The organism is Paraburkholderia fynbosensis, assembly GCF_902859935.1.
GTDB lineage: Bacteria > Pseudomonadota > Gammaproteobacteria > Burkholderiales > Burkholderiaceae > Paraburkholderia > Paraburkholderia fynbosensis.
Genome location: NZ_CADIKI010000001.1, coordinates 633,432 through 686,351, shown reverse-complemented (window position 1 = coordinate 686,351; position 52,920 = coordinate 633,432). Strand labels below are relative to the sequence as shown.

Genomic DNA, 52,920 nt, shown 5'->3' with positions numbered 1-52,920 from the left:
TCGGGCAACTACTCGGTGACGACAGACGTGCCACAGACGGAAGGCACGGTGGAAGCGGTGGCCACCGACAAGGCGGGCAATACCAGCGCACCGACCGATGTCGATTATGGTGATACGACGCCGCCGCAGGCGCCGGTGGTGAATGTTGCGCCGAACGCGGACGGTGGCCTGACGGTGTCGGGCACGGCCGAAGCTGGCTCGACGGTGACGGTGACCTATCCGGATGGCAGCACGGGCACGACCAAGGCAGATGCTTCGGGCAACTACTCGGTGTCGACGGATGTGCCGCAGACGAGCGGCATGGTGGAAGCCGTGGCAACGGACCGCTCGGGCAATGAAAGTGCGCCGACGGACGTGGCCTACACGGACACGACTGCGCCGCAGTCGCCGGCAGTCAACGTGACGCCGATCGCCGATGGTGGCCTGACGGTGGGTGGCACGGCCGAGCCGGGCTCGACCGTGACGGTGACGTATCCGGACGGCAGCACGGGCTCGACCGTGGCGGACGCTTCGGGCAACTACTCGGTGTCGACGGACGTACCGCAGACGAGTGGCACGGTGGAAGCTGTGGCAAAGGACGCCGCGGGCAACGCCAGCGCGCCGACGGACGTGAACTACACGGACACGACTGCGCCTGACGCGCCGGTGGTGAATCTCACGCCGAACGCGGATGGTGGCCTGACGGTGAGCGGTAAGGCCGAGGCGGGCAGCACGGTGACGGTGACGTATCCGGACGGCACCACGGGCTCGACCGTGGCGGACGCTTCGGGTAACTACAGCGTGACGACGGACGTGCCGCAGAACAGCGGCGTGGTGGAAGCCGTTGCAACCGATGCGGCAGGCAACCCCAGCCAGCCGACGGACGTGGACTACGCGGACACGACGCCGCCGACTTTCCAGACGTTCTCGATCGACCTGATCACAGCGAGCGACAACGGTGTGAGTTCTACCGACAACATTACGAGTGTTGTTACACCGACCTTTACCGGTACGGTGACGGGGTTGTCGGCTACGGATGCGGCGCAGGCGGCCGCAGGGAAGATCACCGTCATGTTGTTTGACGACAAGAACCACGACGGTGTGTTTGATACGGGCGACGTTGCCTATGCGACCAACGTTGCGCTCACGATGAACGGCACCACGGGTACCTTCAACGTGACACTGCCGTCCATGTTCGACGGCACGTACAACATGAAGGCTGTACTGGTCGATGCGTCGGGCAATATGTCGAACGTCGGTTTGCTGGATAACAATGCGAATGCCGCATTGGTGATCGATACAGGAGGTACGCCTTCGACCTCGGCCAGTGTGCAGTCCAATGATGGCCTCGGTTATGCTGTATCGTCAGCGGGCGATGTCAACGGTGACGGCTACGAGGACTTCATTGTCTCGGCACCACATTTGCAATCCGCTAATCCGCTGGCCTATAGCTCGGACATTTACGTGCTGTACGGCGGCCCGAACGGCATGCCGAGCCTGTCGTCGATCGACAATCTCACCGCAGACAAGGGCATCCATATTGTCCAAACGTCATCGGGGGGAGGAACCGATCCCGAATACGGCGACCAGGGCTATACCCTCGTGAATCTCGGCGATATCAACGGGGATGGGTATGACGATATTGGTCTCGCAAATACTCTTAACAACCGCGCCTATGTGATATTTGGACGTGGAGGCAATTCGACGGCTACCATCGATCTTGCTTCGTTAGAGCAGAACGGGTCGACTGACGGTTTTGTCATCAAAAACTATAACGACGGCGGATGGTTCGGTAATGCCATGTCCGGCGGCGACATTAATGGCGATGGTTACAGCGATGTGCTCATTGGCTCGCTCGACGGCTTGGGCAACGGTCAGTACTTCGTCCTGTACGGTCATGCTGGAGATCCGGGCTCGTCGAGTTGGAGCAACCTGATGGGGGCCACCGATGGACTGCATTTGGCCACCGGCGCCAACAGCAACACCTTGGGTGCGCTGATAACGAACCAGACGGTCGTTAGCAGTACGGCACCGGGATATTCCGATTCGGACCTGGGATCGACGGTGGCCGTGATCGGCGACGTCAACGGCGATGGTTACAACGACTACATCGTTAATCAACCGCTTGCCGATCCGGCGACGGGCGGTACGAACTCCGGGCAGGTCTGGCTTATCTTCGGCAGCGCAAATGGTCTCGGGACCGCCTTCGATTTGAAGAACCTGACGCCTTCGCAAGGTATCCAGCTCACCGGTACCCAGGTTGGCGAATGGTTGGGCGGATCTACCCGTAGCGGCAGTTCAGCTGGATGGTACGGCGACGCGGCTTACGGCCAGTCTCAGACGATGAGCAGTGTTGGCGACATTAACGGCGATGGTATTGAAGACTTTGCGATCGGTTCGCCCGGTTGGAACGGGGCCGGCGCTGGATATAACGCCCCGGGTCGTGTGTACGTGATCTATGGCAAGGCTGACGGCGATACCTGGTCGAATGTGGACCTGAGCAAGCTGGATGGCTCGAATGGTTTCATTCTCTATAGCAGCAGCAATACCACGACGACCAACAACCAGATGGGCTTTAGCATCGCCTCGGCTGGCGACGTCAACGGCGACGGTATTGACGACTTCCTGATTGGCGCACCGGGCGCGGATAGTCCCGGGGCGACGAACAGCGGAGCCGTGTATCTCGTGTACGGTGAGGCTGGTGGGGCAGGCTTTCTGGCGAACACCGATATCGATGCCTTGGTCGCCAGCGGTCAGGCGGTCAAATACACCGGAGCGAACGCGAACGACTATGCAGGTACCGGCGTGGCAGGTGGTGACTGGAACGGTGACGGCATTTCCGACTATGCCTACGGCGTTTGGGAAAGCGATGCCAGCGCGTTGAACGGCGGGGCGTACAACGTCTATACCGGCTCGATTGCCAAGCTGACGCAAAGCTTCACGGTAGGCGACGACGTACTGTACGCAGGCAATACCAGTCCGAATGCGGCCGCGATCGTGAACGGCGTGGACATCATCAGCGGCGGCCAGGGTAACGATGTGATTCACGGCATCGGCACCGACACGACGGGCACGACCGCGCTGAATGTCCAGCACGACGTGGCCATGGGCGGAGCAGGTAACGACACGATCGGTATCGTCGGCACCAACTTCACCCGTGTCGATGGCGGTCTCGGCGTGGATACGATGAAGTTCGAGGCGTCCGGTCTGTCGCTTAACCTGACCGACTACGGTACGCGGGTCAAGGGTATCGAGAACTTCGACCTGGGTAACTCCGGGCAAGGTACGGGTGGCAATGCACTCAGCCTGAGGCTCTCGGACGTATTGAACATGCCCGATTCGCTCAGCTCGACGGTGCACATGACGATCAGCGGCGATAGCAGCTCGTCGGTGACGCTGGCTGAAGGTACGGGTACGGGTTCGGCGCAATGGCAGGTTACTGGCACGACGACGGTGAACAATGTCGCCTACGACGTGTATCACAATACCTCCATGGGCTCGAACACCGTGGCTGACCTGCTGATCCAGCACGGCATCCAGGTGCACTGACGCCAGGCGCGGACAGTCGGATGGGCGAGAGCCCTGACGACTGTCCATAGTCTGGAAAATCAAAGGCGATGCCGCGTTCGCGCGCATCGCCTTTTTCACATTTGAGTCGACGTTCTCTGGAAATTCGAAAAGCTGTGGAGAGAAATATGATGCTCTACCATCACCTGGACGCCTCGATCGATACGCTTCGGGTCGCGGTGGTGACGCCAACACGAAATCGCGAGTTACTTATCGGGCAGACAATCCGTTATTTTCATGCGCAGAGAAATCCGTTTCGGGCGCTGCGCTGGTTTGTACTTGATGATAGTGATGAAGCCAGCCGCCACGAATACTGTTGTGCAGGTGACAGAGACGTAAGTTATACATGGGTGGATGACGTGCGACCGTTGGGTGCCAAACGCAATTGGCTCAACGATTCGGCAAAAGAGTGGGGTGCGGACATCATCTGTAGCATGGATGACGATGACTGGTACGGCCCGGATTACCTTTATGACATGGCTACCTTGCTATTGCAGAATGAAGCCTGTTTTGCGGGCTCAGGAGCGGACTGGTATTTCGAACCACGTGGACAACGCGTATTGTTCGTACCGGCAGTGCGTGAGCATATGAGCTGCAACGCGGTCCTTTGCTACAAGGCGCATGTGCTCGAATCGCGGCGTTACGACGAGCACGCGCGTTTCGGTGAGGAGCCTGCATTTATTTGCCAGGATCGTATTCTTCAGCACTCCGACATTAAAAATGTACACCTTGCTTTGATAGGGGCGCACAACACGGTGACAAAGCGAGGTTATTTGAAGGCCCCTGAGCTCAGCACCTCGTTCAGTCTGGAAGACTTTCCAATGGAAGAACAGGATCGCAATTTTTATCGCTCGTTGATGCACAAAAGTGCGTCGAGTTCGCTGCGTCCAGAATAGTGTCCGTTTTGGCCCAAGCCGACGGTAACATTGCCGGAGGCGAGCGGCTCTGTGATCGACATCCCTTATCGATGACATGAGCGGTACCGGCGCCTGCGTCAGTGCTCGCAGTTCTGACCCTCTCATTTGCCACCTGATACGCCGCTCTGCCCTAAGCCCGGCGTGTAGTCCCGCCGACAATCCCACAATGCGGGATGGTCGGCTACCTGCTCCTCTCGCACCGTAGGGCGGCTTCTGCCGACATCCCCTCTACTGCGCGCCTTAACATTCATCTCAAAATACTGTATAAATATACAGTATCGTCGGTCGCCTTATGCCTTGCTCAATGCCGGGCAGGGCGGAGCATTCCCTATTCAAAGAGCGTGTCTATGGCAGCAGCGATTCAGCTTGCGACGACCGCGCTGTCGTCGCAATTGCGGCGTCAGGTGTGGCAGGGCAACGAGCTTGCCGAAGCGGACTCGCGCGTGATTTCCAGCGGCTATGCCGCCCTGGATCGGTTGTTGCCGGGACAAGGCTGGTCGGCAGGTGGTCTGACGGAATTACTGATCGAGCATGGTGGTGTAGGAGAAATACGCTTGCTGGCCCATTCACTCCGCCAGCTTACGACGCAGACCGAACGGCATGTGCTGTTCGTGTCGCCCCCCTATCAGCCGTGTGCCGGGGCATTGAGGGCTTGGGGTATCGATGTCGGGCGCGTTTTATGGGTACGCTCGAATGAAGATCAGGCGCTGTGGGCCGCCACTCAGGCATTGAAGCAGGACGGCATCGGCGCGGTTCTGGTGTGGCTGCCGAATGCGCGTGCCGATAAGGTCCGGCGCCTGCAATTGGCGGCTCAGGAGTCCACATCGCTGGCATTTTTGGTCCGGCCTGTCGAGGCGGCCGCGCAATCTTCACCCGCGCCATTGCGAATGATCTGCGCGCCGCTCCTGCCGGCCAATGCGCAGACGATCAACCGTCGCCAATGGCTGCAGGAGATTGGCCTGTCGATCGATATCTTCAAGCGTCGCGGGCCTCCGCTAGCCGAACCTCTTCGTCTCGTTCTGCCTTTACAAAGCGCCTTGTTGCCGGAAAAAGGAATCGGCCGCCATCAAGGAGCAGAGGTCAAACATGTTATGGATCGCAGTCACATTGCCACTCTTGTCGCTGGAAGCGGTGAAGCCTCTCGCGTCGCTTCCGGATGGTTTTCCCGCGAAACCGAATCGGTGTGAGCCGTGCGACGGCGAGGCAAGCCAGCCGCAAGCCGCGGCAGGTGTCGCCGAGCGCCGCTGTTATGCATTGGCCGATCATGCGCACGTTCTGATGCCGGACCTGGATGCATTGCGTGCCGGGGTGCATGCGGGCCATTCGCGCTCGTACGCATTGGCGCTGGCGCCAGGACTCAAGCTGCTGGCCGTCGACGCTACCCGCGAAACTCAGGCATTCGAAGCCATGGCACTTGCGTTGCTGACCTACACGCCGAAAGTATCGCTCGCCGACGCGCACACGCTGCTGCTGGAAGTCGGTTCCGGCTTGAGGTTGTTCGGCGGCTTGCGCACGTTGTTGTCGCGCGTGCTGGCCACGGTGAAGGAGTTCGGCTATACGGCGCGCATCGCCTGTGCGCCGACCGCGTGGGGCGCGTGGCTATTGGCGCAGGCACGTTGCGCCCGGCAGGGGCGTCGCTGGCATGTGATCAAGGAGACGTCGCTCGCGCATGTGCTCGATGGTTTGTCCGTGTCGCTGCTGCCGGTGGCGCCGGCGCATCGCGATGCGTTCGCGCACGTCGGCTGCGCGACGCTGGCCGATTTGCGTCGTTTGCCGCGCTCGGGCGTCGTGCGGCGTTTCGGCAGCGGGATTTTAGACCTGCTCGCGCAGGCGTACGGCACGCGCGCCGACCCGCGTGAAGCGTTTCGTGCGCCGGCGTCGTTTCATGCGCAACTGGAGTTGCCGTCGCGAGTCGATAACGCCGATGCGTTGCTATTCGCCGCGCGTCGACTGATCGTGCAATTGGCCGGCTGGTTGAGCGCGCATCATGCGGCGCTCAGCGGTTATACGTTGCTGCTCGAGCATGAATTGGCTTCCCGTCATGCCCCGAAGACATCGAGTCTGAAGGTCGCGTGGGCGATTCCGTCGCGCGATGCCGAGCATCTGATCTGGCTGTTGCGGGAAAAATTGAATCAGACCGTTCTGGCGGCGCCCGTCATCGAGTTGAAGCTGGTTGCTGATCAGATCGGCGAATATGCCGGGAAGTCGGACACGTTATTTCCCATGCCCGAATCGGATGGCGATTCGATTGCGCGTCTGCTCGAGCGCTTGAGCGCGAGGTTGGGACCGGAGAACGTGTTGCAGATGTCGGTGCAGGACGACCATCGCCCAGAGCGGGCAATGCGCGTCGATGCCTATGAGGCGCAGGCGTTTTCACGCAAGAAGCGCTCGCCGGTGAAGGGACGGACAAAAGTCAAAGCGGATAAGACCTGGCTAACCGATGAGTTGCGCCACGCTGCCGGAGAGGCGGGGCGCGTGGACGGTGAAGCGTCGGGGCAAGCAACCCGGGCAACCCCCTGCACATCCGAATCGAATCATCCTGAAATCGCGCTTACATCCATGGGCCAACCAGGCGGCGCTCAGTCATCGCTCGATCTGCCCGATAGCCCGTTGCCTGCGCAGCCTCGTCCGCTCTGGATGCTCGATAAGCCGCTACGCCTGATGATGCGCGACCAGCGGCCGATCTATCGCCGGCCGCTGACAATGCTCACACGTACCGAGCGGATTGAAGCGGGGTGGTGGGACGGCAATATCGTCGAGCGTGATTACTACGTCGCGGCCGACGATCGTGGCCACATGTTCTGGGTGTATCGCGAGCGGATCAAGGGCGAGTGGTATTTGCAGGGTTTGTTCGGCTGAGCATCATGACCCCTTCCGAGCTCCAGCCATCCTGCCTTGCGCAGCAGGCCTCCGCGGCCCACTTGCCGGCGTATGCAGAGTTGCACTGCCTGAGCAATTTCTCCTTTCTGCGTGGCGCCTCGCATCCGCAGGAACTCGTCGAGCAGGCCATGTCGCGCGGCTACAGCGCACTCGCTATCACCGACGAATGCTCGCTCGCGGGCGTCGTGCGTGCCCACACGAGGCTAAGGGAAATCAGACAGGAACGGGAGCGCCAGCAGACGGAGCGCGAGGAGAAGGCCCGGGCGGCGCAAGCGGAAGCACCTTCAGACGACGCGGCAACGGCAACGGCCTCACCAGAAAAACCCCCGGAAAACGAGCCATTAAAACCCATTCCCCACCTGATCATCGGCAGCGAACTCAACCTGAGCGACGATACCGGCGAGCCTTTCTGTACGCTGGTCGCACTAGCCATCGACCGCAACGGTTACGGCAACCTGTCCGAACTGATCACGTTGGCGCGCTCGCGCGCGGACAAAGGCAGCTACCGCCTCGGTCCTTCCGACTTCACCGATTCGTTGCCTCATCTGACGCATCTGAAGGGTCTGCCCGATTGCGTGCTGATACTCGTGCCGCAGCGGACGGCGACGCTGTCGCACACACTGCGTTGCGCGCACTGGCTCGCATCGTTCGCGGCTGATCGCGCGTGGATCGCACTCGAACTGTGGCAAACCGGCAGCGACGACCTTCAGATCGACGCGTTGCGAATGATTTCAAATGCGAGCGGCTTGCCACTGGTCGCGGCAGGTGGCGTGCTGATGCATACGCGCTCGCGCAAGCCGCTCCAGGACACGATGACCGCCATCGGCCTCGTCAAACCGCTCTCGGCCTGCGGCCACGCGCTCGAGGCGAATGCGGAGCGGCACATGCGCACGCGCCAGCGGCTCGGCAAACTGTATCCGCGCGATACGCTCGAAGAAACGCTGCGTATCGCCGCGCTATGCCATTTTTCCCTCGACGATCTCGCCTACGAGTACCCTCAGGAACTGGTTCCCGCCGGCGAGTCGCCGTCGAGCCATCTGCGCAAGCTGGTAATGGCCGGTGCAACGGAGCGCTGGCCGGGCGGTATGGACCTGAAGCGCATCCAGCAGATCGAGACCGAACTGGCATTGATCGCCGATCTGAAATACGAGAAGTATTTTCTGACGGTGCACGATATCGTGAGTTTTGCCCGTTCCCGAAACATCCTGTGCCAGGGGCGAGGGTCGGCGGCGAACTCGATCGTCTGCTACTGCCTGCATGTGACCGAGATCGATCCGGTGCGGATGAACATGCTGATCGAGCGATTCATCTCGCGCGCCCGCAAGGAGCCGCCCGATATCGACGTCGACTTCGAGCATCAGCGCCGCGAAGAGGTGATTCAATATATCTACACCAAATACGGGCGTCATCGGGCCGCGCTGACGGCATCGCTGATCACGTATCACGCGCGCAGCGCATTGAAGGACGTCGGCAAGGCGCTGGGTCTCGAGGTGTCGTTGATCGAGCGGATCAGCAAGTCGCAGCAATGGTGGGACGGTCCGGATGCGGTCGCCCGATATCTGGCCGAAGCGGGCTTCGACGCCCACTCGCACATCACGCAGCGTCTGATTCAACTGACTCAGGAATTGCGCAGTTTTCCGCGTCACCTGTCGCAACATGTCGGCGGCTTCGTGATCGCGAAAGACAAGCTGTCGCGGCTCGTGCCGATCGAAAACGCGACGATGAAAGACCGCAGCGTGATCGAATGGGACAAGGATGATATCGATGCGCTCAAGCTGCTGAAAGTCGACGTGCTCGCGCTCGGCATGTTGTCGGCGATTCGACGCGCGCTGGAATTCGTCGCGTTAAGACGCGGCTTTCCGACATTCAGGGTGCAGGATATTCCGCGCGAGGATCGCGCCGTCTACGAGATGTGCGGCCATGCCGACACGATCGGCGTGTTCCAGATCGAATCGCGCGCTCAGCAAAGCATGCTGCCGCGCCTGAAACCGAACAAGTACTACGATCTCGTGATCGAAGTGGCGATCGTGCGGCCGGGGCCGATTCAGGGTGGCATGGTGCATCCTTATCTGCGCCGCAAGCAGGGCCTCGAACCGATCGACTACGCGAAGGACGAGTTGCGGCCCGTGCTCGAACGCACGCTCGGCGTGCCGATTTTCCAGGAACAGGTCATGCACCTGGCGATGGTTGCGGCGGAATACACCGGTGAGCAGGCCGATCAGTTGCGGCGCGCGATGGCCGCATGGCGGCGCAGCGGCAACCTCGCGAAGTATCAGAAGGATTTGAGCGACCGCATGCTCAAGCGCGGCTACGAGCAGGAATTTATCGACCGCATCTGCAGCCAGATCGAAGGTTTCGGCGAGTATGGTTTTCCGGAGAGTCATGCGGCGAGCTTCGCGTTGCTCGTCTATCTCAGCGCGTGGTTGAAGCGCTATGAGCCGGCTGCTTTCCTGGCCGGTTTGCTGAACAGCCAGCCGTTGGGATTTTATTCGCCGTCGCAACTCGTGCAGGATGCGAAGCGCCACGGCGTCAAGGTATTGCCGCCCGACGTGACGCTGAGCGACTGGGAGTCGACATTCGAGCGGCCCGATGAGCAAGGGCGGCGGATTTCCCCGGACGAGACCTGTCTGCATCGTCAGTACGCCGTACTGTCCGGGCAGCAGTTGCGCGATCTGTCTTTGCGGCGCCTGACGGTGAGCCGGACGATCCGGCGCGCGGCAAAGCGCTTGACCGCTCGCGTGTTTCAACCGTCGAACACCTATGGCGCGCGCGGCCCGGCGGTGCGCATCGGCATGCAGCTGATCAAGGGACTCGCGCAAGGGGCCGCCGAGCGCATTATGGCCGCCCGCCACGACGCGCCGTTTACCAACGTCGACGATCTGGCGCGGCGCGCGGCCTTGACGCGGCGCGATCTCGAAGCGCTGGCGGCGGCCAATGCGCTCGTCAGTATCGCGGGCCATCGGCGCGAAGCGTGGTGGGCCGTGACCGCGCAGCACACGGTGCCGAAGCTGCTGCGCGATGCGCCGATCGCCGAAGCGCCGCTGGCGTTGCCGCGCGCAACGGAAAGCCGCGAGATCGTCGACGATTACGGGAGCCTCGGACTCACGCTCAATCGTCATCCGCTCGCGCTGCTGCGTGCGCGCCTCGCGCAGCAGCGCTTTCGCACGGCGGCCGAACTTGCCGCATGCCGGCACGGCACGCTGGCGCGAGCGTGCGGCATCGTCACCGTGCGGCAGCGGCCGGGCACGGCAAACGGCACGGTGTTCGTTTCTATCGAAGACGAGACCGGTTCGATCAACGTGATCGTCTGGCCGTCGCTGGTGGAAAAGCAGCGCAAGGCGTTGCTGGGTTCATCGCTGCTGGCGGTCTACGGCGTCTTGCAACGCGACGACGGCGTCCTCACGGCCCGGGCCAATGCCGCCAACATGGGCAGTGATGGCAATGTGATGAGCGCCAACCGCACCGGACAGGCGAAAAAGAACAACCGCGGAGAGGTGGTCCATCTCGTCGCCCATCGGCTGGAGGATTACAGCGAGTGGCTTGGCGAGCTGGCCACGACGAGCCGCGATTTTCATTGAGGGCCGGGCTCAGGGCGGACATATTCGCCCGCATCCTGACTCGGGTGTTGACCCAATATCAGACGGGTGCCTCGCCGCGCCAAGGAAACGCGGCCAGCACGTGCCGAATCGCCGTATCGAACGGGGTGCGGCGGCCGATTCCGAGCGCCTCGAGGCGGTCCGACGCCAGATGGCAATTATGCGGACGAGGCGTCGCATCGGTCGGGGTGGATTGCGGCGTCAGATGCGCATCGAGCTGCAATGCTTCGGCGAGGCGCACGGCGATCTCATACTTGGTCATCGGTTCGTCGCCCGACCATTGCACGATGCCGTTGATCGCTGCGCCGTGCGCATGTCGTTCGAGCATTTGCCGGATCACGTACGCGACGTCCGGCGTGAAGGTGGGATAGCGGATCGCCCACGCGTCCATCATGGCGGGCTTGGCGTCCGATGCCGCCGATGCGGCAATCGCCGGCACGAGACTCGTCACCGCCGATTCCGCCCAGCTGACGATCGGGCCATACAGCAGCGGCAAACGCAGCACGCAGCCGAGGTCGGTGGTCTCGGTCAGCGCGCGCTCGCCTTCGAGCTTGCTCCATCCGTACGCGTTAAGCGGCGCGGGCGCGGAGTCGTGCCGATAGGGCGGATGGGTGCCGTCGAACACGTAGTCGGTGGAGATCGACAGGGTCCACGCGCCGCGCCGGTGCGCCGCCGCGGCCAGCGTGCGCACCGCATCGACATTCAGCGCGCGCGCGAGCGCCGGATTGTGCTCGCACACATCCGGCCGGCGCTCGGCCGCGGCTATCACGAGCGCGTCCGGGGCTTCGTGCTCGACGAACTGCTCGACCGCCTGTGCGTCGCGAATGTCCAGTGCGACGCTATTTGGAGCCGGCCGGCTGAACGCCGTGGCAACGACCTGCCAGCCGGCTTGCCGCGCCAGTTCGTCGACGAGCGCGCGGCCGACCAGCCCGGAGGCGCCAATAACGGCAACTTTGAACATGCTGTGAATCCGCCTAGCGGGCTGCGCCGCCGGTTGCCGTCACGTTCGAGACGGCGGTGACCGTGTAGCCGGCTTCGTCGATGGCCGCCTTCATCGCGTCGACCGGTTGCGCCGAGTCGACCACCACGCGGCCGGACGCCAGATCCACCTGAACTTGCGCGGCTGCATCGTGTGCACGAATGGCGTTCGTGACCGCCGTGACGCAGTGCTGGCAGCTCATGCCCTCTACCTTGAATTCGATTGTCATCGGGATTGCCTCGGGAAAAATCAGAATAGGAGTAACTGGATTATGCCTGCCGATTCGTACTCGAGTGGCTGGACCTTCCCATTATGGGAAGGTGTACGATCGACTCATACCCTGGAGAAAACGGTCATGAATATCGGTGAAGCGGCCCGCACGTCGGGTGTCACGGCGAAGATGATCCGCTATTACGAAAGCGTGGGCTTGCTCACGGCGAAGTCGCGCACGAGCGCCGGTTATCGCGTATATGGTCCGCAGGAAGTTCATTCGCTGCGCTTCATCCGCCAGGCGCGGCGCCTCGGCTTTCTGGTTGAAGACATTCGCCGGCTGCTGGCGCTGTGGCACGATCGCTCGCGCGCCAGCGCCGAAGTGAAGCAGATCGCGCTGGAGCACGTCGCGGAACTCGACCGTCGGATCGCCGAACTCACCGATATGCGAGACACCCTCGCGCATCTCGCCGACCATTGCCACGGCGACGAACGGCCCGACTGTCCCATCATCGAACGCCTTGCCGATACCGATCTGATGGCGGGGAAGGGATGTCACCCGATCTAAGGCGGTTGCTGCAGGCGGTGCAACCCCCGGGCGCAAAATTATTGCAACCGGGGGCAACTTGCACCACGACGGTGCTTTAAAATTTGGGGCAACATCCAATCTAATTCGAGATTTGCGCAGAATCAAATTAAATCAACCGTTTAGCCGCACCGCAAGCGTGCACCATTCCAAAACGGAATGCACGTCATGCGGGCATTTCACTAGCGCGGTTGCACCATCGCGCTATAATTCGGGTTAACCCTTTTACGGGAAATCCCTGATGTCCAACTTCACCGGGGATTCAATCTGATCCTTGGAGCACATCATGTTTGCATACATCCTTGAAAAGCTGAGCACCTGGTTTGAAACCGCCGAACGCAACCGTCGCGAAGCCTACTTGGCATCATCGTCGGACATCGTTCAGCTCGAACAGCGTATCCGTTCGCTCGAAACCAGCGGCTATTCGCTGTAAGTTTCATCCGCTTCGAGTTGGACCCGCCGGCGCACATTGCGCGGCGATTGCAGCACAGCGTTGAGCCCCGTCCATTCGGGGCTTTGTCACATCTGGGCCCGAGAATTTCCTCGCGGCAGGCGTTTGCGCACTACGCGTGGCGATTAACAACTAGCTTCACGACTGCCACCGAGGTAAGGTAAAGCGTTCTCCGCGCAATCCGGCATTCTCAAACCAAACCGGTCCGCCCATGTCTTCTATCCGCTCGCTTCAGTCCATCCTGCCCGTAGCCGCCGCGGCTTTACTGACGACGATTTGCGCCGTGTCGAATGCATTCGCCACGCCGGACAGCGCGCGCGGGCCCGTCATCCTCGACTCGCAGGGCGGCATCAACGACGGGCAGAGCGGCACAGTGATGCGCACCGGACCGGCATCGTGGCAGCCGATCGTTGGCGCGCAGCCAATGGCCACGCCGGCCGAATTGGCGCCGCCGGACCCGTCGACACCGATCATCGTGGCGCCGTATATTCAATTGCCTGCGGGCGGCGGCTCGCGGCCGCCGCTGCCTCGTCCGGTGCCGCGTCCGCAATAGGCGTCTTCGGCGCGTTTTCTTCCTGCGCTTGCGTCTCATCCCGTTGATGTTTTTATGCCCGGTAAACGCTTTGCCGGGCTCTCGCGCATCCACGCCTTCCAGGCTCGCCGGGGCGCATGCGCGGCGATTGGCGTGCGGCGCGGCATTGGGGTTTGGGCGCATGGCGTGCGCTACACGGTCCGACGACAATCGTTTCGCAGTCTGGCCGCGGCCCTGGCGATGTTTATCGCGCAGCGTCCCTGCTTTGAACGCAACAGAACGAGGAGACATCAAATGACCACTCACTGGTTCCGCCGTGGCGCGAGCGCCTGCGTGACATTGCTCGCGCTTGCCGTGCCGCCGGGCGTCGCGCTCGCCAAAGACACGCCTGAAATGCCCGCGCTGACCATGGCCGTCGGCGGTTTGCCCGGCCTTTACTATTTGCCGGTGCTTGCCGCACGTCAGTTGGGGTACTTCAAGGACGAAGGCCTCGATGTCGTGCTCGAGGATTTCGCGGGTGGATCGAAAGCACTGGAGGCGGTGGTGGGCGGCAGCGCCGACGTGGGCGCCGGGGCGTTCGAGCACACGCTGTTCATGCAGGCCAAGGGACAGCACTACCGGGCGTTCGTGCTGATGGGCCGCGCCCCGCAGATCGTCGTCGCGGTGGTGAAGTCGAAGGCTAATCAGCTCAAGTCGCTGGCGGACTTCAAGGGCGCGAAAGTCGGCGTGAGCGCGCCGGGTTCATCGACGGATCTCGTGCTGACCGTGGCGTTGCGCAAAGCCGGCGTGCAACGCAGTGAAATTTCAGCGATCGGAGTGGGCAGCGGCGCCACGGTGCTGGCTGCGGTCAGCGGCGGCCAGATCGACGCGCTCTCGAACGTCGATCCGATGATGACCAAGCTGACGCGTAGCGGGGCGATCAAGGTGCTGGTCGATACGCGCACCGTGAAGGGTACGCAAGAGGTGTTCGGCGGAACGATGCCCGCGGCCACGCTCTATGCATCGGAGAGTTTCATCCAGAAGAATCCGAAGACGATCCAGGCGCTTACCAACGCGATCGTGCGAGCAAACCACTGGCTGCAGACCGCGAGCGACGCCGATCTGCTGAAGATGGTGCCGCCGGCTTATCTGCTCAACGACCCGGCGCTATATGTCGAAGCCTTTCACAATGTGCGCGACGCGTATTCGCCGGATGGCTTGATGCCGGCCGACGGCCCGGCGACCTCGCTGCGCGCGCTGGCGTCGTTCGACGTCCGGCTGGATCCGAAGAAGATCGATCTGAGCGCTACCTATACGAACGACTTCGCGCGTAAGGCAGCGGCACAATTGAAGTAAGTACGAATCGGGATGCGCGTGCCGGTCGCCCTGAGGCCGTGCGCGACAAACCTCAGTCGCCGCGATACTCGACCTTGAACCCGGCAGCCTTGTCCTCGCCGAGCGCCTTGACGAGCCAGGGCATCTGGTCCTTCAGCATTTTCGCCAGCGTATACGGCGGGTTCAGAATGAACATGCCGCTGCCGAAAAGTCCAAAGCCGTCCTCGGGCGGATTGCTGACCGTCAGGCTGACGTGGAGCCAGTTGCGCTCCTGCAGCTTCTTCAACTGATCGGGAAAGCGCTGCGATTCCGGGCGCCTTACCTGCGGATACCAGAGCGCATAGGTGCCGGTCGGAAAGCGCTTCAGGCTCTCTTCGACACAGCGCAGCGTGCGCGTGTAGTCGCGCTTGTCCTCGTACGACGGATCGAGCAGCACCAGCGCGCGGCGCGGCGCCGGTGGCAGCAACGCGAGAATGCCGTCGAAGCCGTCGCCCGCGTAGAGCATCGCCCGGCGGCCCGCATCGCGGAAATTGTGGCGCAGCACGTCGATTTCGGTGGTGTGAAGTTCGAACAGACGCATGCGGTCCTGTTCGCGCAACTGCCGCCACGCGATATACGGCGAGCCCGGATAGAAGCGCAACTGCCCATCAGGATTGAGCGCGCTGACTTCTTCGACGTAGTCGGCGAAGAGCGGCGGCAGATCGTTGCGCTCCCAGAGCCTGGCGATGCCGGTCTGGAATTCGCCGGTCTTGGTCGCGTAGCCTTCCTTCAGCGAATAGACACCGGCGCCCGCATGCGTGTCGATATACCAGTAGGCTTTATCCTTCTGGCCGAGGTAGCGCAATAGCTGCAACACGACGGCATGTTTCAGAACGTCGGCGTGATTGCCTGCATGAAAGGCGTGGCGGTAGCTGAGCATGATGAGGAAACGCTGAAAGAGGGCATGCCGGTCGAGGGCGGATTCGGCGGTGCGCGGTGCAATGCGGCGGCACAGCGGACAAACGGCGCCGGTGTGCAGGGCGGTCGCGTATTGTACGCGACGCCGCGCTGCGGGTCGGGTAAGTTCCGCGTGGCATGGCCCCGCTGCCGCCGGGCCATGTCACGCGCTTCGACGAGAATCCGTTCAGTCGTAGGCGTCGCCGACGATTTCCTCGATCCGCTGCCTGATTTCCGGCGTGATTCGCGTGGCCACCTCGGCGGACTTCATGTTCTCGCCGATCTGTTCGACCCGCGACGCGCCCGTGATTACCGTGCTGACGTTCGGATTCTTCAGAATCCAGGCAATCGCGAGTTGTCCGATCGTGCAGTCCAACTCATCGGCCACCGCGCCGAGTTTGCCGACCACGGAGTTCTTGCCCGCGTCGGTGACCTGTTTGCGCAGCCAGTCGTAGCCTTGCAGCTGCGCGCGGCTATCCGCCGGGACGCCGTCGCGGTACTTGCCGGTGAGCAGGCCGGACGCGAGCGGGCTCCAGGTGGTCAGGCCGAGGCCGATATCCTCGTAAAGCCGCTTGTACTCCTGCTCGACGCGTTTGCGGTGGAACAGGTTGTACTGCGGCTGCTCCATGACCGGCTTGTGCAGATGGTGCCGCTCCGCAATCTCGTAAGCGGCGCGGATCTCGTCGGCGCTCCATTCGGAGGTGCCCCAGTACAGCGCCTTGCCGCGCGTGATCATGTCGCTCATCGCCCAGACGGTTTCCTCTATGGGCGTGTTCGGATCGGGGCGATGGCAGAACACCAGATCCACATAGTCGAGTTGCAGACGCTTGAGCGACGCGTCGACCGCGTTCAGCAGATATTTACGGTTCAGCGTGTGGTATTGGTTCGGTGCTTCCGTGAGCCCCCAGAAGAATTTCGTGGACACCACGTAGCTCACGCGCGGCCATGCCAGTTCCTTCAGCGCCTGGCCCATGATTTCCTCGGATTGGCCGCCCGCGTAGACCTCGGCGTTATCGAAGAAGTTGACTCCGGCGTCGCGCGCGGCCGCCAGCGATTCGCGCGCCGCGCGATGATCCACCTGGTTGCCGTAAGTGACCCATGAGCCGATGGACAGTTCGCTGACTTGCAGGCCGGAGCGGCCCAGACGTCGATAATTCATGCATGCCTCCTCGTGGATGATGCTGCCGGAATTGCGCCGAAAACATCCAGTTTAAAGAGATACAGCGCGATGTGCGTTTTACCTATGGAGTTCACAGGGTTCATGCACAATAGCAGCGTTGGCCGCAATGCAGCATTCGGCCGAACGGCCTATGTCGTTCGGCTGACTGCACGCCGCTTGCGGCTTGTGGTCTCATTGCTCATCAACTGCATGGAGGTTCTGGATGTCGTCTCTGAACACGAATCTGAACGGCAAGGTCGCCGTGGTTACCGGCGCGGCAAGCGGCATCGGCAAGCAGATCGCGCTGACTCTTTCCGCGGCGGGCGCGGCGGTCGCGATCGCCGACCTGAACCAGGATGGCGCAAACGCCGTCGCGGAAGAAATCACGAAAGGCGGTGGTAAGGCAATCGGCGTGGCGATGGACGTCACGAGCGAGGAGGCCGTCAATCAGGGCATCGACAAGATCGCGGCGGAACTCGGCTCGATCGACATTCTCATTTCCAACGCCGGCATTCAGATCGTCAATCCGATCGAAAACTATTCGTTCTCGGACTGGAAGAAGATGCAGGCGATTCACGTGGACGGCGCCTTCCTTACCACGAAGGCCGCGCTCAAACACATGTACAAGGACGATCGCGGCGGCATCGTGATCTACATGGGTTCGGTCCACTCGCATGAAGCGTCGCCGCTGAAGTCCGCCTATGTGACGGCCAAGCATGCGCTGCTGGGGCTCGCGCGCGTGCTGGCCAAGGAAGGCGCGAAGCACAATGTGCGCTCGCACGTGGTGTGTCCGGGTTTCGTGCGCACGCCGCTCGTCGACAAGCAGATTCCCGAGCAGTCCAAGGAACTCGGCATCAGCGAGGAAGAAGTCGTCAAGCGCGTGATGCTGGGCGGCACGGTCGACGGCGTCTTCACCACGGTGGAAGACGTCGCGCAGACAGTGCTGTTCCTGTCCACCTTCCCGACGGCGGCGCTGACCGGCCAGTCCTTTATTGTGAGCCACGGCTGGTATATGCAATAAGGAGGCGCCCATGGCGCAACGCAATCTCAAGCGGGCGCGCGTGGGTGCGCCCGGCGACGGGGAGGGCGACGGCGCCGGTTCGGCCGCCGCAGCCCACCCCGGCCGAAGCATCCATTTGCCCAACTACGAAACCGTCGCGCTGATGCTGCAGGGCGGTGGCGCGTTGGGCGCGTATCAGGCAGGTGTCTTTCAGGGGCTTGACGAGGCCGGCATCGAACCCAACTGGCTGGCGGGCATTTCGATTGGCGCGTTGAATACGGCCATCATTGCTGGCAATCCGCGGGAGAAGCGGGTCGAGCGGCTGTTGCAGTTCTGGGAAACTATCTGCCAACCGGCGTTCGGGCCGCCATTGCCGGCTTTCATCGAGCATGCGCTCTTCAATTCGAGCGACGCGGTGCGCAAGGCCTTTACGGCGACCCAGGCGCTAGGCGCGCTTGTCGAAGGGCAAAAGGGCTTTTTCGTGCCGCGGTTTCCGCCGCCGTTGCCCACGGTGTCCGGGCCGCCGCAAACGGCCAGCTACTACGACACCGCACCGTTGAAGGCGACACTCGAGGCGCTCTGCGATTTCGACCGGATCAATTCGCGTGAAATGCGCGTGTCGGTGGGCGCGGTCAATTGCGGCACGGGCAACTTCGCGTACTTCGACAACACGCACACCACACTGCGGCCCGAGCATTTCATGGCGTCAGGCGCATTGCCGCCGGGCTTCGCGGCGGTCGAAATCGACGGCCAGTTTTACTGGGACGGCGGCCTGATGTCGAATACGCCGCTCTACGAAGTGATCCAGACCACGCCGCGTCGCGACACGCTCGCGTTCCAGGTCGATCTGTGGAGCGCGATCGGACCGGTGCCGGATAACCTCACGGATGTTCAGGGGCGCATGAAAGACATCCAGTATTCGAGCCGTACGCGTCTCGTGACCGACATGCTGCAGCGCTCGCAGCGTTTCCGGCACGTGCTGCGCGAGGTGCTGGAGCGCGTGCCGTCCGAGCAGCGTGACGACCCGTGGTGCAAGCTGGCCGAAGACCTCGCGTGCTCGAAGCGCTACAACGTGATCCATCTCATCTACCGGCACAAGGAATACGAGGGGCACTACAAGGACTTTCAGTTCGGCCTCTCGACCATGCGCGAGCACTGGCAAAGCGGTCTGGACGACATCCGCCATTCGCTCGAGCATCCCGACTGGCTCGACATGCCGGATAACGACGCGGGTTTCGTCACGCACGATATCCATCGTGATTCGCGCTGACAGGACTACAACGAAACGTTCAGGCAATAAAAAACGGCGCCCTTTCAGAAAGGGCGCCGTTTCTCTCAGCAGTTCCAGCAGTGTGCGCGCGACCAGGATGCGCGCTTCGGCTTACTTTACTTCAACACATGAGCAATCGCGCTGGCCACCGCGTCGAGATTGCGCGTGTTCAGCGCAGCCACGCAGATGCGGCCCGTGCTCACCGCGTAGATGCCGAACTCTTCGCGCAGACGGTCCACTTGCGGCGCCGTCAGACCCGAGTACGAGAACATGCCGCGCTGTGCGTTCACGAAGCTGAAGTCGCGATCCACGCCGCTTGCCTTCAGGCGTTCGACCAGACCGTTGCGCATCGCGCGAATACGGTCGCGCATCTCTGCCAGTTCCGTTTCCCACGTGGCGCGCAGTTCGGGCGAGGCGAGCACTGCCGCGACCACCGAGCCGCCGTGCGTCGGCGGGTTCGAGTAGTTCGTGCGGATCACGCGCTTCAGTTGCGACAGCACGCGTGCTGCCTCTTCCTTGCTTGCCGTGATGATCGACAGCGCGCCGATACGCTCGCCGTACAGCGAGAACGACTTCGAGAACGACGACGACACGAACACGTTCAGTTCCGAAGCCGCGAACAGACGCACGGCTGCGGCGTCCGCTTCGATGTTGTCGCCGAAACCCTGGTAGGCGATGTCGAGGAACGGCACCAGATTGCGCGCCTTCACGACTTCGACCACCTGCTTCCATTGATCGACGGTGAGGTCGACGCCGGTCGGGTTATGGCAGCAGGCGTGCAGCACGACGACGGTGCCCGCGACATAGCTGTTCAGCGCGCTCAGCATGCCCTCGAAGTTCACGCCATGCGTGTGCGCGTCATAGTACGGATACGACATGACTTCGAAACCTGCGCCTTCGAACAGCGCACGGTGGTTTTCCCAGCTCGGATCGCTGATTGCAACCTTGGCTGCACGGTTCACGCGCTTCAGGAAGTCCGCGCCGATCTTCAGCGCGCCCGTGCCGCCCAGTGCCTGCGCCGTGACGACGCGGCCCGCCGCGATCAGCGACGAGTCGTTGCCGAGCAGCAGCTTCTGCACGGCCGCATCGTAAACCGCGATGCCTTCGATCGGCAGGTAGCCGCGCGGCAGCGCCGCGTCGACGCGGGCTTTTTCGGCTTCGCGCACGGCGCGCAGCAGCGGAATCTTGCCTTCTTCGTTGAAGTACACGCCCACGCCAAGGTTGACCTTGGTGGCACGCGTATCGGCGTTGAAGGCTTCGTTCAGGCCCAGAATCGGGTCGCGGGGAGCAAGTTCGACGGCGGAGAACAGAGACATGATGGGTGGGCAGCAGTAGTGAAAAGAGGGCGGCTCTGAGCGCGAACGGCCCGACCTGAAGCGTCTGATGCAAAACGCGGACAGGCGGCGGACAGCGGCAAGCGAGCGCAGCTTGGCATTGTAACGAATCCGCGCGCGTTTTTCGGGCGACCAGGCTGGCGGGAGAGAATTATTTGCTTGAAAAACAGGCACTCCAGCGCCATGTGACATCAACGGATCTGCTGGAGCGCCGCCCGGCGAGGGCCGCCAGGCGGCCATCGACCCACGGCGCAAAGCCTCTTCATAGCCGCCCACGTGTGACTGGAAGGCCACGAATCTTCCAGGTGGAGGGTCGTCACATGAGGTGCCGCCGAACGCCCGCAAACCCGCCCGCGGCTTCCCGAACCCTACGCAGACCCGCTCGATCCGCGTTTCCCGCAACCCGTTAGAATGGTCCTTTGCCCAAGGCCCGGTGCCGTCCCCATGTCCGAACAACATCTGACTGAAGCCGAAGATACGCTCGACGAATCCAAATTCGTCACGTTCGAAGGCTCGCCGTTTCAGCTCTACCAGCCGTACCCGCCCGCCGGCGACCAGCCCACGGCGATCGACACGCTCGTCGAAGGCGTCGAGGACGGCCTGGCGTTCCAGACGCTGCTCGGCGTGACCGGCTCCGGCAAAACCTTCACGATGGCCAACACGATCGCGCGGCTCGGCCGCCCGGCGATGGTGTTTGCGCCGAACAAGACGCTCGCCGCGCAGCTTTACTCGGAGTTCCGCGAGTTCTTTCCGCGCAATGCGGTCGAGTACTTCGTCTCGTACTACGACTACTACCAGCCTGAAGCGTACGTGCCGCAGCGCGACCTGTTCATCGAGAAAGACTCCTCGATCAACGAGCACATCGAGCAGATGCGGCTGTCGGCTACCAAGAGCCTGATGGAGCGGCGCGACGTGGTGATCGTCGGCACGGTGTCGGCCATTTACGGTATCGGCAATCCGTCCGAGTATCACAAGATGATTCTGACGCTGCGCACGGGCGACAAGCTCGGCCAGCGCGACATCATCGCGCGGCTGATCGCAATGCAGTACAACCGCAACGAAGCCGATTTCCAGCGCGGCTCGTTCCGCGTGCGCGGCGACACGATCGATATCTTCCCGGCCGAACATGCCGAAATGGCGGTGCGCATTGAATTGTTCGACGACGAAATCGAAACGCTGCAACTGTTCGATCCGCTCACCGGGCGCGTGCGGCAGAAGATTCCTCGCTTCACCGTATATCCGTCGTCGCACTATGTGACGCCGCGCGACACTGTCGTGCGTGCCGTCGAAACGATCAAGAGCGAATTGCGCGAGCGGCTCGAATTCTTTTACAGCGACGGCAAGCTCGTCGAAGCGCAGCGGCTCGAACAGCGCACCCGCTTCGACCTGGAAATGTTGCAGGAACTGGGTTTCTGCAAGGGCATCGAGAACTACTCGCGGCACTTTTCCGGCGCCGCGCCGGGCGAGCCGCCGCCGACCCTGGTCGATTACCTGCCGCCGGACGCCATCATGATGCTCGACGAGTCGCACGTGCTGATCGGGCAGTTGAACGGCATGTACAACGGCGACCGGGCGCGCAAGGAAAATCTGGTCGACTACGGTTTCCGCCTGCCCTCGGCGCTGGATAACCGGCCGCTCAAGTTCAACGAGTTCGAGCGCAAGATGCGCCAGGTCGTGTTCGTGTCGGCCACGCCGGCGGATTACGAGAAGAAAACGGCCGGACAGGTCGCCGAGCAGCTGGTGCGTCCGACCGGCCTCGTCGATCCGGAAATCGAGGTGCGTCCGGCGCGCAGCCAGGTCGACGACGTGCTCGGCGAGATCAACGAGCGCGTCAAGGTGGGCGACCGGGTGCTGGTCACGGTGCTGACCAAGCGGATGGCTGAGCAGTTGACCGAGTTTCTGGCCGACCACGGCGTGAAGGTGCGCTATCTGCATAGTGACATCGACACGGTGGAGCGGGTCGAGATCATCCGCGATCTGCGGCTGGGCACCTTCGACGTGCTGGTCGGGATCAACCTGCTGCGCGAAGGGCTGGATATTCCGGAGGTGTCGCTCGTCGCGATTCTCGACGCTGACAAGGAAGGTTTTCTGCGCGCCGAGCGCTCGCTGATCCAGACCATCGGCCGGGCAGCGCGCAATGTGAACGGCAAGGCGATCCTGTATGCGGACAAGGTGACGGACTCGATGCGCCGCGCGATCGACGAAACCGAGCGGCGGCGCGCCAAGCAGATTGCCTTCAACCTCGCGAACGGCATTACGCCACGCGGGGTGGTCAAGCGGATTCGCGACATCATCGACGGTGTGTACAACGTCGACGACGCGCGCGCCGAACTGAAGGAGCAGCAAACGCGCGCGAAATTCGAGGACATGTCCGAGAAGCAACTCGCCAAGGAACTGAAGCGTCTCGAAAAACAGATGATGGAGCACGCCAAGAACCTCGAGTTCGAAAAGGCCGCGCAGACTCGCGACCAGTTGGCGCTGTTGCGCCAGCGTGTGTTCGGCGCGAATGTCGGCGATCACGTCTCGGGCGTCGAATAAGCCTCTTTCCACCTGAGGGCGCGGCAAGCTGTCGCGCCCTGTCAACTTGCAGCGACCCACCCCTCCCCAGATCACTCCGCCGTCCCCCGCTACGCGCTTTCTTAAAGCAGCCTTAAGGCCCTGTTGCGACAAGGCTTTGCGAACGTCGATATTTGTTCTCCCTGGCGATCAATGATAAACTCGCCCAATATTGAGAATGGTTCGCATTTAATGTTTTTGTAGGCGATTTGCACTGGCCGGTCGATCGCCTGCCGAAAGGCGAGGGCCATCGCATCAGGCTCGCCGACGCGCTGTTCCAATGGGTTCGATTCAGTCTGATAAAAACAAGGAGTTTCAATGCGGATTTGTTCATTTGTGCGCGGCGGCGCAGCCGCGCTCGCCGCAGTGGCGGCTTTGTCGGCGACGGCGGCGGAATACCCGATCGGCAAGCAACAGATTCAGGGTGGCATGGAAATCGGCGCGGTGTACCTGCAGCCAATCACCATGGAACCAGAAGGCATGATGCGTAAGGCATCGGATTCGGACATCCACCTCGAAGCGGATATCCACGCCGTCAAGAACAATCCGACCGGTTTCGCCGAAGGCGACTGGATGCCCTATCTGCAAATTCGCTACGAGCTGACGAAAGCCGGTTCGAATCAGACGCAGAAGGGCGACATGATGGCGATGGTCGCCAACGACGGCCCGCACTACGGCGACAACGTCAAGCTGCAAGGCCCGGGCAAGTATCACCTGAAGCTGATCGTCGAACCGCCGATGCAGACTGGCCACATGGCTTTCGGCCGCCACGTCGACAAGGAAACCGGCGTGGGCCCGTGGTTCAAGCCGTTCACGCTCGACTATGACTTCACCTTCGCCGGTATCGGCAAGAAGGGCGGTTACTGATCCGCCGATCGTGGTGGATTAGCCGCCGGTCATGCCGTCAGGCCCCCATTCGAGCGCATGGCCGGGCGGCGACGATTGGGCGAATCAGTGAATGCAGCACAGGCGGGGCGCCGATGATCGACGTCGGCGCGCCGCGATTTCTGGAAAGGCTAATGAGAATTGACCGAAAGATCGCGCTGCTCGCCGCTACGGCGTTGCTCGCGGGCGCGGCCCACGCAGCCGACCTGCCGACCTTCAAGCTGGAAATGAACGACGGCAAGCTCACCCCGGCGCGCATCGAAGTGCCGGCGGGGCAGCGCATCAAGATCGAAGTGCGCAACACCGGCAAAGGCGCTGCCGAATTCGAAAGCGTGCAGTTGCGTAAAGAGAAGGTGTTGGCGCCGGGCGCGGATTCGTTCGTCGTCATTGCTCCGCTCGAGCCGGGCGAATACAAGTTTTTCGACGATTTCCACCAGCAGGCGCAGGGTGTGATCGTCGCGAAGTAATGGCCTGGAATGCAGGCGCGCGACTACGGGGCGCCGCATTCTTTTTCAGGCAGTGAGCGGTAGAAGGAACGAAGGGAGAGCGTGGATGGGGCAGATTCTGTTCATCGTGTGGCGGGAAAGCGTCGAGGCCTTGCTGGTCGTCGGCATCCTGTACGCGTGGTTGAAAAACGGCGACGACGATGCGCGCCGCGGCTTGCCGTACCTGTGGGGCGGCGTCGCGGCCGGTGTGATCGCGGCGGTCGCCCTCGGCGCGGCGCTGGTGGGCTTCACCGAAGTGCTTTCCGGTGACGCGCAGGATTATTTCCAGACCGCGATGGTGCTGGTCGCCTGCGTGCTGATCGTGCAGATGGTGCTGTGGATGAAGCAGCACGGCCGGACCTTGAAGCGCGACATGGAACAGTCGCTGCAAAAGAGTCAGCGCGATTCGAACTGGTGGGGTGTCGCGTTGCTGGTCGCACTGGCGATCGCGCGTGAAGGCAGCGAAACGGTGATCTTCCTGTACGGCCTCGGCTTCGGCCAGTCGGGCCACGTGGACGGCAGCCAGATGCTCGCGGTCGTGATGGGCCTCGGTCTCGCGTTCCTCACGTTCTACCTGCTGCAGCTGGGCGGCAAGATCTTCTCGTGGCGGCTCTTTTTCCGCGTCACCGAAATCATGCTGCTGTTCCTTGGCGCCGGTCTGTTCCAGACCGGTGTCGACAAGCTGATCGACAAGGAAATCCTGCCGACGCTCGTCGACCAGATGTGGAATTCCTCGGCGATCCTCGACGACTCGAGCACCTTCGGTTCCCTGGTTTCGACGCTGACTGGCTATCGCGCTCATCCGGCGCTGATGAATCTGCTGGCGTACGCGGCGTACTGGGCGGTGGTCTATCTGCTGGTGCGCCGGGCGAATCGCAAGCCGGTGCAGCGGACAGCGGGACGCGCGGCATGAGCACCGTCATGACCCGCCCCGGGCGCCTCGCGGCGGCCGGACAATGGATGCAGCGTCACGGCACCGTCATCCGCGGCATTCAGTGGGTCGTGGTGGCGCTCTACGCGTTCCTCATCATCGTGCCGGCGGTGATGCCGCTGCCGGACGACACCGCGCATCTGTGGAACAACCTGACGCTTGCCGCGCAGTTCGTGTTCTGGGGCATCTGGTGGCCGTTCGTGTTGCTGTCGATGGTGATGCTCGGCCGGGTCTGGTGCGGCGTGCTCTGTCCGGAAGGCGCGCTCGCCGAATTCGCCAGCAAGTTCGGCCGCGGCTGGGCCATTCCACGCTGGATGCGCTGGGGCGGCTGGCCATTCGTCGCGTTCGGCATCACGACCATCTATGGTCAGATGGTGAGCGTGTACCAGTATCCGAAGGCCGTGCTGCTGGTGCTCGGCGGCTCGACCTTCGCGGCGATGATCATCGGCTTGCTATACGGGCGGGAGAAGCGTGTCTGGTGCAAGTATCTGTGCCCCGTCAACGGGGTTTTTTCGCTTCTGGCGCGCCTCGCGCCGTTCCACTACAAGGTCGACGAAGACGCGTGGCGCCGTTCTTACAAGAACGGCGAGCATGGCCATCGCGTGATTCCGATCAATTGCGCACCGCTCGTGCCGTTGCGCAATATGAAGGGTGCGTCGGACTGCCATATGTGCGGCCGGTGCAGCGGACACCGCGACGCGATAGCGCTGACGTGGCGCGCGCCGTCGTCGGAAGTCGTGCAATTGGGCGACAAGCAGGCGAACCCGTGGGACACCGCGTTGATCCTGTACGGCCTGCTCGGCATTGCGATCGGCGCATTCCACTGGACCGCCTCGCGCTGGTTCATCGACCTGAAGATGTTCTTCGCGACGTGGCTGGTCGATCACGACATCACCTGGCCGCTCGACACCAACGCGCCGTGGTTCCTGTTCACGCATTACCCCGAGCAGAACGACGTGTTTTCGTGGCTCGACGGCACGATGGTGATCGGTTACATCCTAGCGACGGCGCTGGTGTACGGCACCGCGCTGCTGCTGTTGCTAACGGGCGCGACGCGCATGCTCGGACGATTCAGCGCGGTGCGTCTGCATCATCTGACGCAGGCGCTGATTCCGATCGCCGGCGCGGGCGTGTTCCTTGGGCTGTCGGCTACCACGCTGTCGCTGCTGCGCGCGGAGCATGTGTCGCTGTGGTGGGCGTCGGATTTGCGCATCACGATTCTGGCGATCGCCAATCTGTGGAGCGCACGGCTTGCCTGGCTCGTCACGCGCCGCTATAGCGAGCGCTTCGTGCAGCGCGGCCTCGCGATGCTCTGGTTCGCCGCGGCGCTGGCCGTGGTCGATAGCGCGTGGTGGCTGATGTTCTGGGGCTGGGCTTCGAAGTAGGCTGGAACAACGTCGGGTTCCGGGCTGCCGGACAAGCAAAAAGCCGTGGGATGACATTCATCCCACGGCTTTTTCCTTTTCTGCTGAGCGACACACGGCGTTTTCGTGCCTCCGCGTTGGGTGAGAACCAAAAAAGCGGCCTGGCTGGCTGCGACGGCTGGCTTGGTGTCTGCACGAAGGGGTCTAGTTCTCACGTGCAAGCCGTCGTGGCTGGCTAATGCCCAACACCTCTCGAGGAGGTGGTCCCCACAATACCCGGTACTTACCTCTGTTTCGTTCCTACTTGGTCAGGATCAGCTTGCCTAAGCGCGTGGCACGCAGCTGATAGGTTTCGCCGTTATGCACGATGCTGATGTGACTATGGCCCTGCAGCAATGCGTCGCTGCGCACGACCCGTTCCGATGTCTCGCTCGAGCCGTTTGCACGCTCCGCAGCGGGCTTGGCGGCCGAAGTGCTCGCCGTCGACGATTTGGGGCGGCTGGTCAGCGCGGCCGCCGGGCGGCGCAGGCTGAGCGTGGAAGGGCGGTTGAGATCGTTCATTCGTTCTGGCTTGTTCGTCGATTCGGTGGATTTATTCTAAATGATAACCATTACCATTTACAAGCGAGCGAAATTCATCGGATTTTCGTCTTGATAGCCGCCTGAACGAGCAGGGAAAAGGGGCGAGAGGCCGCCTTCAGCGGGCGGCTCGCAAGACAAGCGCGGCGGCGGCCCGGGCAGGCGCCCGCGCGCAATTCAATGCAGCGAACCGGGCTCCTGCTTGGTCTGCACGTACTGACGGATCAGCCGTACGGTATCGATGTCATTCTCCCGATACGCCGACTTCACGATTTCCTGCGTCTGCACGGCGTCCTGGTCGGTGGAGACGGGCAGCGTGGTCGCGTACTCGAAACGCAGGAACAGTTGCAGTTCGTCCGGCTGTTCGATGGTCATTGTCAGCGAGCCGCCGACGTAGTCTTCAGTCGGCAGGATGTCGTAGCGCACGCTCTGGCTCGCCTGCAGCGTGACGCGATCGCGCACGGTGGCCTGGCCGTAGTGCAATTCCCGTTCGAGGACATTGCCTTCGCGCGACAGAATCGTGCAGCTGTCGAGCCCGATCACGAATAGTTGCGGCTGCTCGGCGCGCAGCACGAGCCCCTCCCACAACTGCTCGCGGGTCATCGAGTCGACAAAGGGATTCAACGGATCGTTGATCTGGATAAGGTGTTCGAAATTCAAGTCGACAGCTTCCTATGAAAGCGTTGCGTTGCGCCGGATTGCATACTGCCCTGTCAGTGCGGGCGTGCCTTTCATGTCGTCACCGCGTTACGCGACGGCGAGACCCGAGCGGATCGTGATCGAATGCGTAAGGATCTTGTGGACCGGACACGCATTGGCGATTTGCAAGAGCCGTTCCCGCTGCTCGTCGGACAGATCGCCCTCGAGCACGATCTTGCGGTCGATGGCCGTGCCCGCGTCGCCGGTTTCGATCGACAGGGTCACGCGCACATCCGTCAGCGGCCACTCCTTGCGCTGAGCGTACATCTTCAGCGTGATCGACGTGCAGGCGCCGAGGCTCGATAGCAGCAGTGAAACGGGCGTCGGCCCGCGGTCGCCGCCGCCGAGCGACTCCGGTTCGTCGGCGACCCACGTGTGCTTGCCGTCGTCGAAAATGACCTGGAAATTCGTCGAACCGATATGGGCGGTGACGGTAGGCTCTGTCATGCGTGCGGCTCCTGGACAGGACGGAAAATCGCCGCGCGCCGAGCCTCATTCGATGAAGCGCCGCGGCGCGCGGCATGAGACGCTATTGTGACCGAAATTGCCGGCCTTCGCGCCTGGGGGTGAGGTGTGTGCGGGTCGAATGCAACCGGCGCGGGCCCGCGCCGGAGGCTTTCCGCGTCGCGCTCGTGTTGCTGGTGGCCGCACTCATCGCTAAGGCGGCGGCAAGCTATGGCCGCCACGTGATCGCCGCGGGCCGCCGACGCCGTCCACTCAGTGCGTGATCTCGCCCATGCGGCCGGCCTGATAGTCAAGGACGGCTTGGCGGATCTCGTCCTCGGTATTCATGACGAACGGGCCATAGCGCACCACCGGCTCCTTCAGCGGGACGCCACCCAGCAGCAGCACTTCGAGCGGCTCTTCGCCGGCGCTCAGCGTGACCATGTCGCCATCGTTCTGGAACACGACCATCTGTTGGGCGTTGATCAACTGGCGTGCTTCACCCTCGCCATAGAAGCCCTTGCCGGACAGGCCATACGCGAACACGCGATAATCGGCTGGCACCGGTTGCCGGATCGTCGCGCTGGGCTGCAGAGAGAAATGCTGATACAGGATCGGCGTGCGAGTTTCGATTGCGGCCTTCACGCCGAGCGCTTCACCGGCGATCACCTTGACGCGCACCTTGCCGTCCGCGGACGTCGCGACCGGAATGCTCGCCGACGGTATTTCCTGGTAGCGCGGCGCGATCATTTTGTCGCGACGCGGCAGATTCACCCACAACTGCAGGCCGTGCACGCGGCCGCCCGTGCGCACGAACGACGGGTCTGGCATCTCGCTGTGCACGACGCCCGCGCCGGCGGTCATCCATTGCACGTCGCCGGCATGCAGGGTGCCCGAATGCCCCGCCGAATCCTTGTGGCCGAACTGCCCCTCCAGCACGTAAGTGACCGTTTCGAAGCCGCGGTGCGGATGATCGGGCGCGCCTTTGGCCTCGCCCGGCGCGTAGTCGATCGGGCCCATTTCATCGAGCAGCAGGAACGGATCGAAGTCCATCAGCAAGCGGGTGGGAAACGGGCGGTGGACGATAAAGCCGCCGCCCTCGGTCGTGCGAACGGCGGGAAACGTGCGTTCGATCGTGCGTGTCGTGCTCATCAATATCACCTCTAAAAATGGGGAATAGCGTCATTTTTGAAACATGGGGCTATTATAGGGACCGTTTTCAGCGGTGCCAGCCACCGTCGCACAATGGATTGTTCTATTACTGGAACGATGAGATGAAGATCGATTCACACAACCTGAATGACCTGATGTACTTTTCGCAGGTCGTCGAACATGGCGGTTTTTCCGCCGCCGAGCGGGTGCTGGGAATCTCGAAGTCGCGCCTGTCGCGCCGTTTGACGGAGCTCGAAGCGTCGTTGGGGGTACGCCTGCTGCAGCGCTCCACGCGCAAGCTCGCGCTGACCGAGGCCGGCCACCTGTTTTATCAGCACTGTCAGGCGATGCTGAGCGAGGCGGCGGCGGCGGTCAACGTCGTACAGCAACTGCGCTCGTCGCCGCGCGGCACCGTGCGAGTGAGCGTGCCGGTCACGGTCTCGCAGACGATCCTGTCGACGATCCTGCCGGAATTCATGCACCGCTATCCGGAAGTGAAAGTGGTGATGCGGGTGACGAACCGCGTGGTCGACCTGTTCGAGGACTCGATCGACGTCGCGCTGCGGGTGCGTTCCGATCCGCCGGAAAACGCCAACATCGTGGTGCGGCCACTGTGGCGTACGCAGCAGATGCTGGTCGGTGCACCGAGTCTGCTGCAGCAGAATGCGCCCCCGCTCACGCCCACCGATCTGAACCGCTTCGAAACGCTAGACGTGCCGACCGGCGACGGCCGCCACGTCTACAACCTGATCTCGCCCGACGGCACGCGTCACGCGCACGAACATGAGCCGCGTCTCGTGACCGCCGATCTGATGACGATTCGTGAAGCGGTACTCGCCGGCGTCGGCATCGCCGCGCTGCCAGAGATGATGTATGGCGCCGCATTGCGCACGGGACAGTTGTCGCCGGTGATGCCGGGCTGGACCTTTCCGACGCCGCAGTTGTACGCCGTATTCCTGTCACGCCAGGGGATGGTGCCGGCCGTGCGCGCATTCGTCGATTATCTGGTCGAAATGCTCGACCCGGACGACGGGAAGCACATCATGGGCGAGTGTCCTGTACGCGAAGAGACGGCCACGGCGCAGGCATCGCTCGCGGTCGTGTCGTAGGGCGTTGCGCGATATCGCTTTTAGCATTTAAGCGTGGGCTGTCATGAGTACTTTCAATGGCCGTTTGCTTGAATGCGCGCGCTCGCAGGCCTATAGTGAAATCCCTTCGCTAAGGAGTCTCTTATGCGGAAACTCATGGCCGCTATCATAGCGAGCCTGATAGGGCTGAGCGCGCTGTCCGTGTCGATCACGGCTGTCGCATGCGGTGACCCAGGAAGCCGTCAATCTGCGACCGACGGCAAATGAGCCCGCCGCCCGAAGGCGCCGAGTGCGCACAAAAAAAGGCCTTCATCTGACGATGAAGGCCTTTTACTTTTTGGCCCCTGTTTCAGGGGCTTTTGCGCCTTTTTTTTGCAGTTGCCGGGTAACGCGCCGCGGGTTCCAGGACACCGTTACTGACCAGGTTTATCTGGCTTTGGGCTGCGTGACGAAACCGATCTTCGTGAGGCCGCCGGACTGAGCCGCCGACATCACCTGCGCCACTTTCTCGTACGCGACCTTGCGGTCCGCGTCCAGATGCAGTTCCGGTTGCGGGCTTGCCTGTGCGGCCTCTGCAATCTTCGCGCTCAAGGCTGCTTCGTCGACTTTCTGGTCGTTCCACAGGACGTTGCCGGCCGCGTCGATCGCGACCGTCACCTGCGCGGGCTTGGTATCTTCTTTCTGACTGCTTGCATGCGGCAGATCGATTTTGACCGCGTGACGAATCACCGGGATCGTCACCATGAAGACGATCAGGAGAACCAACATCACGTCGACGAGCGGCGTCATGTTGATCTCGTTCATCAGGCCGTCGTCATCGTCGCCGCCGAAGGGGCTCATTGCCATGGGAGTGCCTCGTCGATCAGTTCGCGCGGGTCGCGAGACGCAGGCCATCGCCGCGCTTGGACGACGACAGGCGTGCGCCCGTCACGAAGAACGCGTGCAAGCCATGCGCAAAGCGGCTCAGTTTGGCGACGATGCCCTTGTTGGCGCGCGTCAGTGCGTTGTAGCCGAGCACGGCGGGAATCGCGACGAACAGGCCGAACGCGGTCATGATCAGCGCTTCGCCGACCGGGCCGGCGACCTGGTCGATCGACGACTGGCCGCTCGCACCGATAGCCAGCAGCGCGTGGTAGATGCCCCACACGGTGCCGAACAGACCGACGAACGGCGCGGTGCTGCCGATCGACGCGAGAATCGCGAGACCGCTCTGCATGCGCGCGACGCTTTCATCCATCGTGTCCTTGAGGCAACGCGTGATCCAGTCCGACACGTCCATGCGATCGTGCAGATGCGGCTGCGTTTGATGATGGTGATCGGCCGCTTCCTGGCCCGACAGCGCCAGCGCGAGGAACGGGTTGTCCTGCGGTGTCGATGAACCAGCGCCGAGTTTTTTCACGCCGTCGGCGAGATCGTCCGAATGCCAGAAGGCTTTTTCGGCATTCTTCGTGAGGCGATTCAGGCGCATCACATTCCAGCCTTTGATGACGATCACGCTCCACGACATCACCGACATGATCAACAGTGCGAGCGCGATACCGCGCGTCACGAAATCCCCTTGCGCCCACACGTGCGCCAATCCGTAGTTTTGCATTGCAATTCCTTTTTTAAAATCTGCTTCAATCGTTCAGATTGAAGTCGTAAGGCTGGGTGTACGCGGCTCGAATCGGCTGACCGTTCTCAAGATACGGTTTGCAGGCGCTCGCGCGCACGGCGGCGAGCGCAGCATCGTCGAGACGGCTGAAGCCGCTGCTCTTCTTCAACTCGATGCTTTCGAGCCTGCCCGTCAGGCCGACCACGAACTTCACATACGCGGTGCCGGTTTCGCCGCGCCGCTTCGAGAGTGTCGGGTACTCGGGCTTGGCGATGTTGCAGTCGAGGTGCGAGACGTTTTTGGGCGCGCTGATTTCCATCGTCTGACGGCCGATTGCCGGTGCGGCCTCAGCCGGAGGCGTCGCCGGTGCGGCGGGCGCGGGCGGCGTCGGATCGGGCGCCGCGACAGGCGTCGGCGATGGTGCGGCTGCCTGAGGCAACGGCGTCGGCGTCGGTTTGGGCGTCGGAGTCGGCTTCGGCTGAACCTTGGGCTTCGTACGAACCGGTGGCGCCGGCTTCGGCGGTGGCGGCGCGACGGATTCCATCGCGACCGGCGGGGCGAGCGGTGCGGGCGGCAACAGCTGCGCGGTCATCACGTGCGATTCGAGCGTGGGCTGCACGGGCTCGTGACGCAGCGTCATGATCACCGCAAGCAAACCAACGTGGATCACCGCCACTACGGCGGTCGCAGTCAACGCACGGGAGTTCATACGAGCGGACGAAGCCGGCTTCGCGCCGGCCGGGACAGTAGGCAAGACCTGCATGTTAGCGTGGCAGCGCGCTGTGGGAGCAACACGTCAGACAAGACATCGTCATATTCGGAAGATCAGCAGCGAAATAAATACGGTAGTCACGAAACCAATCAGCAATTCCACCTCGAACTCCTTTTGATGGGTGAGCGGGTAGCTGGCTGGTACGGATACTGGCTTGCTGACGGCAGTGGGGATAACGCGTGATGCAGCGCTTGAAACGGCGCCTGAAACAGCAGGACGCCCGGCGTTCCCTGGGCACGGTTCGCGCCGCGCCCGAAAGCAGCCTTCAGGCGGCCTTGCGTTCGTAAAATGTCAGCGGGACAGCCTGCGGATGAAGCTCGATGCCGACGCCGCAGCGGCTGGCGCACACGCCGCTTTGCAGCATGACGTCGCGCACGGACTCTTCGCACTTGCCGCAGCAGGAAGCGACGCCCAACTCGAACTGAAGCTCGTCGAACGAGTCGACGCCGTCCGCGATCGAGGAGCGGATGGTGCGGTCAGAAACGGACTTGCAGACACAGACAATCATGGCAGGACGTCATAGCTAACGTTAATGCGAATTATTATCATTTTGTTTTGGTCGTTTGGCAAGAGCCCTGTCTGATTTTTTGTAACAAAACCAGACTCTTAGCAGGGTTTCATCTATGGGCTGACGGCCCGCGGCGATCGGCCGACAAGGGCAAAAATGCCCGAAACGTGTGCAATAACGCCTTGGCGGACGTCATAAAGCACTGGCCATGCGGTTTTTACGCGGCTTGGGAGTCCGGCGCCGCCGTGCGGCGCGAAGGGATCTGCACCTGTTGAACCGCTGCGTCGATATGCAGGAGGGTGGCCGCGAGCTGCTGCTGATGCGTGCCGTCGCCGGTCGAATAAAAGCGGGGCAGAGCGGCGCTTGCCTTTTCCGTGATGGCGCGCAGGCCGTGCTGGTCCAGCACGCGTTGCAGTTGACGCGCGATGGCGACGCTCGTGTCGATCAGCGTGAGCCGATCGCCAACGATGTCACGAATCGCCGCATCCAGAAACGGGTAGTGGGTGCAGCCGAGCACCAGGGTGTCGGCGCCGGCATCGAGCATCGGCTGAAGATAGCCGCGCAGCAGCGTGCGCAATTCGGCCGAGCCGACGTCGCAGCGCTCGACTGCCTGCACGAGCCCATGGCCCGGTTGGCACAGGAAACGGCAGTCGGCGGCATAGCGCTCGAGCAGTCCCTGAAAGCGGACGCTGCGCAAGGTTACCTGGGTGGCGAGCACGCCGGCGACGCGGGTTCTGGACTGCAGCGCAGCCGGCTTGATGCCGGGTTCGACGCCCACTAGTGGAATGGGCAGTTTTTCGCGCACCAGGGCGATGGATTGCGCGGTCGCCGTGTTGCAGGCGACCACCAGCGCTTTCGCACCTTGCTTGACCAGCCATTCGCCGATCGCGAGCGTGCGGTCGGCGATGAAGTCGTCGTCGCGCTCGCCATACGGCGCGTAGAGCGAATCGGCGACATACAGGATGGCTTCGTCAGGCAGTTGCGCCCGGACCGCCCTCAACACCGACAAACCGCCGAGGCCCGAATCGAAAATGCCGACCGGCGCGCTCGAAGCAGCGCCCGAGGTGAATGTCCGGACAGTCGGGGACGGCGATTGTGCAGGCATAGCGAAGAGCGCGCGCATGGCGCGACGGTCAAGGGATGTTCGGAAAAACGGCAAGGTGCGCAAGTATATCGCCCGCGCTGACCCGGTCATGGCGAATGCCGGGATGAGTGACTTGGCTCATGAGCTGGCCCTGAGTCGCGCGGGCTGTTTTCAGCGCGGGTCGATCAGGATTCGACCGTGCCCATTGCGCTTTGCTGGTAGTTCTGGATGCCGACCTTGTCGATCAGATCGAGTTGGGTTTCGAGCCAGTCGATGTGTTCTTCCGTGTCGTCGAGAATCTTCGTGAAGATTTCGCGCGAGATGAAATCGCGGACCGATTCGCAATATACGATTGCGTCTTTGCAGGTGCTCTGCGAAATCTGTTCGAGCTTCAGATCGCACTCGAGGATCTCTTTGGTTTCCTCACCGATCAGCAGCTTGTGCAGATCCTGCAGATTCGGCAGACCGTCGAGCATGAAAATGCGTTCGATGAGCCAGTCGGCGTGCTTCATCTCACCGATCGATTCGTCGTATTCGTGCTTGCCGAGTTTTTCCAGACCCCAGTGACGATACATGCGTGCATGCAGGAAGTACTGGTTGATGGCGGTCAGCTCGTTTTTCAATTGAGCGTTGAGATATTCGATGACCTTCTTATCGCCTTGCATGATATGTCCTTAATGGGGTTCAATTTCCCAGAACGATAAACGCCGACGCCCGAAAAGCCAAGGCCAAAATTTAGTTTTACGCTTGATTTTGAAGGTTTTCCGCGCGTTGCTTATTGTTCTCGCCGGGTTGTAAAAAAAACCGGGACACGAGGCCCCGGTTTCTGGTTTTGTCAATTGATCCTGGTCTCGATCAAACCGTCGCAACCGGAATCTTGCCGATCTTCGCCTGCCATTCCTTCGGCCCGGTCTGATGTACCGATGTGCCGTTCGAATCGACCGCGACCGTCACCGGCATGTCCTGCACGTCGAACTCGTAGATCGCTTCCATACCGAGGTCTTCGAACGCAAGCACCTTTGCGCTGCGAATCGCTTTCGACACGAGATACGCGGCGCCGCCCACGGCCATCAGATACGCGGCCTTGTGCTTCTTGATCGCCTCGATCGCAACCGGTCCGCGCTCGGCCTTGCCGATCATCGAAATGAGGCCCGTTTGCGAGAGCATCGTTTCGGTGAACTTGTCCATGCGCGTGGCCGTGGTCGGGCCTGCCGGGCCGACTGCTTCGTCGCGCACCGGATCGACCGGGCCGACGTAGTAGATCACGCGGTTCGTGAAATCGACCGGCAGCTTTTCGCCCTTCGCCAGCATGTCGGCGATGCGCTTGTGCGCGGCATCGCGGCCCGTCAACATCTTGCCCGACAGCAGCAGCGTCTGACCCGGCGTCCAACCGGCAACTTCTTCCGGCGTCAGCGTATTCAGGTCGACACGCTTACTGGTTTCCGTGTTCGGCTCCCACTGCACTTTCGGCCATGCGTCGAGCGACGGCGCTTCGAGCTTCGCGACGCCGGAGCCGTCGAGCGTGAAGTGTGCGTGACGCGTGGCGGCGCAGTTCGGGATGATCGCGATCGGCTTGGACGCGGCGTGCGTCGGCGCGGCCATGATCTTCACATCGAGCACGGTGGCGAGGCCACCGAGTCCCTGTGCACCGATACCGAGCGCATTGACCTTCTCATGCAGTTCCACGCGCAGCTCTTCGATCCAGTCCTTCGGGCCGCGTGCGATCACGTCCTGAATGTCGATCGGGTCCATCAGCGATTCCTTGGCCATCACCATCGCTTTTTCAGCGGTACCGCCGATGCCGATGCCGAGCATGCCCGGCGGGCACCAGCCCGCGCCCATGGTCGGCACGGTCTTGAGAATCCAGTCGACGATCGAATCCGACGGATTGAGCATCGCGAACTTCGACTTGTTTTCCGAACCGCCACCCTTGGCCGCGACCTGCACGTCGACGGTGTTGCCCGGCACGATCTCGTAGTGGATCACGGCCGGCGTGTTGTCCTTCGTGTTCTTGCGTGCGCCTTCGGGCGGACTCACGATCGACGCGCGCAGCACGTTGTCCGGGTTCAGATAACCCCGGCGCACGCCTTCGTTGATCATGTCGGTGACGCCCATCGTCGCGCCGTCCCAACGCACGTCCATGCCGACCTTCACGAACACCGTGACGATACCGGTGTCCTGACAGATCGGGCGCTTGCCTTCCGCGCACATGCGGCTGTTGGTGAGAATCTGCGCGATGGCGTCTTTCGCCGCCGGACTCTGTTCGAGCTCGTAAGCGCGGCCCAAGGCCTGGATGTAGTCGAGCGGGTGGTAATAGCTGATGTACTGAAGCGAATCAGCAATGCTCTGAATCAGATCTTCCTGTTTGATGACGGTCATGGCTTGGCTCAGTGGGGACAACGGCGCTTGTTTGCCGATCGCAGCGCGGTGCGGTCAGTCGTGCGCCTTCAGGGGAGTGGAACCTTTTGCGGAACCCACGGCATGCAGCGCCGCGGGCTCTTCGAAATGCTTGGGATGCGTATGCGTGGTGAGGCGGTCGACCAGCGCCATCACCAGCGCGGACACGAGGAACGCCACGTGGATGATGACCTGCCACATGATCGTGTGAGTCGTGTTCTGGTCGGGGCTGATGAAGGTCTTCAGCAGATGGATCGACGAGATGCTGATCAGCGCCATCGACAATTTGACTTTGAGCACGCCGGCGTTCACGTGGTCGAGCCATTCCGGTTCGTCCGGATGACCCTCGACGCCCAGGCGCGAGACGAAGGTTTCATACCCGCCGATGATCACCATGATCAGCAGGTTCGAGATCATCACCACATCGATCAGGCCGAGCACGACCAGCATGATGTTGGTTTCGTCGAGCGTCATCGATGCCGTGACCAGATGCCAGACTTCCTTGAGGAACAGCACCACGTAGACAGCTTGCGCGATGATCAGGCCCAGGTAGAGCGGCACCTGCAGCCAGCGGCTCATGAAGATGATGACGGGCAGCGGACGCATCGGGCGGCGCTGACGGGCGGAGGCGAGTCGCGTAGCGGACATAGGCAAGAGTCAGATGAAACGCAGGTGACGGAACACGGGCCAAATGCGCGGACCCAGTGTGCGATGACGCACGTGGATCGGACACGCAAACCATGCGCAGACGGCGCGGTGCACGGCGTGAGAGTGCCGGGTAAGCTTGCATCAGGCGCGCTATTGTACAGCGTCGGGTGAATTTGCTGCGGCGCGGCGGGCAGGGTGGGCCCCGTGAACCGCATGAGCCACATGAGCCACATGAGCCACGTCCTGGCCGGGCGGCGTGCTCAGGACGCCACCGGCGGCACCCGCCTCGGTTTCAGGCTCGCGAGCCCGATGCCCGCGACCACGCAAGCGAGCGCGAAACCGTGCGCGAGCGTGGGCCGTTCGCCGAGAAACGTGATGCCATAGATTGCGGCGGCCACCGGCAACACCGCGCTGAACACGCCCGCGAGACTGCCCGGCACATGGCGGATGCCCTTCATCCATAGCCAGAACGAGAAGATGCTGGCCGACAGCCCGTACCACAGCACCAGTGTCCAGATGCCGACCGGCACCGCCTGATAGTCGAAGTGCACGAGCGCGCCGGCGCCGAGCGGCAGCATCAGTAACAGGCCGAACAGGTGCGTGTACGCGCAGATGTCGATCGGCGCGAGCGTTTGCGTGAGGCGGCGCGACAGGATGATGTAGAGCGATTCGCAGCACACCGCGCCGAGCACCATCAGATTGCCGACGAACGAGGTCTCGCCGGCCGCGTTCTCGCCAACGTGCGCAAGATTGATCACGACGACGCCGACGACCGCCAGCGCGATCGACGCGAGCGCCCGGCCGTTCGGCCGCTCCTTGAGGATCAGCCAGGACAGCAACGCGACGACCGCGGGGATCGTGCTGGTGATGACGCCGGCCGCCACCGCGCTGGTGCGCTGCACGCCATTGAGCATCAGCAACGTGAACCCGAAGGTGCCGAACAGCGCCTGCAGAAACAGGTTGACCCATTCGTCGGGTTTGACGCGGCGCAGCTTCGCCATACGCAGGAGCGGCCAGAGCACCGCCATCGCGATCACGAAGCGCAGCAGCGCGAACAGGGGGACGGGGACGAACTCGACAATCGATTTACCGATGCCGACATTGCTGCCGACCAGCAGCATCGAGGTGATGAGAAGAAGGGCGTAACGATTCAAGCTGGAGTCCGGGCGGCTAGTTCAGTTAGCATTGTAAGAGGCCGTGCGAACCAGCGTAAAGGCACCCGGGCGGACACAAGGGCGGATGCCCGACGTCGCAACGCGTGCGATGTGCAACGCGGTATGCGAGTTCGAATACATAAACGTGGTGTAACGCGTAGCATGCGCGCCTGGACTTGCGTAGTGTCGAGTGCGCCGCTCGTACATCATGTGCGTCACGCTTGAGACCCTACGCGGCACGTCGCATAGGCGTGTCGTATGTCCGCTCGGCTAAGGGTTTTCGCGGGCAAGCCGATGCGGCTCGCGTAAGTGGCTGGTAAGTTGCAACGCTTATGTTTGACCATGAGAGCAGCCAGCTCGTCGCGCACGCATCCATGCTGCAGCGCCGCATGGACAGACAGTACAGACAGGCTGCGGCGCGGCGCCCGGCGTTTCGCTGCGCGAGGGTTGGAGACAGCGCGCGTCGATCATCGGGGTCCGCGCGGACACAGGACAGGGTGCGCCACGGGCGCGCCGGCACAGGTTTTACGTTTCATCTTCACCAAGGGGTTGTCGATGTCTGCGATTGAATCGGTTCTTCAGGAACGCCGTGTTTTCCCGCCCTCCGCTGAAGCAGCGGCAGGCGCGACCATCTCCGGCATGGACGCGTACCAGGCGCTGGCCGCCGAAGCGCAACGCGATTACGAAGGCTTCTGGGGGCGCCTCGCTCGCGAGACGCTGAGCTGGAAGACCCCCTTCACCAAGGTGCTCGACGAATCGAAGGCACCGTTCTACACGTGGTTCGAAGACGGTCAGCTGAACGCGTCGTATAACAGCATCGACCGTCATGTCGAAGCCGGCAATGGCGGGCGCGTCGCGATCGTCTTCGAGGCCGACGACGGCACCGTCACCAACGTCACCTATCAGGATCTGCTGCAACGCGTGTCGCGCTTTGCGAACGCGCTGAAAAAGCGCGGCGTGAAGAAGGGTGACCGCGTGGTGATCTATATGCCGATGTCGATCGAAGGCATCGTCGCGATGCAGGCTTGCGCGCGCATCGGTGCGACGCATTCAGTGGTGTTCGGCGGCTTCTCGTCGAAGTCGCTCAATGAGCGGCTGGTGGACGTGGGCGCGGTCGCGCTCGTCACGTCCGACGAACAGATGCGCGGCGGCAAGGCCTTGCCGCTGAAGAACATCGCCGACGAAGCCCTCGCGATGGGCGGCTGCGAAGCGGTCACGAGCGTGATCGTGTATCAGCGCACCGGCGGCAAAGTCGCGTGGAACGAAGGCCGCGACCTGTGGATGCACGAGCTCGCGCAAGCCGAGTCGGATCAATGCGCGCCCGAGTGGGTCGGCGCCGAGCATCCCCTCTTCATCCTCTATACGTCCGGCTCGACCGGCAAGCCCAAGGGCGTGCAGCACAGCACGGGCGGCTATCTGCTGTGGGCCGCGCAGACCCTGAAGTGGACCTTCGACTGGAAGCCCACCGACGTGTTCTGGTGTACCGCCGACATCGGCTGGATTACCGGCCATAGCTATATCGCGTATGGCCCGCTGACGCTCGGCGGCACCCAGGTCGTGTTCGAAGGCGTGCCGACCTATCCGAACGCCGGGCGCTTCTGGGACATGATCGCGAAGCACAAGGTCACGCTGTTCTACACCGCGCCGACCGCGATCCGCTCGCTGATCAAGGCCGCCGAGGCCGACGCGAAAGTGCATCCGAAGAGCTATGACCTGTCGACGCTGCGCATCATCGGCACGGTCGGCGAGCCGATCAATCCGGAAGCGTGGGTGTGGTATCACGAGAATGTCGGCGGCGGCCGCTGCCCGATCGTCGATACGTGGTGGCAAACCGAAACCGGCGGCCACATGATCACGCCGCTGCCGGGCGCCACGCCGCTCGTGCCGGGTTCGTGCACGCTGCCGCTGCCGGGCATCATGGCGGCGGTTGTCGACGAAACCGGGCAGGACGTACCGAAAGGGCAGGGCGGCATTCTGGTGGTGAAGCGTCCGTGGCCGTCGATGCTGCGCAACGTATGGGGCGACCCGGACCGCTATAAGAAGAGCTACTTCCCCGAAGAACTCGGCGGTACGCTGTATCTCGCCGGCGACGGCGCGGTGCGCGACAAGGAGACCGGCTACTTCACGATCATGGGCCGCATCGACGACGTGCTCAACGTGTCGGGTCACCGGCTAGGGACGATGGAGATCGAGTCGGCGCTGGTGTCGAATCCGCTCGTGGCCGAGGCCGCGGTGGTGGGCCGGCCCGATGCGACCACGGGTGAGGCCGTGTGCGCGTTCGTCGTGCTCAAGGGCGCGCGTCCGCAAGCCGAGGCGGCCGTGAAGCTCGCCAACGAACTGCGCAACTGGGTGGGCAAGGAGATCGGTCCGATCGCGAAGCCGAAGGACATCCGCTTCGGCGAAAACCTGCCGAAGACGCGTTCGGGCAAGATCATGCGCCGCCTGTTGCGCTCGCTCGCGAAGGGCGAGGCCATCACTCAGGACGTGTCCACCCTGGAAAACCCGGCGATTCTCGATCAGCTCGGCGAGTCGCTCTGAGCGGTGGTTGGTCCGGGTCGTGACAAGCGCGTGTCGAGCGATGCGCGCTTGACCTGACGCAAAGCGTGATCACTTGTCGTCTGCCTGGACCACTTAGGCCACACCGTCGATGCCACCGCGCGGACAATCCCGATTGCCTGGCCGGTGGCTTTTTGTTAAATAGGCGCATGGCCGCGTCGCACCACTCCTCTCACGCTACGCTTCATCCCGCGCCCGAACCGCCCGCGGTCTCGGCGGCGATGGCGCGTGCGCATCAAACGTACTGGCGCTTCAATCTCGCGCTGATCGCGGCGCTCATGACCATCGGCTTCGTCGTGTCGTTCGTGCTGCCTCTGATCGCCCTCATGTTGGCGCACGTGCGCATCGGCGGTTTCAGTCTGCCGTTCTATTTCGGCGCACAGGGCGCGATCCTCGTCTACCTCGCGCTAATCGTCGTGTATATCGTGCTGATGCAGCGTGCCGACCGGCGCCTGCAACGTGCGTTCGATGCCGATGCCGATGCCAATGCCGATGCGAGCGCGAGCGCGAACGCCGCAGCCAGCGCAAGCGCGAATGCCGATGCCAACGCGTCAACCGGGCCCGGACGCTGAGCCGATGAAACTTACGCATCGGCTGATCCGCTCCTACGCGCTATATACGCTTGGCTTCCTGCTGTTTATCTACGTGATGTGGCGTATCGAGCGCAACACCGGCCCGGGTGTATGGATCGGCTATGTGTTCCTGTTCGTGCCGATCGCGGTGTACGCGGTGATCGGGGTGCTCTCGCGTACGTCCGATCTGGTCGAATACTACGTGGCGGGGCGGCGCGTGCCGTCCGCGTTCAACGGCATGGCGACCGCGGCCGACTGGTTGTCGGCCGCGTCGTTCATCGGACTGGCCGGGTCGATCTATGCAACCGGATACGACGGTCTCGCGTATCTGATGGGCTGGACCGGCGGCTATTGCCTTGTCGCGTTCCTCCTTGCGCCCTACGTGCGCAAGCTCGCGCGCTACACGATTCCCGATTTTCTCGGCACGCGCTTTTCGAGCAACGCGGTGCGCGGGCTCGCCGCGCTGGCCGCGATCCTGTGCTCGTTCGTCTATCTGGTCGCGCAGATCCAGGGCGTCGGACTGATTGCGACGCGTTTTATCGGCGTGGATTTTGCCATCGGCATTTTCTGCGGACTCGCGGGCATTCTAGTGTGCTCGTTTCTGGGCGGCATGCGTGCCGTCACGTGGACGCAGGTCGCGCAGTACATCATTCTGATCGCGGCGATCCTGATTCCCGTGTCGATGATCGCGCATAAGGACGGCCTCGGCTGGGCGCCGCAAGTCAGTTATGGCCGTTTGATGGCGCGCATGGAACGCCTCGAGCAGCAGGTGCGCGATGCGCCGCTCGAACAGACCGTGCGCGACGACTATCGACGCCGCGCGACGCTGATGCAGATGCGCCTCGACGCGTTGCCGCAATCGTTCGTCGACGAGAAGCAGCGGCTCACGCAGGAAGTCGCCGATCTGCGCCGCCACAATGGTCCGCTGCGCGACATCAAGGAGCGCGAAAGGGCACTCGAACAGTTCCCCCGCGACGCCGCCGCCGCGCAGATCGTCTGGACCCGGCATCGCGACGAAATGCTGATGCGCGCGGCCGCGCCGGTGCCGATGCACGAGCCGTTTCCCGCGGTCAACGACGAGGATCGGCGCATCCACGAGCGTAATTTTCTTTCACTGCTGCTGTGTCTGTCGCTCGGCACGGCGAGCCTGCCGCATATCCTGACGCGCTATAACACGACGACTTCGGTGGCGTCCGCGCGCCGCTCGGTCGGCTGGACGTTGTTTTTCGTCGCGCTGTTCTATTTGACGGTGCCGGTGCTCGCGGTGTTGATCAAGTACGAGATGTTGAGCAACCTGGTCGGCCATCACTTTGCCGATCTGCCGCAATGGTTGATGCAATGGCGCAAGGTCGAACCGAGCCTGATCAGCCTCGCCGATACGAACGGCGACGGCATTGTGCGGTGGAGCGAGATCCAGATGCAGCCGGACATGGTGGTGCTCGCCGCGCCTGAGATCGCGGGGCTACCGTATGTGATGTCGGGTTTAATCGCGGCCGGCGCGCTGGCCGCGGCGCTGTCGACCGCGGACGGATTGCTGCTGACGATCGCCAACGCGTTGTCGCACGACGTGTACTACCACATGGTCGATCCCGGCGCGTCGAGCCAGCGGCGTGTGACGATCTCGAAGATTCTGCTGTTGGGGGTGGCGCTGTTCGCGTCGTATGTGGCGTCGCTGAACACGGGGAATATTCTGTTTCTGGTGGGTGCGGCGTTTTCGCTGGCGGCGTCGAGTCTGTTTCCGGTGCTGGTGCTCGGCGTGTTCTGGAAGCGCACGACGCGGCTCGGCGCCGTGGCCGGCATGGTGGCGGGGCTCGTGGTGTGCATCTATTACATCGTCTCGACCTATCCGTTCTTTACGCAGATGACGGGCTTCACGGGCGCGCGCTGGTTCGGCATCGAGCCGATCAGTTCGGGCGTGTTTGGCGTGCCGGCCGGGTTCCTGGTGGCGATCGGCGTGAGTCTGATCGACCGCAAACCGGATGCTTATACGATCGCGCTGGTGGACTATATCCGGCATCCTTGAGCGGGTTTTCGCATGGGTGTGGCGCACGGCGCGAAGTTTGCTATAATTCGGCTCCCCGCCGGAGAGATGGATGAGCGGTTTAAGTCGCACGCCTGGAAAGCGTGTATAGGTTAATAACCTATCCGGGGTTCGAATCCCCGTCTCTCCGCCACCCTTCCCATAAGGGGTTTTGCGGCCGATTCAAAATCGGATCTGTGCCATAAAAGTAGGGTTTCGTCGAGGGCCAATCCTGACACGCGCAGGGAATCCGCCGGCCCCGACCACAACCTCTTCAGCATCACGCCAAACCGCTTGCGTAGTCTCGCATTCTGAAATTCGCTCGCCTCGACTTCCTTGTCGAACCCCGCTCGTTCGTCCGCCTGTCGGTTGCCGGCCATCTCGCGCGCACACGAAATACGACGAAGGCCAGGTTACCAGGTTTCGCAACAGAGTTGTGGGTAATTGCAAGATCCGCAACACGCTTACTGTTCAACTAAATCCGATGCAGCCTTTCACCCGCAGCAAATGACACGACCGCGCGATGCGGCTCGCATGCTAGTGCTGAATTACTTCGATCATGGCGGGGTAGCCTGCACTGGCTGGTAACAGTCCGCCTTCAACATAGACGTTACGACCATCTATCTCGACGATTCCGCGGACCGTGCCGTCGGCCAGCTTGACGACGTCGCACGGCTTCAAATCCGCCACTACCGAAGCATTGCTGACGAAGAAGCCCGCTCGCGTTCTCGATATGCCCCGGCTCCAATTCACGTCGGAGAAGTCGGCGGGTTGCACGCTGATCACGTGTTCCAGCATCGAGTCCCGCGAAAACTTGGTTTGCGCTCCTCCAACACACGCGTTTTCGCTGGGAAGATTCGATACGCCGACTTCCCGCTGCCACCCGAACACCCTCGCGCTCCATGGACGAACTGAATCGACCGGCAGGCTCACGGCGCGCGAAAGCACACATGCGGAAACTTTCTCCAGACAACCGAAGTTGTCGAGGACGGCGACTCGCGAAGAGAAGTCCGCGTTAGTCCGTTGAATCGCAGGAATTGAGCCAATGGCGAGAAAGACGGCCGCCACTGCGGAGATCGCAGGCGCCGCAACGCGCACCGAGCGGGCGGCACTAATTGAATTCGCAAATGTTCCGATCCAGAAAAGGGCAGTCCACGGCAGATACCGAACAGCGAAAAAATAGCTGAAGTTCACATTCGCATTGCGCAAGTCCTCGTAGGCGATGTTGAGTGTGACACTCGTCATACAGGCGAGCAGGCCGAAGGTCGAAACAAACACGAGGTGCGCACTGCCCTGTTTGAAGCGTACAAACCGGACGATCGAAAAGAAATAGGCACAGAGTCCAACGGCACCCAGAATCGCATCGGCGGCAGCGCTCAGCGCTCCGAACGCCACTCCGTGTCCGAGCAAATACGAGACGTATGCCGGGATTCCGATCCAGGCAGACGGCGCGTGGATCATTTTCGCTAATATCGCCGCCAGTTGGATATGAGGTGTCGTCGGATAGTGAGCCGCGTACACCGAAAATTCCACCGTGAGCAAAACCGCAATAACGGCGAAGCTCTTTCTGCGCATTATTAAAGCGAATGCGATCAGAACAGGAATCGCCAGAACGCCAGCCCCATGACTGATGATCGCGACAGCGAGGAGCAGCCCGGCGACGAATGACTTCGATACAGTTTGATCGCGCGTGAGTAAATACGAGGCTACTGTTATCAGAGACGCGGTGCCGATCAATGTGACCTGAAACGGCCACTCAAGGATGCCTATGTTTTGAGGGCCAAGCAGAAGGAAGGTTGCAAGACCGATCAGCGCGAAGCGTGTCGCGCGATCCCGTTCAGATCCAAAAATGGACGCTGAGATTGTTGCGATGGTCGCCAAACAAAATGCAAAACTGGCCGCGTACAGCAACCATGCGCGCCCCCCGAAGTACATGACATCCAGAAAAGCCAAGCTGAAGACAATGAAATGGGGGTGGTCAACCTGTCGGCGAAACACGAAGTCCGCGACGCTGATCTCTCCGTGCTTCAATTGGGCGGCGCGAAAAAAAACCTGCTCGTAATCGCTGGAGAAGAGGGGGAGATACGTCCGGGCGATTACCGCCAGAGTGATAGTTGCCGCCGCTATCCCCGCGAGAAAGACGAGGAACGATAGCAATTCTGCTGTACGATTTGCGGATTTAATTGTGTGCACTGGTGGCGGTCTCCGGTTCGAGCCCGAAAGTGTAGCGCACGGCAAATATCTATAGTTCAGGAGTATGCGCAGAATGGCCGCAGCCGGCGTGATCGGGGCCTTTCTACACCACGATGCCCCTTGCGATGAGCCGCCGCGACGTCGTCGCCGAGTCGGCCGCAAGGTTCACGAGATAGCCGCAGGCGGTTCGACATCGTGGTGATGCGCATCCTGCACTAAACTAGCGCCCGCCCAAGCCCGCTACGTAAAGAGCAACCCACCGATGCCTCCGTCTCCCGCCGATCCCACCGATTCCCCCACCTTCAGCCTCCCGAAACACCCCCCATTCCAGCGCTTCTGGTGCACGCGCATCCTGTCGTCGCTGTCATTCCAGATGCTCGCCGTGGCGATGGGCTGGCACATCTACGCGCTCACGCATAGCGCCTTCGCGCTGGGCCTCGTCGGCCTCGCGCAATTTCTGCCGATGTTCCTGCTGACGCTGGTGGTTGGCCACGTCGCCGACCGCTACGACCGCCGCCGCATCGCAGCCATCTGCCAAAGCCTCGAAAGCGTCGCTGCGTTGCTGTTCGCTTTCGGCACCTTCGGCGGCTGGATCAGTGCGCCGGTCATCTATGTGCTGGCCGCCTGCGTCGGCGCGGCGCGCGCGTTCGAATCGCCCGCGGTCGCCTCGCTGTTGCCCGCCGTCGTGCCGCGCGGCTATTTGCCGAAAGCGACCGCATGGGCCACCTCCGCGAATCAGACGGCGCAGATCGCCGGTCCCGCGCTGGGTGGTCTGCTGTATGGCATCGGTCCGGGCGCTGCCTACCTCGCGTGCACGCTGTCGTTCGCGGCCGCCGCCGCATCCGTGTGGAGCATCCCGCTGCAAATGAAATCCGCGCGCCGCGCGCCCGTGACGCTCGAGTCGATCTTTTCGGGCATCGCGTTTATCCGCAAGGAGCCAGTGATTCTCGGCGCACTCTCGCTCGATCTGTTCGCCGTCCTGTTTGGCGGCGCGACCGCGCTGTTGCCGATCTTCGCGCGCGACGTGCTGCACACGGGGCCGCTCGGTCTCGGTCTGCTGCGCTCGGGCACCGCGATCGGCGCGCTCGCGGGCACCATCTGGCTTGCGCACTTCCCGTTGCGCAACCGGCCCGGCGCGGCGATGTTCGGCGGCGTGATCGCGTTCGGCCTGGCCACGGTGGTGTTCGGTCTGTCGCATCAATTCTTCGTGTCGCTGTTTGCGCTGATGGCGTTGGGTGCGTCGGACACCATCAGCGTGGTGGTGCGCCTGTCCCTTGTGCAATTGCGCACGCCCGACGAAATGCTCGGCCGTGTGAGCGCGGTCAATTCGCTTTTCATTGGCACCTCGAACCAACTCGGCGAATTCGAATCGGGCGTGACGGCGGGGTGGTGGGGTGCGCGCACGGCGGTGCTGGTCGGCGGCATCGCGACGATCACGGTCGCCTTGCTGTGGATGAAGCTGTTTCCGGCACTGCGCGACACCCGCTCGCTGGAGCGTGAAGAGGAACTGGCGCCAAGCCGTTGATCGAGAGTAGTGACAGCGTTCACCGCGATCGGCTGCGTGGAATGCAAATGCGCGCCTCGCGCGATTGAGGCCACCTCGAGTCCGCACCAGGGCCGCATGACGCGCGACGATTTCGCGAGGCATCCGTGCGCGTGACACAGCATGCTCTGCATGAGCGCCATGAGGGGCAACCAGAGCCGGTGTGACGCGCATACCCATCTGCCCATCGTCACAACAACGACGACCCTCATCACCCGCTTGATCGAGCCGATGCCGGCACCCGCTATGATGATGCGATCGTCACTCGGCCATCATCATCATGCGCATCGCCCCTTTACCTCCGCTCCAGTGTCTGGTCGCGTTCGAATCGGCCGTGCGGCATGCGAGTTTCACCAAGGCCGCCGCCGAACTGCATCTGACGCAAAGCGCGGTGAGCCGGCAGATCGCCCAGCTCGAAGACTTTCTTGGCCGCTCGCTATTCGTGCGCGAGCATCGGGCGTTGCGCCTGACGATCGCCGGCGAAGGCTACGCAAAGCACGTGCAGTGGCTGCTCGCCACCTGCTCCGAAGCCACGCTCGACGTGATGAAGCGCTACGGCGATCTCGAACTGACGATTGCATGCTCGTCCGGCGTCGCGGTATTGTGGCTCACGCCCCGGCTCGGCGCGTTTCGTGCGGCGCATCCGAACGTGAAGATCAGAATGATCGTGCGCGACGGTCTCGCGTCGCTGTCGCCCGCGGAATTCGACGTGGGTCTGTACTACAGCCGTCAGCGTGCCGAACCGCATTTCACCGCACGCCGTATCTTCGACGAAGAGGTGTACCCGGTATGTTCGCCCGGATATCTCGCCGGGCGTGTGCTCGAACCCGCGGACCTCGCGCACGAAACCCTGCTGATGCAGGAGGACGGCCAGCGCCAATGGATGTCCTGGCCCGAATGGTTTCGTCTGAATGGTGTGCAGATGCCGGCCGCGCCGCAGTCGGTCGTCGTCAATCACTATCCGCAGCTCGTGCAGATGGCGATTCTCGGCCAGGGCGTGGTGCTCGGCTGGCGGCATATGATCGACGCGTGCCTGAGCGAAGGGCTGCTGGTGCGCGCGACGCAGGCGTCGGCGAGTCACGGCGGCGGCTATTACGTGGTGTCGCCGAACGACCGCTCGCAGAACCAGGCGGCGCGCCTCTTCACGCGCTGGCTGTTCGAGCAGGCCGAAGCGCAGATGGGCAGGACGGCCGTTTAATTCCCTGAATTCCGCTTCGCATGCGCTACGCGCATGCGTGCATGCGAATCTTTCGTTTCGAAAACAAATCAGGTGTCTCTAGGATCGGTGTTATGCCTGCGAAGGCGCCGCTCGATCATGGCGCAGCGCGTTGCCGGCACTTTCGCCTGACAGGGCAGCCAGATGAGGAAAGAGACCATGCAGGGAACGCTTTCATCCAACGTCGCACTCTCCGTCGACTCGCTCGCGCGGCAACGGCGCCGCGCCATCATCGCCACTGTGCTTGGCAACGGGCTCGAATGGTTCGACTTCACCGTGTACAGCTTTTTCGCGGTCATCATCGCGAAGCTGTTCTTTCCGACCGGCAATGAACTGAGTTCGCTGCTGCTCGCGGTCGCGACCTTCGGCGTGGGCTTTTTCATGCGACCGGTGGGCGGCATCGTGCTCGGCGTGTATGCAGACAAGGTCGGCAGAAAAGCGGCGCTCTCCTTGACCATTCTGCTGATGGCGGGGGGCACCGCGTTGATCGGCCTCGCCCCGACCTACGACCAGATCGGCCTGTGGGCGCCGGTGCTGATCGTGATCGCGCGTTTGCTGCAAGGCTTCTCGGCGGGCGGCGAAATGGGCACCGCCACCGCCTTCCTCACGGAATACGCGCCGTCGAATCAGCGCGCTTTCTATTCGAGCTGGATTCAGTCGAGCATCGGCTTCGCCGTGCTGCTCGGCGCGGCGGTCGGCACCTTCGTGACCACCAACCTGAGCGCGGACGCGTTGCACTCGTGGGGCTGGAGAATGCCGTTCCTGATCGGCATTCTGATCGGACCGGTCGGCTATTTCATCCGCAGCCGCATGGATGAAACGCCGGCGTTCAGCGCGGTGGCCGACGAAGCGAAGAACGATTCGCCGCTCGCCGAAGTGTTCCAACGCTTTCCGCGCGAGACGTTCGCGAGCTTTTCGATGGTGATTCTGTGGACCGTCTGCACCTACGTGCTGCTGTTCTATATGCCGACCTACTCGGTACGCACCTTGCACCTGCCGCAATCCACCGGCTTTTTCGCGGGCATGTTTGGCGGCCTGATGATCATGTGCTTCTCGCCGGTGGTCGGCAAGCTGGCCGACCGCTTCGGCCGCCGCGTGTTCCTGTCCGGCGCGGCCGTCTCGATCCTGCTGCTCGCATGGCCGATGTTCGCCTACATCAATCACACGCCGGGCCTCGCGTCGCTGATGGTGTTCCAGGGCGTGTTCGGTTTGCTGATCGCGGCGTACACTGGCCCGATTCTCGCTGCGTTCTCCGAACTGTTTCCGACCAAGGTGCTGTCGACCGGCTTGTCCGTCGCCTACAACTTCGCCGTGACGATTTTCGGCGGCTTCGCGCCGTTCTTCATCACGTGGCTGATCGCCTCGACGGGCAGCAACATGGCGCCCGCGATCTACGTGATGATTGCCGCGGCCATCAGCCTCACCGGCACCTTCTTCGTGCGCGATTCGCGCCAACGCCGCGCCTGAAGCGGCGCGTGCGGCCCGGCGGGGGCCGCACGGTTTCCTTCATCCAGTCAGGAAGATATCAATGAGCATTACGGTAATCAGTGGCGGCAGCGTACTCGATCTCGCACAGGGCGTGCTGCTCGAACATCATCATGTCGTGATCGAAAACGGCCATATCGTCGAAGTCACCGATCGTCCCGTCGACCTGCCGAACGCGCGCGTGATCGACGCGCGCGGCAAGACGGTGATGCCCGGCCTGATCGACTGTCACGTGCACGTGCTGGCTTCACGCGCGAACCTCGGCGTGAACGCGGCGCAGCCGAACATCCTCACCGTGATTCGCGCGTTGCCGATTCTGAAGGCGATGCTCGGGCGCGGCTTCACGAGCGTGCGCGATGCGGGCGGCGCGGATTGGGCGCTGACGCAGGCACTCGAAAGCGGCCTGATTCCGGGGCCACGAATTTTCCCGTCGGGCAAGGCGTTGTCGCAGACCGGCGGTCATGGCGATTTCCGGCCGCGCGGCGACGTGCTCGAACCGTGCTCATGCGCGTTTCGCGCGGGCGCGATTGCGCGCGTGGTCGACGGCGTGGACGCGGTGCGGCTCGCCGTGCGTGAAGAGATCCAGAAGGGCGCCACGCAGATCAAGATCATGGCGTCGGGCGGCGTCGCGTCGCCGACCGATCCGATCAGCAACACGCAGTATTCGGAGGACGAAATCCGCGCGATCGTCGCCGAGGCCCAAGCGGCCAACACCTATGTGATGGCGCACGCGTACACGAGCCGCGCGATCTCGCGGGCGATTCGCTGCGGTGTCCGAACGATCGAACACGGCAACCTCGTCGACGAAGCCGCCGCGCAACTGATGCGCGAGCATGGCGCGTTCGTCGTGCCCACGCTCGTCACCTACGACGCGCTGGCTAAACACGGCGCCGACTACGGCTTGCCGGCCGATTCGATCGCGAAGATCGAAACCGTGCGCCAGGCAGGGCGTGATTCGCTGCAGATCTATGCGAATGCGGGCGTGCCAATGGGTTTCGGTTCGGACTTGCTTGGCGAGATGCACACGTTCCAGAGCGACGAGTTGCGCATTCGCGCCGAAGTGCTCGGTAATCTGGAAGCGCTGCGTTCGGCCACGACGATCGCTGCGGACATCGTCGAGTTCAAGGGCAAACTCGGCATCATTGAGGCGGGCGCGATTGCGGACGTGCTGGTGGTCGACGGCGATCCGCTGAAGGATATCGGCGTGCTGACCGGGCAGGGCGAGCGTCTCGCGTATGTGTTGCAGCGAGGCGAAGTGGTGAGCGAGCGGGGCGTCGTCGCGTCGCACTGATTCGCGATCGGGCGCGGCTTCGCGCAAGCTGCGTCCGGCTGTCATGGCACAGGCGCTTTCCGGCACGGTGACGCTGCGGGCGCAGCGTCAGTTTCTCCACGCCCCAAGCGGGCGTTCGTGCGCCAGACGTGCGAGACGCGCCAGAGTGCCGTCGCCGGCATCGCGCCAGGGCGGTTCCCGTCACGCCCGCGCGACGCTGGTGCGCCAGGCGCTCCAGCGCACCGTCGCCAGAATCGACGCGGCGACGATCAGCGCGCCACCGATCCACGCGGTCACAGAAATCCGTTCACCTAGCCAGATGCACGCGAACAGCGCGCCGAACGCGGGTTCGCTGCCCATCAGCAGCGACACGCGCGTCGGACTGCTGCGCTTGATCGCGAAGTTCTGCGCGAAGAACGCAAACAGCGTGCAGGCCAGCACCAGATACGCGACGTAGGCCCAGAACGTCGCGTGGCCGTTCAGCGTCGGCACCGCTTGCCATTGCTGATGCGGCGCAAACAGCCACGCCGCCGCCGCGCTGCCGAACGCCACCACACCCGACTGAACGGCAGTCACCGACAACGGCGGCAGCGCCGAATCGCGCATCACGCGTTTGGTCACGCACACAGTCAATGCACGCAGCAACGCGGCGAGCAGGATCAGTGCGTCGCCCGGATTGAAGCTCAGCGCGCTATCGCCGGCCAGCAGCCACGCGCCGAGCAGCGACAGCGCCACCGCGGCCCATTCGATGCGGCTCGGCCGGCGCTTGAGCAGCCACCATTCGACGAGCGGCGTCAACACCACGCACAGGCTGATCAGAAACGCGGCGTTGGCCGCACGCGTCATCAGGATGCCGAAGGTCTCGCACAGGTAGATGCCGAGCAGCAGCATGCCGGCGATCAGCACGCCGCGCAGCGTGCGGGCGTCGGCGGCGCGCAGGTGGCGCAATGCGGGCGACAGGATCACGAACGTGATGCCGAAGCGCAATGCCAGCAAACCCAGCACCGGATAAAAC

The 52,920-nt window shown here is 62.5% G+C and carries 44 protein-coding genes and 1 tRNA gene (1 of these 45 cut by a window edge); 25 read left to right on the top strand and 20 right to left on the bottom strand.

The window, feature by feature from the left end; genetic code table 11:
• Positions 1-48 precede the first annotated feature (48 nt).
• The 5 genes from HV770_RS02965 to HV770_RS02945 all read left to right on the top strand — a co-directional run bounded on the left by HV770_RS02965 (position 49) and on the right by HV770_RS02945 (position 10,921).
• Positions 49-3,528, top strand: a complete 3,480-nt coding sequence (locus tag HV770_RS02965; protein WP_217468566.1) for an Ig-like domain-containing protein — start codon at positions 49-51, stop codon at positions 3,526-3,528.
• Positions 3,529-3,674: 146 nt separating this feature from the next.
• Positions 3,675-4,442, top strand: a complete 768-nt coding sequence (locus tag HV770_RS02960) for a glycosyltransferase family 2 protein (RefSeq protein WP_175158000.1) — start codon at positions 3,675-3,677, stop codon at positions 4,440-4,442.
• 368 nt (positions 4,443-4,810) lie between these two features.
• Positions 4,811-5,650 carry a translesion DNA synthesis-associated protein ImuA gene (gene imuA, locus HV770_RS02955; RefSeq protein ID WP_175157999.1) on the top strand — a complete coding sequence of 280 codons (840 nt, stop codon included), beginning with the start codon at positions 4,811-4,813 and terminating at the stop codon, positions 5,648-5,650.
• Positions 5,550-7,322, top strand: a complete 1,773-nt coding sequence (locus tag HV770_RS02950; protein ID WP_175157998.1) for a Y-family DNA polymerase — start codon at positions 5,550-5,552, stop codon at positions 7,320-7,322. Before imuA ends, HV770_RS02950 begins: the two co-directional genes overlap by 101 nt.
• Positions 7,323-7,327: 5 nt before the next feature.
• Positions 7,328-10,921, top strand: coding sequence for an error-prone DNA polymerase (locus HV770_RS02945; protein WP_175157997.1), 3,594 nt, complete (start codon positions 7,328-7,330; stop codon positions 10,919-10,921).
• Between the two features lie 58 nt (positions 10,922-10,979).
• Here HV770_RS02945 and HV770_RS02940 read toward each other — a convergent pair whose 3' ends face one another.
• Positions 10,980-11,900, bottom strand: coding sequence for a dTDP-4-dehydrorhamnose reductase family protein (locus HV770_RS02940; protein ID WP_175157996.1), 921 nt, complete (start codon positions 11,898-11,900; stop codon positions 10,980-10,982).
• 13 nt (positions 11,901-11,913) lie between these two features.
• The gene (locus tag HV770_RS02935; protein ID WP_175157995.1) at positions 11,914-12,147 is read right to left on the bottom strand and encodes a heavy-metal-associated domain-containing protein; all 234 of its coding nucleotides are present in this window, start codon (positions 12,145-12,147) and stop codon (positions 11,914-11,916) included.
• A 126-nt stretch (positions 12,148-12,273) separates the two neighbouring features.
• On the opposite strand from HV770_RS02935, the gene cueR reads away from it, so the two are divergent.
• The 4 genes from cueR to HV770_RS02915 all read left to right on the top strand — a co-directional run bounded on the left by cueR (position 12,274) and on the right by HV770_RS02915 (position 15,032).
• Complete coding sequence (cueR, locus tag HV770_RS02930) at positions 12,274-12,696, top strand: Cu(I)-responsive transcriptional regulator (protein WP_175157994.1); 423 nt, start codon at positions 12,274-12,276, stop codon at positions 12,694-12,696.
• Between the two features lie 304 nt (positions 12,697-13,000).
• Complete coding sequence (locus HV770_RS02925) at positions 13,001-13,147, top strand: DUF3563 family protein (protein ID WP_121315127.1); 147 nt, start codon at positions 13,001-13,003, stop codon at positions 13,145-13,147.
• Positions 13,148-13,376: 229 nt separating this feature from the next.
• Positions 13,377-13,718 carry a hypothetical protein gene (locus HV770_RS02920; protein ID WP_175157993.1) on the top strand — a complete coding sequence of 114 codons (342 nt, stop codon included), beginning with the start codon at positions 13,377-13,379 and terminating at the stop codon, positions 13,716-13,718.
• A 273-nt stretch (positions 13,719-13,991) separates the two neighbouring features.
• Positions 13,992-15,032 (top strand): ABC transporter substrate-binding protein, encoded by a 1,041-nt coding sequence (locus HV770_RS02915; protein WP_175157992.1) that lies wholly within the window; start codon positions 13,992-13,994, stop codon positions 15,030-15,032.
• 52 nt (positions 15,033-15,084) lie between these two features.
• Here the strand turns inward: HV770_RS02915 and HV770_RS02910 are convergent, their stop codons facing one another.
• Together HV770_RS02910 and HV770_RS02905 are read right to left on the bottom strand one after the other, a co-directional pair.
• Positions 15,085-15,930, bottom strand: coding sequence for a 23S rRNA (adenine(2030)-N(6))-methyltransferase RlmJ (locus HV770_RS02910; RefSeq protein ID WP_175157991.1), 846 nt, complete (start codon positions 15,928-15,930; stop codon positions 15,085-15,087).
• Positions 15,931-16,134: 204 nt separating this feature from the next.
• Complete coding sequence (locus HV770_RS02905; RefSeq protein WP_175157990.1) at positions 16,135-17,106, bottom strand: potassium channel beta subunit family protein; 972 nt, start codon at positions 17,104-17,106, stop codon at positions 16,135-16,137.
• A gap of 223 nt (positions 17,107-17,329) precedes the next feature.
• On the opposite strand from HV770_RS02905, the gene HV770_RS02900 reads away from it, so the two are divergent.
• Positions 17,330-18,127, top strand: a complete 798-nt coding sequence (locus HV770_RS02900; RefSeq protein WP_175157989.1) for a 3-hydroxybutyrate dehydrogenase — start codon at positions 17,330-17,332, stop codon at positions 18,125-18,127.
• Positions 18,128-18,137: 10 nt separating this feature from the next.
• A complete protein-coding gene (locus HV770_RS02895) occupies positions 18,138-19,376 on the top strand; it encodes a DUF3734 domain-containing protein (RefSeq protein ID WP_175157988.1) in 1,239 nt (412 codons plus the stop codon).
• Between the two features lie 116 nt (positions 19,377-19,492).
• On the opposite strand, the gene HV770_RS02890 is transcribed toward HV770_RS02895, so the two are convergent.
• Positions 19,493-20,692, bottom strand: coding sequence for an amino acid aminotransferase (locus HV770_RS02890; protein ID WP_175157987.1), 1,200 nt, complete (start codon positions 20,690-20,692; stop codon positions 19,493-19,495).
• A gap of 462 nt (positions 20,693-21,154) precedes the next feature.
• Between HV770_RS02890 and uvrB the strand changes: the two genes are divergently transcribed.
• The 5 genes from uvrB (at position 21,155) to HV770_RS02865 (ending at position 26,952) form a co-directional block, all read left to right on the top strand.
• The gene (gene uvrB, locus HV770_RS02885; protein WP_175157986.1) at positions 21,155-23,248 is read left to right on the top strand and encodes an excinuclease ABC subunit UvrB; all 2,094 of its coding nucleotides are present in this window, start codon (positions 21,155-21,157) and stop codon (positions 23,246-23,248) included.
• 336 nt (positions 23,249-23,584) lie between these two features.
• A complete protein-coding gene (locus HV770_RS02880; protein WP_175157985.1) occupies positions 23,585-24,133 on the top strand; it encodes an iron transporter in 549 nt (182 codons plus the stop codon).
• A gap of 152 nt (positions 24,134-24,285) precedes the next feature.
• Positions 24,286-24,618, top strand: coding sequence for a cupredoxin domain-containing protein (locus tag HV770_RS02875; protein WP_121318964.1), 333 nt, complete (start codon positions 24,286-24,288; stop codon positions 24,616-24,618).
• An 85-nt stretch (positions 24,619-24,703) separates the two neighbouring features.
• On the top strand, positions 24,704-25,549 hold the full coding sequence (locus HV770_RS02870; protein ID WP_175157984.1) for an FTR1 family iron permease: 846 nt from the start codon (positions 24,704-24,706) through the stop codon (positions 25,547-25,549).
• Positions 25,546-26,952, top strand: a complete 1,407-nt coding sequence (locus HV770_RS02865) for a 4Fe-4S binding protein (protein WP_175157983.1) — start codon at positions 25,546-25,548, stop codon at positions 26,950-26,952. The genes HV770_RS02870 and HV770_RS02865 overlap by 4 nt, the downstream gene beginning before the upstream one ends.
• Before the next feature lie 279 nt (positions 26,953-27,231).
• Here HV770_RS02865 and hemP read toward each other — a convergent pair whose 3' ends face one another.
• The 4 genes from hemP to HV770_RS02845 all read right to left on the bottom strand — a co-directional run bounded on the left by hemP (position 27,232) and on the right by HV770_RS02845 (position 29,805).
• Complete coding sequence (hemP, locus tag HV770_RS02860) at positions 27,232-27,492, bottom strand: hemin uptake protein HemP (RefSeq protein ID WP_175157982.1); 261 nt, start codon at positions 27,490-27,492, stop codon at positions 27,232-27,234.
• Positions 27,493-27,687: 195 nt separating this feature from the next.
• Complete coding sequence (locus HV770_RS02855; protein ID WP_175157981.1) at positions 27,688-28,170, bottom strand: SRPBCC family protein; 483 nt, start codon at positions 28,168-28,170, stop codon at positions 27,688-27,690.
• A gap of 87 nt (positions 28,171-28,257) precedes the next feature.
• Positions 28,258-28,656: an OsmC family protein gene (locus tag HV770_RS02850; protein WP_175157980.1), complete on the bottom strand. Its 399-nt coding sequence runs from the start codon at positions 28,654-28,656 to the stop codon at positions 28,258-28,260.
• A 270-nt stretch (positions 28,657-28,926) separates the two neighbouring features.
• Positions 28,927-29,805: a pirin family protein gene (locus HV770_RS02845; RefSeq protein ID WP_175157979.1), complete on the bottom strand. Its 879-nt coding sequence runs from the start codon at positions 29,803-29,805 to the stop codon at positions 28,927-28,929.
• A 122-nt stretch (positions 29,806-29,927) separates the two neighbouring features.
• Between HV770_RS02845 and HV770_RS02840 the strand changes: the two genes are divergently transcribed.
• The gene (locus HV770_RS02840) at positions 29,928-30,914 is read left to right on the top strand and encodes a LysR family transcriptional regulator (RefSeq protein WP_175157978.1); all 987 of its coding nucleotides are present in this window, start codon (positions 29,928-29,930) and stop codon (positions 30,912-30,914) included.
• 405 nt (positions 30,915-31,319) lie between these two features.
• Here HV770_RS02840 and HV770_RS02835 read toward each other — a convergent pair whose 3' ends face one another.
• The 9 genes from HV770_RS02835 to HV770_RS02795 all read right to left on the bottom strand — a co-directional run bounded on the left by HV770_RS02835 (position 31,320) and on the right by HV770_RS02795 (position 39,050).
• Positions 31,320-31,739, bottom strand: a complete 420-nt coding sequence (locus HV770_RS02835; protein ID WP_175157977.1) for an ExbD/TolR family protein — start codon at positions 31,737-31,739, stop codon at positions 31,320-31,322.
• Positions 31,740-31,755: 16 nt separating this feature from the next.
• Positions 31,756-32,487 (bottom strand): MotA/TolQ/ExbB proton channel family protein, encoded by a 732-nt coding sequence (locus HV770_RS02830; RefSeq protein WP_175157976.1) that lies wholly within the window; start codon positions 32,485-32,487, stop codon positions 31,756-31,758.
• Between the two features lie 25 nt (positions 32,488-32,512).
• Positions 32,513-33,250 carry an energy transducer TonB gene (locus HV770_RS02825; RefSeq protein ID WP_175157975.1) on the bottom strand — a complete coding sequence of 246 codons (738 nt, stop codon included), beginning with the start codon at positions 33,248-33,250 and terminating at the stop codon, positions 32,513-32,515.
• 274 nt (positions 33,251-33,524) lie between these two features.
• On the bottom strand, positions 33,525-33,767 hold the full coding sequence (locus HV770_RS02820) for a (2Fe-2S)-binding protein (RefSeq protein ID WP_175157974.1): 243 nt from the start codon (positions 33,765-33,767) through the stop codon (positions 33,525-33,527).
• A gap of 217 nt (positions 33,768-33,984) precedes the next feature.
• A complete protein-coding gene (murI, locus tag HV770_RS02815; protein ID WP_175157973.1) occupies positions 33,985-34,872 on the bottom strand; it encodes a glutamate racemase in 888 nt (295 codons plus the stop codon).
• Positions 34,873-35,036: 164 nt separating this feature from the next.
• A complete protein-coding gene (gene bfr, locus HV770_RS02810) occupies positions 35,037-35,516 on the bottom strand; it encodes a bacterioferritin (protein ID WP_175157972.1) in 480 nt (159 codons plus the stop codon).
• Positions 35,517-35,706: 190 nt separating this feature from the next.
• Complete coding sequence (locus HV770_RS02805) at positions 35,707-37,230, bottom strand: fumarate hydratase (RefSeq protein ID WP_121315104.1); 1,524 nt, start codon at positions 37,228-37,230, stop codon at positions 35,707-35,709.
• Positions 37,231-37,284: 54 nt separating this feature from the next.
• Entirely contained in the window at positions 37,285-37,854 is a 570-nt protein-coding gene (locus tag HV770_RS02800) for a TIGR00645 family protein (RefSeq protein ID WP_217468569.1), read from the bottom strand.
• A 302-nt stretch (positions 37,855-38,156) separates the two neighbouring features.
• Entirely contained in the window at positions 38,157-39,050 is an 894-nt protein-coding gene (locus HV770_RS02795; RefSeq protein WP_175157970.1) for a DMT family transporter, read from the bottom strand.
• A gap of 555 nt (positions 39,051-39,605) precedes the next feature.
• Between HV770_RS02795 and acs the strand changes: the two genes are divergently transcribed.
• From acs to HV770_RS02775, 4 genes are all read left to right on the top strand, one after another.
• Positions 39,606-41,588 (top strand): acetate--CoA ligase, encoded by a 1,983-nt coding sequence (acs, locus tag HV770_RS02790; RefSeq protein WP_175157969.1) that lies wholly within the window; start codon positions 39,606-39,608, stop codon positions 41,586-41,588.
• 167 nt (positions 41,589-41,755) lie between these two features.
• Positions 41,756-42,178 carry a DUF4212 domain-containing protein gene (locus tag HV770_RS02785; protein ID WP_175157968.1) on the top strand — a complete coding sequence of 141 codons (423 nt, stop codon included), beginning with the start codon at positions 41,756-41,758 and terminating at the stop codon, positions 42,176-42,178.
• 4 nt (positions 42,179-42,182) lie between these two features.
• On the top strand, positions 42,183-44,201 hold the full coding sequence (locus tag HV770_RS02780) for a sodium:solute symporter family protein (protein ID WP_175157967.1): 2,019 nt from the start codon (positions 42,183-42,185) through the stop codon (positions 44,199-44,201).
• A gap of 60 nt (positions 44,202-44,261) precedes the next feature.
• Positions 44,262-44,352: transfer RNA gene (locus HV770_RS02775), tRNA-Ser, on the top strand.
• A gap of 383 nt (positions 44,353-44,735) precedes the next feature.
• Here the strand turns inward: HV770_RS02775 and HV770_RS02770 are convergent.
• Positions 44,736-46,391 carry a hypothetical protein gene (locus HV770_RS02770; RefSeq protein ID WP_175157966.1) on the bottom strand — a complete coding sequence of 552 codons (1,656 nt, stop codon included), beginning with the start codon at positions 46,389-46,391 and terminating at the stop codon, positions 44,736-44,738.
• Positions 46,392-46,653: 262 nt separating this feature from the next.
• Here HV770_RS02770 and HV770_RS02765 point away from each other — a divergent pair, with 262 nt between their 5' ends.
• The 4 genes from HV770_RS02765 (at position 46,654) to HV770_RS02750 (ending at position 51,926) form a co-directional block, all read left to right on the top strand.
• Entirely contained in the window at positions 46,654-47,916 is a 1,263-nt protein-coding gene (locus HV770_RS02765; protein ID WP_175157965.1) for an MFS transporter, read from the top strand.
• Positions 47,917-48,214: 298 nt separating this feature from the next.
• Positions 48,215-49,132, top strand: coding sequence for a LysR substrate-binding domain-containing protein (locus tag HV770_RS02760; protein WP_175157964.1), 918 nt, complete (start codon positions 48,215-48,217; stop codon positions 49,130-49,132).
• Positions 49,133-49,309: 177 nt separating this feature from the next.
• Positions 49,310-50,617: an MFS transporter gene (locus HV770_RS02755; protein WP_175157963.1), complete on the top strand. Its 1,308-nt coding sequence runs from the start codon at positions 49,310-49,312 to the stop codon at positions 50,615-50,617.
• 61 nt (positions 50,618-50,678) lie between these two features.
• Positions 50,679-51,926 (top strand): metal-dependent hydrolase family protein, encoded by a 1,248-nt coding sequence (locus HV770_RS02750; protein ID WP_175157962.1) that lies wholly within the window; start codon positions 50,679-50,681, stop codon positions 51,924-51,926.
• 180 nt (positions 51,927-52,106) lie between these two features.
• Here HV770_RS02750 and HV770_RS02745 read toward each other — a convergent pair whose 3' ends face one another.
• Positions 52,107-52,920, bottom strand: the 3' portion of a protein-coding gene (locus HV770_RS02745; protein ID WP_175157961.1) for a DMT family transporter. It continues 101 nt past the right edge of the window; the window shows 814 of its 915 coding nt (coding positions 102-915); the start codon falls outside the window, past its right edge; the stop codon is at positions 52,107-52,109.

Excerpts from the sequence above, each read along its gene's own strand:
- HV770_RS02910 (WP_175157991.1), bottom strand. The coding sequence starts at position 15,930 with ATGCTCAGCTACCGCCACGCCTTTCATGCAGGCAATCACGCCGACGTT.
- HV770_RS02780 (WP_175157967.1), top strand. The coding sequence starts at position 42,183 with ATGAAACTTACGCATCGGCTGATCCGCTCCTACGCGCTATATACGCTT.
- HV770_RS02935 (WP_175157995.1), bottom strand. The coding sequence starts at position 12,147 with ATGACAATCGAATTCAAGGTAGAGGGCATGAGCTGCCAGCACTGCGTC.
- acs (WP_175157969.1), top strand. The coding sequence starts at position 39,606 with ATGTCTGCGATTGAATCGGTTCTTCAGGAACGCCGTGTTTTCCCGCCC.
- bfr (WP_175157972.1), bottom strand. The coding sequence starts at position 35,516 with ATGCAAGGCGATAAGAAGGTCATCGAATATCTCAACGCTCAATTGAAA.
- HV770_RS02950 (WP_175157998.1), top strand. The coding sequence starts at position 5,550 with ATGTTATGGATCGCAGTCACATTGCCACTCTTGTCGCTGGAAGCGGTG.
- HV770_RS02800 (WP_217468569.1), bottom strand. The coding sequence starts at position 37,854 with ATGCGTCCGCTGCCCGTCATCATCTTCATGAGCCGCTGGCTGCAGGTG.
- HV770_RS02875 (WP_121318964.1), top strand. The coding sequence starts at position 24,286 with ATGAGAATTGACCGAAAGATCGCGCTGCTCGCCGCTACGGCGTTGCTC.
- HV770_RS02870 (WP_175157984.1), top strand. The coding sequence starts at position 24,704 with ATGGGGCAGATTCTGTTCATCGTGTGGCGGGAAAGCGTCGAGGCCTTG.
- HV770_RS02845 (WP_175157979.1), bottom strand. The coding sequence starts at position 29,805 with ATGAGCACGACACGCACGATCGAACGCACGTTTCCCGCCGTTCGCACG.
- HV770_RS02760 (WP_175157964.1), top strand. The coding sequence starts at position 48,215 with ATGCGCATCGCCCCTTTACCTCCGCTCCAGTGTCTGGTCGCGTTCGAA.
- HV770_RS02850 (WP_175157980.1), bottom strand. The coding sequence starts at position 28,656 with ATGACAGAGCCTACCGTCACCGCCCATATCGGTTCGACGAATTTCCAG.
- uvrB (WP_175157986.1), top strand. The coding sequence starts at position 21,155 with ATGTCCGAACAACATCTGACTGAAGCCGAAGATACGCTCGACGAATCC.
- HV770_RS02925 (WP_121315127.1), top strand. The coding sequence starts at position 13,001 with ATGTTTGCATACATCCTTGAAAAGCTGAGCACCTGGTTTGAAACCGCC.
- imuA (WP_175157999.1), top strand. The coding sequence starts at position 4,811 with ATGGCAGCAGCGATTCAGCTTGCGACGACCGCGCTGTCGTCGCAATTG.
- HV770_RS02750 (WP_175157962.1), top strand. The coding sequence starts at position 50,679 with ATGAGCATTACGGTAATCAGTGGCGGCAGCGTACTCGATCTCGCACAG.
- HV770_RS02835 (WP_175157977.1), bottom strand. The coding sequence starts at position 31,739 with ATGGCAATGAGCCCCTTCGGCGGCGACGATGACGACGGCCTGATGAAC.
- HV770_RS02940 (WP_175157996.1), bottom strand. The coding sequence starts at position 11,900 with ATGTTCAAAGTTGCCGTTATTGGCGCCTCCGGGCTGGTCGGCCGCGCG.
- HV770_RS02900 (WP_175157989.1), top strand. The coding sequence starts at position 17,330 with ATGTCGTCTCTGAACACGAATCTGAACGGCAAGGTCGCCGTGGTTACC.
- cueR (WP_175157994.1), top strand. The coding sequence starts at position 12,274 with ATGAATATCGGTGAAGCGGCCCGCACGTCGGGTGTCACGGCGAAGATG.
- hemP (WP_175157982.1), bottom strand. The coding sequence starts at position 27,492 with ATGAACGATCTCAACCGCCCTTCCACGCTCAGCCTGCGCCGCCCGGCG.
- HV770_RS02945 (WP_175157997.1), top strand. The coding sequence starts at position 7,328 with ATGACCCCTTCCGAGCTCCAGCCATCCTGCCTTGCGCAGCAGGCCTCC.
- HV770_RS02840 (WP_175157978.1), top strand. The coding sequence starts at position 29,928 with ATGAAGATCGATTCACACAACCTGAATGACCTGATGTACTTTTCGCAG.
- HV770_RS02785 (WP_175157968.1), top strand. The coding sequence starts at position 41,756 with ATGGCCGCGTCGCACCACTCCTCTCACGCTACGCTTCATCCCGCGCCC.
- HV770_RS02960 (WP_175158000.1), top strand. The coding sequence starts at position 3,675 with ATGATGCTCTACCATCACCTGGACGCCTCGATCGATACGCTTCGGGTC.
- HV770_RS02865 (WP_175157983.1), top strand. The coding sequence starts at position 25,546 with ATGAGCACCGTCATGACCCGCCCCGGGCGCCTCGCGGCGGCCGGACAA.
- HV770_RS02830 (WP_175157976.1), bottom strand. The coding sequence starts at position 32,487 with ATGCAAAACTACGGATTGGCGCACGTGTGGGCGCAAGGGGATTTCGTG.
- murI (WP_175157973.1), bottom strand. The coding sequence starts at position 34,872 with ATGCCTGCACAATCGCCGTCCCCGACTGTCCGGACATTCACCTCGGGC.
- HV770_RS02895 (WP_175157988.1), top strand. The coding sequence starts at position 18,138 with ATGGCGCAACGCAATCTCAAGCGGGCGCGCGTGGGTGCGCCCGGCGAC.
- HV770_RS02905 (WP_175157990.1), bottom strand. The coding sequence starts at position 17,106 with ATGAATTATCGACGTCTGGGCCGCTCCGGCCTGCAAGTCAGCGAACTG.
- HV770_RS02920 (WP_175157993.1), top strand. The coding sequence starts at position 13,377 with ATGTCTTCTATCCGCTCGCTTCAGTCCATCCTGCCCGTAGCCGCCGCG.
- HV770_RS02825 (WP_175157975.1), bottom strand. The coding sequence starts at position 33,250 with ATGCAGGTCTTGCCTACTGTCCCGGCCGGCGCGAAGCCGGCTTCGTCC.
- HV770_RS02820 (WP_175157974.1), bottom strand. The coding sequence starts at position 33,767 with ATGATTGTCTGTGTCTGCAAGTCCGTTTCTGACCGCACCATCCGCTCC.
- HV770_RS02755 (WP_175157963.1), top strand. The coding sequence starts at position 49,310 with ATGCAGGGAACGCTTTCATCCAACGTCGCACTCTCCGTCGACTCGCTC.
- HV770_RS02890 (WP_175157987.1), bottom strand. The coding sequence starts at position 20,692 with ATGTCTCTGTTCTCCGCCGTCGAACTTGCTCCCCGCGACCCGATTCTG.
- HV770_RS02765 (WP_175157965.1), top strand. The coding sequence starts at position 46,654 with ATGCCTCCGTCTCCCGCCGATCCCACCGATTCCCCCACCTTCAGCCTC.
- HV770_RS02915 (WP_175157992.1), top strand. The coding sequence starts at position 13,992 with ATGACCACTCACTGGTTCCGCCGTGGCGCGAGCGCCTGCGTGACATTG.
- HV770_RS02805 (WP_121315104.1), bottom strand. The coding sequence starts at position 37,230 with ATGACCGTCATCAAACAGGAAGATCTGATTCAGAGCATTGCTGATTCG.
- HV770_RS02880 (WP_175157985.1), top strand. The coding sequence starts at position 23,585 with ATGCGGATTTGTTCATTTGTGCGCGGCGGCGCAGCCGCGCTCGCCGCA.